Origin of the sequence: Pseudoalteromonas sp. OANN1 (genome assembly GCF_024124685.1) — a bacterium.
In the GTDB taxonomy this organism is placed as follows: Bacteria; Pseudomonadota; Gammaproteobacteria; order Enterobacterales; family Alteromonadaceae; genus Pseudoalteromonas; species Pseudoalteromonas piscicida.
This window is the reverse complement of record NZ_JAMXSE010000002.1, coordinates 288357-333815: the sequence shown is the minus strand read 5'-3', so window position 1 is coordinate 333815 and position 45459 is coordinate 288357. Positions and strand designations below refer to the sequence as shown.

Annotated in this window: 27 protein-coding genes and 1 pseudogene (1 of these 28 cut by a window edge); 14 read left to right on the top strand and 14 right to left on the bottom strand. The window is 41.4% G+C overall.

Features of this window, described 5'->3' with window-relative positions; genetic code table 11:
• Positions 1-319: 319 nt before the first annotated feature.
• Entirely contained in the window at positions 320-1216 is an 897-nt protein-coding gene (locus tag NH462_RS03405) for a helix-turn-helix domain-containing protein (protein WP_253104037.1), read from the bottom strand.
• 102 nt (positions 1217-1318) lie between these two features.
• Between NH462_RS03405 and NH462_RS03400 the strand changes: the two genes are divergently transcribed.
• A complete protein-coding gene (locus NH462_RS03400) occupies positions 1319-1834 on the top strand; it encodes a cysteine hydrolase family protein (RefSeq protein WP_253104034.1) in 516 nt (171 codons plus the stop codon).
• A gap of 362 nt (positions 1835-2196) precedes the next feature.
• Here the strand turns inward: NH462_RS03400 and NH462_RS03395 are convergent, their stop codons facing one another.
• A complete protein-coding gene (locus NH462_RS03395) occupies positions 2197-4374 on the bottom strand; it encodes a malate synthase G (RefSeq protein WP_253104031.1) in 2178 nt (725 codons plus the stop codon).
• Positions 4375-4621: 247 nt separating this feature from the next.
• Here NH462_RS03395 and NH462_RS03390 point away from each other — a divergent pair, with 247 nt between their 5' ends.
• A complete protein-coding gene (locus NH462_RS03390; protein WP_253104028.1) occupies positions 4622-6226 on the top strand; it encodes an isocitrate lyase in 1605 nt (534 codons plus the stop codon).
• Between the two features lie 488 nt (positions 6227-6714).
• The gene (locus NH462_RS03385; protein WP_253104026.1) at positions 6715-8763 is read left to right on the top strand and encodes an ATP-binding protein; all 2049 of its coding nucleotides are present in this window, start codon (positions 6715-6717) and stop codon (positions 8761-8763) included.
• 84 nt (positions 8764-8847) lie between these two features.
• Here the strand turns inward: NH462_RS03385 and NH462_RS03380 are convergent, their stop codons facing one another.
• Positions 8848-11391, bottom strand: coding sequence for a TonB-dependent receptor (locus NH462_RS03380; protein WP_253104023.1), 2544 nt, complete (start codon positions 11389-11391; stop codon positions 8848-8850).
• A gap of 358 nt (positions 11392-11749) precedes the next feature.
• On the opposite strand from NH462_RS03380, the gene NH462_RS03375 reads away from it, so the two are divergent.
• The gene (locus NH462_RS03375) at positions 11750-12235 is read left to right on the top strand and encodes a hypothetical protein (RefSeq protein ID WP_253104021.1); all 486 of its coding nucleotides are present in this window, start codon (positions 11750-11752) and stop codon (positions 12233-12235) included.
• A 72-nt stretch (positions 12236-12307) separates the two neighbouring features.
• On the opposite strand, the gene rmuC is transcribed toward NH462_RS03375, so the two are convergent.
• The 7 genes from rmuC to NH462_RS03345 form a co-directional block, all read right to left on the bottom strand.
• Entirely contained in the window at positions 12308-13789 is a 1482-nt protein-coding gene (rmuC, locus tag NH462_RS03370) for a DNA recombination protein RmuC (protein ID WP_017216880.1), read from the bottom strand.
• Between the two features lie 62 nt (positions 13790-13851).
• The gene (locus NH462_RS03365) at positions 13852-14538 is read right to left on the bottom strand and encodes a response regulator (RefSeq protein ID WP_253104017.1); all 687 of its coding nucleotides are present in this window, start codon (positions 14536-14538) and stop codon (positions 13852-13854) included.
• A gap of 5 nt (positions 14539-14543) precedes the next feature.
• On the bottom strand, positions 14544-14747 hold the full coding sequence (locus NH462_RS03360) for a hypothetical protein (RefSeq protein WP_010376203.1): 204 nt from the start codon (positions 14745-14747) through the stop codon (positions 14544-14546).
• An 18-nt stretch (positions 14748-14765) separates the two neighbouring features.
• Positions 14766-14987: a hypothetical protein gene (locus NH462_RS22995; protein WP_366033228.1), complete on the bottom strand. Its 222-nt coding sequence runs from the start codon at positions 14985-14987 to the stop codon at positions 14766-14768.
• Positions 14988-15251: 264 nt separating this feature from the next.
• The gene (locus NH462_RS03355) at positions 15252-18344 is read right to left on the bottom strand and encodes a DEAD/DEAH box helicase (RefSeq protein WP_253104014.1); all 3093 of its coding nucleotides are present in this window, start codon (positions 18342-18344) and stop codon (positions 15252-15254) included.
• Between the two features lie 170 nt (positions 18345-18514).
• Positions 18515-19477 carry a ParB N-terminal domain-containing protein gene (locus tag NH462_RS03350; RefSeq protein WP_069019168.1) on the bottom strand — a complete coding sequence of 321 codons (963 nt, stop codon included), beginning with the start codon at positions 19475-19477 and terminating at the stop codon, positions 18515-18517.
• 13 nt (positions 19478-19490) lie between these two features.
• Positions 19491-20723, bottom strand: a complete 1233-nt coding sequence (locus NH462_RS03345; protein WP_017216876.1) for an AAA family ATPase — start codon at positions 20721-20723, stop codon at positions 19491-19493.
• Between the two features lie 702 nt (positions 20724-21425).
• Here NH462_RS03345 and NH462_RS03340 point away from each other — a divergent pair.
• Positions 21426-22640: a hypothetical protein gene (locus tag NH462_RS03340; RefSeq protein WP_039495338.1), complete on the top strand. Its 1215-nt coding sequence runs from the start codon at positions 21426-21428 to the stop codon at positions 22638-22640.
• Positions 22641-23193: 553 nt separating this feature from the next.
• Here NH462_RS03340 and NH462_RS03335 read toward each other — a convergent pair.
• Positions 23194-24060 carry a DNA replication terminus site-binding protein gene (locus tag NH462_RS03335; protein WP_253104011.1) on the bottom strand — a complete coding sequence of 289 codons (867 nt, stop codon included), beginning with the start codon at positions 24058-24060 and terminating at the stop codon, positions 23194-23196.
• Positions 24061-25422: 1362 nt separating this feature from the next.
• On the opposite strand from NH462_RS03335, the pseudogene NH462_RS03330 reads away from it, so the two are divergent.
• Together NH462_RS03330 and NH462_RS03325 are read left to right on the top strand one after the other, a co-directional pair.
• Positions 25423-25661: pseudogene (locus tag NH462_RS03330) on the top strand (hypothetical protein); the annotation flags it as partial.
• A gap of 912 nt (positions 25662-26573) precedes the next feature.
• Entirely contained in the window at positions 26574-27929 is a 1356-nt protein-coding gene (locus tag NH462_RS03325; RefSeq protein ID WP_010378652.1) for a class II 3-deoxy-7-phosphoheptulonate synthase, read from the top strand.
• A 31-nt stretch (positions 27930-27960) separates the two neighbouring features.
• Here the strand turns inward: NH462_RS03325 and NH462_RS03320 are convergent, their stop codons facing one another.
• Entirely contained in the window at positions 27961-28770 is an 810-nt protein-coding gene (locus tag NH462_RS03320) for a pyruvate, water dikinase regulatory protein (RefSeq protein WP_010378654.1), read from the bottom strand.
• Positions 28771-28913: 143 nt separating this feature from the next.
• On the opposite strand from NH462_RS03320, the gene ppsA reads away from it, so the two are divergent.
• Positions 28914-31289 carry a phosphoenolpyruvate synthase gene (ppsA, locus tag NH462_RS03315; RefSeq protein ID WP_253104008.1) on the top strand — a complete coding sequence of 792 codons (2376 nt, stop codon included), beginning with the start codon at positions 28914-28916 and terminating at the stop codon, positions 31287-31289.
• 34 nt (positions 31290-31323) lie between these two features.
• Here the strand turns inward: ppsA and NH462_RS03310 are convergent, their stop codons facing one another.
• Complete coding sequence (locus NH462_RS03310; protein ID WP_010378658.1) at positions 31324-31530, bottom strand: hypothetical protein; 207 nt, start codon at positions 31528-31530, stop codon at positions 31324-31326.
• 139 nt (positions 31531-31669) lie between these two features.
• On the opposite strand from NH462_RS03310, the gene NH462_RS03305 reads away from it, so the two are divergent.
• The gene (locus NH462_RS03305; protein ID WP_253104004.1) at positions 31670-34708 is read left to right on the top strand and encodes an FAD-binding and (Fe-S)-binding domain-containing protein; all 3039 of its coding nucleotides are present in this window, start codon (positions 31670-31672) and stop codon (positions 34706-34708) included.
• 270 nt (positions 34709-34978) lie between these two features.
• On the opposite strand, the gene NH462_RS03300 is transcribed toward NH462_RS03305, so the two are convergent.
• Positions 34979-36301, bottom strand: coding sequence for an HD domain-containing phosphohydrolase (locus tag NH462_RS03300; protein ID WP_253104002.1), 1323 nt, complete (start codon positions 36299-36301; stop codon positions 34979-34981).
• A 405-nt stretch (positions 36302-36706) separates the two neighbouring features.
• On the opposite strand from NH462_RS03300, the gene NH462_RS03295 reads away from it, so the two are divergent.
• The 5 genes from NH462_RS03295 to NH462_RS03275 all read left to right on the top strand — a co-directional run.
• Positions 36707-39820 (top strand): glycosyl hydrolase family 18 protein, encoded by a 3114-nt coding sequence (locus NH462_RS03295; RefSeq protein ID WP_253103998.1) that lies wholly within the window; start codon positions 36707-36709, stop codon positions 39818-39820.
• Between the two features lie 46 nt (positions 39821-39866).
• Positions 39867-41294, top strand: coding sequence for a lytic polysaccharide monooxygenase (locus tag NH462_RS03290; RefSeq protein WP_010378666.1), 1428 nt, complete (start codon positions 39867-39869; stop codon positions 41292-41294).
• Positions 41295-41346: 52 nt separating this feature from the next.
• Positions 41347-43815: a glycosyl hydrolase family 18 protein gene (locus NH462_RS03285; RefSeq protein ID WP_253103996.1), complete on the top strand. Its 2469-nt coding sequence runs from the start codon at positions 41347-41349 to the stop codon at positions 43813-43815.
• Positions 43816-43981: 166 nt separating this feature from the next.
• A complete protein-coding gene (locus tag NH462_RS03280) occupies positions 43982-44743 on the top strand; it encodes a transporter substrate-binding domain-containing protein (protein WP_253103995.1) in 762 nt (253 codons plus the stop codon).
• Positions 44740-45459 carry the beginning of a RecQ family ATP-dependent DNA helicase gene (locus NH462_RS03275; protein ID WP_253103991.1) on the top strand. It continues 1215 nt past the right edge of the window, so 720 of the gene's 1935 nt are visible here — the first part of the coding sequence; it begins with the start codon at positions 44740-44742; its stop codon lies beyond the right edge, outside the window. The genes NH462_RS03280 and NH462_RS03275 overlap by 4 nt, the downstream gene beginning before the upstream one ends.

Genomic DNA, 45459 nt, shown 5'->3' with positions numbered 1-45459 from the left:
ATATGCGCGATTTACATCTAGGTCAGAGTTTCAAATAAAACTCATTAACAGACCGTATATATGACAGCAATCCTGTCCCTGTTATTTACTAAAGAAACCTTGCAATAAGGGAGGAGACCATATATGAACTCGGGGTAAGAAGTTAGTTAAGGTACTAAAATACCTAAGTTCAAAAGCGTAATATCACTCTAGCCAGAAGTTATTTCTTAATACAAGGCAAATTTGTGCGTCAATAGCTGGCCTATTGCAAGCTAATTTAACGCAGTAGTAAGGGATAACAGCTGCTAGAGAACAAGTTGTTATCCCGGGTTCAGGTTAACTAGAAACGTTTTCGAAACTCGTTTGGCGTTAAGCCCATACACTTATTAAACACCTTACGGCAGGCTGTCGTATCCTCGTATCCTACCTGGTGCGCAATCCAATCAAATGGCTTGCTCGTGCTTTCTAATAAATCACACATTTTCTGCACCCGAAACCTTTGCAGATATTGATTTGGATTGAGTCCGAGCACCTTAGCAAACCGTCGCTGTAAGGTTCTTTGCGTAAGTAGAGCGATATCAGCTAGTTCTGTAATTGAAATATTGCGACCATAATGGGTGTTAATGTATTGCTGAGCGCGCAGCACAGCATCATCGCCATGTTGAAAGTTTGGCTGAAATTGATGATAGTAGCTCTGCTCCCGCTGAGCCGTATCTACGACTAGCGTTTTGCCTAACTTGCGCATGACTAAGTGACCGCTATATTTTTTGACTAGCTCTAATCCAAGATCAAGCCATGACATTACGCCACCAGCCGACATAATATCATTGTGATCGATTAAAATTTTCCGCGTATCGATAGGCTGGTTAGGAAAATGCCGTTTAAATGCCTCAGTTAACCCCCAATGCGTGGTAAGTAAGCGCTGATGACTTAGCCCCGAGGCCGCAAGTATAAAAGCCCCCGCACAGGCAGAGGCGATAACTGCACCTTGTCGGTGTTGCTGAGTTAACCAAGCAAGTAATTGAGGCTCAGGTTTAAGGTAGTAATCAGAATTAACACTCGGCGGCAAATCCCCCTTTACAGCACAACTGAAGGTAACAACATGTGTTGTAAAGCGGGTATCCTGTGACTCTTCGATACAAATTCTATCTGCTAGAAAAAACAGCTCTTCTAGACCATACACAGCCGACTTCATCGCGTGAGGATAGTGACAAATCGCCACTTTGATTGGTTTCATCTACATTGTCGAATTTGAACTCAAAAATGTCATTTTAGACACTCCAGTCAAAGTTACAACTCCAGCACAATACCTCTGCAAATTAACTAACGAGGTAAAAAAATGAACAACAGCGCACTATTGGTGATCGACATTCAAAATGACTACTTTCCTGGAGGGCTTTTCCCGTTATGGAATACCGAAAATACACTAGCAAACATCAATACAGCTATCAAAAAAGCAGCAGAGCAAAATATGGAAGTCATTTATGTCCAGCACATAGCTAATCCAGAGCAAGGAAAAGCACCATTTTTCAATGCCGACACTAGCGGTGTCGAGCTTCATAATGGCCTACGCCAAGCGCAAGAAAACGGCCACCATATCGTAAAGTCCTACGCCGACAGCTTTGAGCAAACCTCTTTAAACGATTTGCTCCAATCTAAAAGTATCGACACTTTATATATCTGCGGCATGATGACACAAAACTGTGTAACCCATACCGCGCTATCGAAATCGGCGGAGCAATACAATGTCTACATTCTCAGTGATTGCTGCACTGCCGTAGATGAAATGATCCACAAAATTGCACTCAACGGTGTTTCAACACGAGTACCGTTAGTCACCTCATCGCAAATGTAGCCTATGCTCGTCGTGATAAATCACGACCTACAAACCCAACGTAGGTCGAGGTTTACCTCGACACATACCTCAACAAATATTTCGACAAGCATCTTAGCAACCCACGATGAAAAAGCTCGTCGTGATAAATCACGACCTACAAACCCAACGTAGGTCGAGGTTTACCTCGACACATACCTCGACACATACCTCAACAAAAATCTCGACAAGCATCTTAACGACCCACGATGAAAAAGCTCGTCGTGATAAATCACAATCTACAAACTAAACATTTAGGTCGAGGTTTACTTCGACACAAGCATAAAAACCAAAAAGGCTGGATTGACCAGCCTTGATTTGAGTGACATCGAAATGAAAAGGGACTAATTAGCCTGCTGCTTATAGGCTTGTCGATAGGCGTGAAGTAGCGGTTCGGTATAACCATTCGGTTGAACTCGGCCTTCAAATACCAAAGATAACGCCGCTTTATAGGCAAGGTTTTCACTAAGCGATTTATGGTCATTGAGCATTGGTTGGTAGAGGCTGTCACCTTCGTTTTGACCATCTACCACAGCAGCCATACGTCTAAAGGTTTTTTCTACTTGCTCTTCGCTACAAATGCCATGATATAACCAGTTAGCGATATGCTGGCTTGAGATCCTAAGCGTTGCTCTGTCTTCCATTAATCCAACGTGATTGATATCAGGCACTTTTGAGCAACCTACACCTTGATCTATCCAGCGCACCACGTAGCCCAAAATACCCTGCGCATTATTGTCTAATTCGGCTTGGATATCCTCCGCAGACAAATCGTTTTCTAACATCAACGGGGGTGTGAGTAAGTTATCGAGCGATGCTTGCTGACGTGTTTTTATCTCAAGTTGGCGTGCAAACACATCCACATAGTGATAGTGCATCGCATGGAGCGTTGCTGCGGTAGGAGAGGGCACCCACGCAGTATTAGCACCAGACTCAGGATGACCTTGCTTTTGCTCCATCATCAGCGCCATTTTATCTGGCATTGGCCACATTCCTTTGCCTATTTGTGCCTTTTTCCTAAAGCCAGTTTTAAGGCCAATATCCACATTTTGGTCTTCATAGGCCGCTATCCAAGACTGTCCTTTAATTGCCACTTTGGGCAATACAGGGCCCGCCAGCATTGAGGTATGAATTTCATCGCCTGTTCTATCCAAAAAGCCGGTATTGATAAATACTACACGCTGCTTAGCGGCGGCGATACACGCTTTTAAGTTTACCGAAGTACGGCGCTCTTCATCCATAATCCCCATTTTAATGGTATTTTTGGGTAACGAGAGCAGCGTTTCAACTCGACTAAATAGGGTATCAGTGAAAGCGACTTCTTCAGGGCCGTGCATCTTCGGCTTCACGATATTGATACTTGCTGCCGTCGAGTTTTTAAACGGACTATTGCCTTGTAAATCATGCAGCGCAGCCGTGCTTGTCATGATGGCATCTAAGATCCCTTCGAACTGCTCGTTTCCTTCTGCATCCAGTACCGCTGGCGTTGTCATTAGGTGGCCAACATTACGCACAAACATCATAGAGCGACCTTTGAGTGTCATACGCTGGCCTTGTGTATCTACGTAACTTCGGTCGGCATTTAGCGTCCGAGTCAGCGATTGACCTGACTTTTCGAAGGTTTCGCTCAAGCTCCCTTTCATCAAGCCTAACCAATTTTGATATACCAATACTTTGTCTTGTGCATCCACCGCAGCAACCGAGTCTTCACAATCCATGATTGTCGTCAGTGCAGCCTCAAGGACGACATCTTTGATCCCGGCTTTGTCTGCCTGTCCTATCGGATGGTGTGGATCAATTTGGATCTCAATATGCAGATCATGGTGGCGCAGCAATACCACGCTTGGATTTTGTGCCTCCCCTTGATAACCCACCAGCTGCTCAGGCTTTTGCAGTGCAACTTGGGTGCTGTCGTTGAGTGTAATTACCAAATTGCCGTCTAGAATCGCGTAGTTCGTACTTTCTATGTGAGAACCTTCTGCCAACGGCAGCGCTTTATCGAGAAACTGCCTAGCATAAGCCATGACTTTAAATCCGCGATTCGGATTATAGGCTTGAGTACGCTCAGCGCCATCTTCTTCGCCAAGGACATCCGTTCCATAAAGCGCATCATACAAGGAGCCCCAACGCGCATTAGCCGCATTGAGCGCAAACCTTGCGTTACTAACAGGCACCACTAACTGAGGACCAGCTGCGCTCGCAATTTCAGGCTCCACATGCTCGGTTTCGATGGCAAAATCTTCAGGCTCAGGCTGCAAATAACCGATAGATTCAAGAAATGTCCGATATTCTGCAGATTGCCAATCAGGATGAGAGAGGTGGTAATCGTCAATTTGCTGTTGCAGGGTATCGCGTTTGTTGAGTAACGCTTGGTTTTGCTTCCCAAGTTCCGAAAAAATATCCGCTACGCCTTGCCAAAATTGATTGACCGCGATCCCCGTACCGGGAAGTAAAGATTGCTCAACAAACTGCGCCAGTGGAGTCGCAATTTGGAAGCCTGAATGAGTGACATACTTGCTCATGGAGAGTCCTTGATTAACATTTTTTGAACGGGATAGGTCAAACATAAAACAATTTTTGGAAAAACGAACCCCTTTTCCCATTCACAAAAAATATACTCGCAATAATAACTATAAATTTAAAAAATCTAATTTATCGGCCTAGTGTTTAATTAAGCCCGCAGCCAACCACTCTCACACCGGTTGGTTTCGTGTAACAAACAACCAGAATTTAATTTGATTTATAGTACCCGTTCAAAGGAAGCTAATTATGTCTCAGTATCAAACTCAGTTAGATCATTTCTCTAGTCTATGCCAAAGCCAAGGAAAAACTTGGCAATCTATCAGTCCTGAGTATGCCAGCCGTATGCACCTACAAAACCGTTTCAAAACCGGTTTGGACATTGCAAAATACACGGCCAAGGTGATGCGTGAAGACATGGCAGCGTACGACGCAGATAGCAGCCAATACACGCAATCGCTTGGTTGCTGGCACGGTTTTACCGCGCAACAAATGATGATGGCCGTAAAACGTCACAATAAAACCACAAAACGCTCTTACGTATACCTAAGTGGCTGGATGGTTGCTGCGCTGCGCTCAGAGTTTGGCCCACTACCTGACCAAAGTATGCATGAAAAAACAGCAGTTCCAGCTTTGATTGAAGAGATCTACACCTTCCTCAAGCAAGCCGATGCACGAGAGCTAGATCATCTCTACAAAGATCTTGATGCAGCAAGAGCAAAAGGCCAAGATACAACAGAGATCCTTAGCAAAATCGATAACTTCGAAACCCATGTAGTGCCTATCATTGCTGATATTGATGCTGGTTTTGGTAACGAAGAAGCAACCTACCTATTAGCTAAACAAATGATTGAAGCGGGTGCTTGTGCAATTCAAATCGAAAACCAAGTATCGGATGCAAAACAGTGTGGCCACCAAGCAGGTAAAGTAACGGTTCCCCATGAGGACTTTTTAGCTAAGATTAACGCTGTACGATATGCTTTCCTTGAGCTTGGTGTTGAAGATGGCGTTATCGTCGCACGCACCGACTCATTGGGTGCAAGTTTGACGCAAAAAGTGCCAGTATCAAAAGCGCCGGGCGATCTTGCGAGTCAATACACCAGCTATTTAGACACCACGCCAGTGACCTCGGCCGCAGACTTACAAGAAGGTGAGATGGCAATTAAATTGGGTGGCGAACTGCAAAAGCCAGTTCGCTTAGACAACGGTCTATACCAGTTCAGAGCAGGCACAGAAAAAGATCGTGTGGTACTAGACTGTGTAACCAGTCTTCAATCAGGCGCAGATCTATTGTGGATTGAAACCGAAAAGCCAAATATCGAGCAAATTGCCGAGCTAGTTAACCGAGTTCGCGAACAAGTGCCTAACGCTAAGCTTGTATACAACAACTCGCCATCGTTCAACTGGACATTAAAATTCCGTGAACAGGTATACCAGCAATGGCAGGAACAAGGTAAAGACTTATCGGCATACCCAAATCCAAGCGCGGATGCAAAAGTGTTGATGGCACCAGAGTTAGACGCAACCGAATTGGCAACAGAAGCCGATCTACTGGTGCAAAACTTCCAGCGTGACTCGTCAAGAGAAGCGGGGATTTTCCACCACCTTATTACACTGCCAACTTACCATACAGCAGCGCTCAGCACTGATATTCTGGCTGAAGGCTATTTCGGTGACGCGGGTATGCTTGCCTATGTACGCGATGTGCAACGACAAGAAATCCGTCGCGAACAAGCATCAGTTAAACACCAAGACTTGGCGGGCTCTAATATCGGTGACACGCACAAAGAGTATTTCTCTGGTGAGAACGCACTCAAAGCAGGTGGTGAAGCCAATACCATGAACCAGTTCTAAACACTCGATTTAGATAACGACTTATATAGTTCCTTAATCAGCAAGGGCCGTCAGGCCCTTTTATCTATTGTGGATCAGATTTTTACTAGCCACTGATAACTTAGATCACATATTTACCAACGTCAGTTGTTCAGATCATATTTTTACTAACCTAGACCTATTTGAGATCAGAATTTTATTAACTCAACACCTAACGATCCCGATCTTTACAGTAAAGATCTAAGATCCAGACAAAAAAGAGCGCATTTGTGACTTTTTTCACTTTCACAAACCAAAATTTTACTAACTAAACCAGCGACAGGTCACATTTTTACTAACTTACTTAGTAAAATTTTGTTCTGAGTTTATTTTGACTAAAAATAAAAATATAACTAACCTCAGATTTATAAGCACTTCATTCTGCTGTAAACCCCCTTTACACTTTCCATATTTACCCCACTTTTCCATGTAAAACTATAAAACTGATTACAGTACATTGAAGTTGATACATGACCCCCATTAAGAACTTAATAAAAGCAGTAGCACTGCTTATAGCGATGCATTGCCAGGCCGGGAATACAGTTATCAAGGAAATAGAAGATTTAGAAAAGGCAGGCAAATACACCGAAGCCTTAGTTAAAATTGAAACGGCCAGTGTCAGTGAAGAAGAAGAAACGCGATATCAAGCGATTTATTTGCAGGCCATGATTTATCGAAAGCAAGATTTATATGAGAAATCAATATCTACCCTTAGCTATATCGAAAAGCAGTTTTTCCTTACCGAAGCGCGCAAGTATGAAGTATACAGAGAGATAGGTATTAACTATCGTAACCTAAGCCAGCTTGAGCAGGCCGAGTCTTTTTATTTAAAAGCGCTCACTTCAGCCGAAGCAATGAATAAATCAAATTTAGTTGCGCAAACCTATAATAATCTAGGCGTTGTTGCCGACCATAGAAATCTGCTTGCGCAATCTATGCAATACCACTTAAAAGCCTATGAATTACTAAAAGGAACTGATCAGTACGAAAAGCAAGGGGCTAATTTTTATAATCTCGGTGATATTTCTGTGCGTATGGGGGATGAGGAAAATGCTGAGTATTTCTTTCAACAAGCTCTCGTTGCAGATAAAGCTTCAAAAGAATTACGCAACGTCGCAGGCACAGCCCTTCGCTTGGGCGAGCTGAAGTTTAAGAACGGCAAGACGGACGAAGCGTTAGCGCAAACAAAAGAGGCCATTGAATTTCTAAAAGAGCTTAATGCAAGGGTTTCTCTAGCCAGAGCATATCGTACTTCCGCACTGATCCATATAGCTAAGGCTGACTTAGACAGTGCCCTGTCGGATGCACAAGCAGGCATTGAGTATGCCACTCAAACCAGTTCAACACTGCAACAATTTTACGCCTACCTGACGGAGTTAGAAGTAAGGCTAAAACGCAAAGAATTAAACAAAGCAAAAACACTACTCACTAAGCTGGACGCCCTAACCGAAATTGAAACGGCAGAGCTACTGCTCGAAAAATATCATCGCCTTAAAGCGATAACGCTTGCTGCACATCATGAATACGCCCAAGCCTATCAATTTATGAAATCGACTTCAGAGCTGCAGACTCGACTTCATGAAGCATTACTAGAAAAACAAGTAAGTACCTATAAAGCCAGTATTGATGCGCTTATTCAATCTCAACAACTGGAGCAGGCCCGCTCAGCACAAGCCATAACCGAGGTTAACTTACAAAATGCTAAGCTATCCACACAAATGTGGGTAACCGCAGCAATCTCGACCTTTTTAGCTGGATTATTTCTAGTCGGATTTTTTGTCGTCAAACATAGAAATGCGGCACTAAAAGCAAAAATGTATCAATTGAACATTGAGCATAAAGATAAAATGCTGGCCGATATTTCCCACGAGTTACGCACGCCACTCAGTGTCTTAAAACTCCATATAGAAGCGATGGAACACAATCTTATTGATGACAGCACAATTGCATATGCCAAGATCAACAACAAGATAAATCAGCTAAATGAATTGATCTCGAACGTATATCAATTGTCTCAAGCAGATCATGACGCACTTGTGATCCATCCTCAGCAGCATGGCGCGAAAACGGTTATCCAAAGCTATGTGTACGATATTGAAAGATTAGTAACAAGCAATAAGTTGCAATTTATCGCCGACATTCACGTCGATGATATGAGTATTTATATTGATAAACCTAAGCTGGATAGGGTTATCGATAATCTTGCTAAGAATGCATGTTTATACACAGATAAACCCGGCAAGGTAAGGTTTAAAGCTGTGGTCAATAAACAAGGACTATTTCTACAAGTCGATGATAGCTCACCAGGCGTATCAGAGGCCGAGCAGAACAAACTGTTTGAACGCTTGTACCGTGTCGAGGCATCGAGAAGTCGTGCGACAGGAGGCTCAGGTCTTGGTTTATCTATTTGTAAGAGTTTAATTGAAGCGATGAATGGAAAAATCACAGTGAAGTCAGGGAAGTATGGCGGTTTGTGTATTCAGATAAACTTACCTCACGCGGTAGATGTACCAGCATAAAGTACCCGCATAAAATGCGAGTTGATATTAAGTAAAGTACAAAAGGCCGAGCAGATGCTTGGCCTTTCCTCTTTCTAAGCTTGCTTAGAAACGGTAGCTGATATTGCCATACACAAAACGACCATCGGTGTTATATGCCGAGAACGCAGAGTAAGGAAAGATCTGGTTAAACGTTGTATAACCAATATTACTAACAGTATCTTGTGGATATTGATCAAATAGATTGTTAGCGCCTACAGCAAACTTCCAGTTGTCACCTAGGTTATAAGCCACTTCTAAATCAGTGATCCATTTAGCGTCTAATACTTCATCGCCTTCTACTGCACTCGAAGAGTCCACCGTTTCACCATAGCGTGTGGCACGTAATGTCGTCTGCCAATCGCCAAATTGCCAATTTGCAGCTAGGTTCCATTTGTCTTTTGGTGTCCCATCTTCAAATCGTGCAATTTCACGACGAGCAAAGTACTCATAGCTGTCACCAAGGGCTTCAAGCTCAGCAGGATTTGCTTTTACATGCGTCACTTCAGTGTCATTGATGTTTACCGCAGCACTTAAACGCAGATCACCGTAGTCGGCAAGATCAAAACTGTACGTTGCTACGATATCCACACCTCGAGTACGCGAGTCGATAGCATTAGTGAAGTACCTTACACTTTGCGTATTGAGCTCACCCGCTTGCTGCAAAATATTAATGACTTCAGGACCACCTAAATTCTCAGAAAGTACGATGCGATCGTCGATGTCAATTCGATAGGCATCCACAGTAAATGAGAACGCGTCTAGTGTATAGACAAAGCCCGCCGTCATATTGACCGACTCTTCAGGCTCAAGCTCTCGAGCACCTAGCGCTTTTGCAGCTGGCGTATCAACAGGGAAGTGGCCTACTTCACTCGGTACGCCATTTTCAAATACCGTAGCAATGGATTTATAGGACGTTTGAGCCAATGAAGGCGCTCTAAAACCTGTGCTTACAGCACCACGTAGTGAAAAGTTATCCGACACCACATAGCGCGATGCCAGTTTACTGGTGAAGGTGCTGCCAAAATCACTATAATCTTCAAAACGACCCGCCAAAACGACATTCCAGTCCTGCGTTAAGTAGGTATCAAACTCTGCGAATAAAGCGATGTTATGACGAGATTCATCGACAGCACTTGCTGGTGAGAAACCAGCGAGCACCTGCGCACCACCAGCCGCAACGGGATTGCCTTCTGCATCAAGCACGGTGAGGTAAGACGCTTCTTCACCGACTTCTATTTCATAGGTTTCACGGCGATATTCTGCACCAATCGTGAAAAATACGTCATCCGGTAAGCCCAAATCCAATGCCGTTTTAGCATCAGCATTCACAAGCCACTGTGAATAAACTAAAGCGCCGTTATTAAACTCAGTCGGGCTTGTTACCCCCATCGAAGTATTCAAACTATTTACGACACCCAAGGCGAAGTCATTCACACCATAGTTTGTACTGATATCGTAATCCCACTCACCTTGAGTGCCTTTTACACCAACCGCAAAAGAGTAATCATCTACATCGCTGACGATTTGAGGCAAGAAGCCATCTGGGTACACCGCCGTTAAGTTGCGGCTGTCATTTGCGCGACGATAGAAACCACCGGAGTTACCTTCACGTGTTGAGTAGCTACCAAATGAATAAAGTTCGGTTTCCGCATCTAGGTTGTAACCTGCATTATAAAATAGTGCAAAGTCTTCCACTTCGGCTTTACCAAAACGGTGGTTGTAGCGATCGAATGAAAACTCTCTTGAGTCAAGTTGACCATTTTCATCACGAGCATATTGCTCTCTTGGATCGAAGCCTGAACGATTAGTTGGTTTTTTATCTCTATATTCGGCAGATAGGTTAATAAAACCATCATTACCTAAAGCAAAACCAACGTTGGCACCAATTGTTGTAGTACCACCATCATTACGCTTGCGGTCATCTCCTAATACAAACTCTAAATCGCCCGCAGCGTTTGCACGGGTTTGTAATAAGTCAGGGACACCAGCCATCTGTGTATCGTGCTCACCATAGGTCACACTAATACTGCCACCTTCTTCGGCATCTTTAAGCACAATATTAATAACGCCAGCAATGGCATCTGAGCCGTATTGAGCAGCAGCGCCATCACGCAGTACTTCTATACGCTTAATCGCGGCAGCTGGAATGGTATTTAAATCAACCGCCGTTGAACCACGACCAACGGTACCATTTAAATTCAATAATGCGCCGGCATGACGACGTTTACCATTTACCAGTACTAAAGTGTGATCCGGTGCTAAACCTCTAAGCACTGCCGGACGGGCGTGATCCGTACCATCCGCCAGTGTTGAATTTGGGAAGTTAAAACTAGGCACGAGCGTAGTTAGTACTTGGCTCAGCTCCAGCTGACCGGTACTTTGCATATCTTCTAAAGAAATAACATCTACCGGCACCGTGCTCTCGGCAACACTACGAAGACTTCTTCGCGTACCAGTGATTTCGATGACTTCAACACTTTCTTTGGCTTCAGTGTTGTTACTTTCTGCTTGCGCATGAATTGAAATAGTTGAAAGAAGCGCGGCACCGACAGCCAACGAGATTGGCTTGCGAACAGCGTTTTCCAGCTTGTTATTAATAAATTGCATAGTTTGTCCCGTGAATATGTTGAACGCAGAGTCTGTAAAAGACCGATTACTACTTAATTTAGTCAATATGAAGATAAATCAAGACTGAATAAGGCACCCAAGTAAATAACACAAAATGCGGTACGATACCCATTCGACTTATGACCAAAATGTTGGTACTTACTAATTCAATACCAGCCTAAAATTAAGTCACTATCATAAGAAAAGACGCGGATTTTAGAATTATTCTTTCACCGAGAATAAAGAATTTTTTGATCTACCTTATACCTCATAAGCGCACTGGTCTGATGTTTGCCCACTCCATCTTTACTCCACATTGAAGCGCTTAAATACCAGTATGCAGAAACGGAGAGTACCAATGACACAACGGACGCTAAAACATGCTGAATGGTTGAAAATTGTTGAATTTAGAGCGAACCAGCAGCAACTTCAAATAAAGCCAAAAAATAAACTATCACCTGCTGTGATTTGGACTTTTGTACTAGCCACTATTATTTCACTGGTAAGTGCATGGGCATTTGTTACCGAAACGCCAGAGGCACCCACTCAGGAGCTTAGTAAAGAGTCCCAAATGCGTATCAACCGCCACTTTACCAAACAGTACATGGTTGGAAGCTGGCAGTTCTCACATTTAAAAACCAGTAAAGATGACATCAATGTGTTTATCCGTATCCCGACTAAACTCGCATTAACGGGACAGGCACTTAAAGGTTATATCGAGCAGTCACTATGCCCACCGGCCAGTAGTAATGTTTGGCGTGATGTCAGCCAGTTTGCGCTTTATATGCATTTGTACTCGGACACGCCACGCCACAGCGATTATGCCAAGTGCAAGGCACCTTAATCATTTCAGGTTAAATTCTTTTATCTTTCGTTCAAAGGCCCGATGGGCCTTTTTTGTTTTTTAATTCAATATTTATTTCGAGCTATCGTGGTTGCCAAGCGGGCTTACCGGCTCAAGCTCAAGTTTGGCTTTTTCTTCGAGTTCTTCGGGTAGCTCTTTGACTACAGCAACACCTAGCTCTTTAAATTCAGAGGCTTGCTTTATTAAGTTGCCCTTACCCATATACAACTGAGAAAACGCGCGCTCGTAACTCTCTTTCGCTTTATCAAGCTGTTTGCCCACCCCTTCCATACTATGTAGGAAGCTATTGAGCTTGTTATAAAACTTCTCAGCTCGAAGCGCCAGCTCTCTGGTGTGCTTGCTTTGTTCTTCAAAACGCCATAGCTGTTTGACTATATTAAGGCTGGTTAAAAGCGTTGTTGGCGTTGCCACCAATACATTGTTTTGTAAAGCGTCCTGATAAAGCGTTGGCTTATGCTTAACCGCCTCAACAAATGCAGATTCCACAGGGATAAACATAATGACTACCTCTGGGGAGTTAAGACCAGGTAAGCGCTCATAAGACTTACTACCCAACTCTTTGATCCGTGCAGTGATGGCTTCGGTGTGTGCCACAATGGCTTGATTCGCTTCACTATCTGTTGTGGCATTAATATACCGTGTATAGGCATTCAATGAGGTTTTAGCGTCAATAACCAGATGACGAGATTGCGGTAAATAAACCACGACATCAGGGCGAAACTTTCCTTCGTCGGTATTAAAGCTTACTTCTCGCTGATAGTCGTAACCTGGACGTAGCCCAGCGCTATCTAGCACATTTTCAAGCATGAGTTCGCCCCAGTTACCTTGTGCTTTCTTTTGACCTTGTAACGCAGTGGTCAAACGATCGGCTTGCTCAGTCATGGCTTTATTGTTGGCTTGTAAGTGCAGCAATTCAGTTTTTAATGACGCCCGTTGCTTAAGCTCTTCACTATGAATGGCTTCCATTTTATCTCTAAAGCCCTTTAATTCACCTTGTACTGGCTGCAGCAACTGCTGGATTTTTTCTTTACTTTGATGACTAAAACGCTCGCTTTTCTCATCAAATATTTGATTCGCGAGATTGTGAAACTCTTCTTTAAGCTGGACTTTCGCTTGTTCAAGCTGCGCAAGCTGTTGCTCAAAGCTGAGTTGCTTTTGCTCCAGCAAGGTTTGCAGATTGGCCATTTCAACTTCTAACTCATGAGCATGTACTTGAATTTCTTCCTTGGCATCGAGCTCTCGCTGCCACAGCTGCTGATATTCAGCGGCTTGCCGTTGACGCTCAGCTAATCTTGCTTGCAATTGCTGCTGTTGGCCATGACTTTGTAGTTGCTGTGCTCTTAATTGCTCAGCGAGTTGCTCGGCTTGGCTTAGTTGCGACCTAAGTGCTTGCTCGGAGGCGAGTTGAGTGTTGAGTTGATTTTTGAAAGTGCTGCGTATGACCCAAACAACGGGGAGTAAGGTAGCCGCACCGCCTGCAAATAGCGCAAGACTAAACCATGCAGGCGTATTGGAGAGCATTGACCAAAGCATATTGAGATCTCATCGGTTCTTCTACTTTGATAATACCTTAGATATAAATTTCAATCACTTAGTCATTCAGTGATCTGTTGACCATTGTAGCGATACCCGGCGCCATATACCGACTCTACAATTTTCGGAGATAAATCTAATCCTTTGATTTTCTTTCTGATATTTTTAATGTGGCTGTCGATTACGCGATCCGAAATATCAAAGTTATCCGGTTGAATATAATCAAGAATTTGCTGTCTTGAAAAGACACGGTTTGGTGCATCATATAAAAGCGCAAAGACGTCAAACTCAACTTTGGTTAAGCCTAATGTACTGCCATTCAGTTTAACCGTTAATTCTTCGCGATTTACTTCGATAGGCTTTTGATACGCATTGGTATTCACACAACGACGTAAGATCGCTTTCATGCGCATCACTAATTCAGCGGCGCTAAAAGGTTTACATACATAATCATCTGCGCCGACTTCTAAACCCTTTAAACGGTCTGCTTCTGCCACTTTGGCAGTCAGCATAACAATAGGTACTTCAGAAAACTCTCGAATTTGACGCATACACTCTACGCCATCTTGGTTCGGCAACATGATATCCATCAAGATTGCATCTGGTTGGTTTGCCTTTACCCAAAGTACAACTTCAGCACCGTCTGCAATATGAAACATTTCAAAACCGGATGCTCTAAAAAACAACAGCACCTGCTCTGCAATATCTTGGTCGTCTTCGACGAGCAAAATTCTTGATGGGGTAGACATAGGATTTATTTACTCTTTGCTTTTAACTTTTTCAATTGTTGTCTAACTTGACGCTTTAACTTGTCTGAAAGCGTGTCATCGAACAGTAACATGGTCAGTATACTAGACAAGTCTTCGGAACTCGCAACTTCATTAAGTAGATCATAGTCTGATTCTGATTGTGTCTCAATAAAGTTTAAGTGTGAAATTGTCGCATCGTAGCAAAGCATAACGTTATCCTAATTGGTCTATGGCGTTTCTCCGTTATAGCTATTAAAGCGTGAGATTATGGAATAAAAATGGAGTGAATGATGTTTTAGGGCCTGTTGACCTTTGCTGTTTGATTTTTGTTCTTCTGAGTGTGTTTTGATCGCGACGCTCGACTTGCCGCCTAGTAATCTAGGCAAAAGTTGAGCAACAATGAACAAAGCGCACTCAGGTGAACCCAAAGGGCAGCGCTTGATTGGCATTTCTACTATGTAATCGCCAGACTTACATAGAATGATTATGCTACGCAGGCTCTGCCTTGTATAAATACCAGTCAAACTGCTGCAAAAACAAACTTGAAAGATAAACAGGCCCTAGAGCCAGAAAAAAGAAAAGCCAACTTAATTAAGCTGGCTTATTACAATCAGTAACAAAGGGGGAAAATCAACATATGCCTACTGTTTCAACAATGTCACAACAAGCACTATCATAGACCTTCACCTTTGTTGATTAGTTCCAAATTATTTTTAATTTTTTATCAGCGCTAGCATTTGCGACTCATCAAACTGACCAAGATTGACACCAGACTCAGCAAATAAGGCGTCAACAAGGGCTTGTTTATCGCGCTGCATCTTAAACACTTTCTCTTCGATAGAGTTCGCCATAATCAATTTGTACACGAATACCGGCTTATCTTGGCCGATACGATAGGCGCGATCTGTTGCTTGATTTTCTACCGCAGGATTCCACCAAGGATCGAAATGGATAACCGTATCTGCTTGAGTCAAATTCAAACCAGTTCCCCCAGCTTTTAGGCTTATCAAAAAGACATTGCACTTGCCTTGAGTAAACGCCTCAATGGCTTTATCCCGTTGCCTTGTCTGCCCTGTCAGCATAGTGTATTTCAACTGTTGCTGTTGGCACTGCTCAGCAATGAGATCTAACACGCTGGTGAACTGGCTGAAGATAATTATCTTACGGCCCTCACTGAGTAGTACTGGCAGGTGTTGCGCAAGCCACTCAAATTTAGCGCCATGTTGGTCGGTCAGTGATTTATCAACCAATTGTGGGTGACAGCAGATCTGACGTAACTTTAACAAGGCATCGAGGAACGCCAGCTTACTTCTTTCAACGCCTTGCTCCTGAAATAGATTGAGCAATTTGCTTTCTACTTGGTGCTGAACACCTTGATATAGCTTATGTTGTTCATCAGAGAACTCTAATTCTTTGATGAGTTCTGTCTTATTGGGTAACTCTTTCACTACCTCAGCTTTTGTACGACGAAGAATAAAAGGTGCGATCAGCGATCTGAGTTCTCGAGCTCTAGGGCGATCTTGTTCTTTTTCTATTGGGATCTGGAAGTGTTGTTTAAACTGCTGCTTAGTCCCCAGCACATCAGGCATGACAAAATCGAGCAGCGATTTAAGCTCGAGTAAATTGTTCTCTACCGGTGTGCCACTTAAACAAAGTTTGAAACGCGCGGATAGGCTCTTTACGCATTTAGATATTTGTGCGCTTTCGTTTTTAATATATTGCGCCTCATCCAACACAATCGAATCAAAATCAAGCCCTTTATAATACGCCACATCACGCTTAAGTAGCGGATACGTCGTTAGAATAAATCGTGCACCTGACAAGTTAGTAAGTGCTTCCTCTCTATTGGATCCATGAATAATAGTGAGAGGTAGGTGCGGTGCGAAACGTTTAAATTCGTCACGCCAGTTCCCCACTAAACTCGTCGGACAGACAATTAAACTTGGTTGTGTCACTAGCGTATTGTGCTGAGAAATAAAGTAAGCAATAACCTGAAGCGTTTTTCCAAGGCCCATATCATCGGCCAGAATGCCACCTAGCTGATGACGATTAAGGAATTTAAGCCAGTTAACACCTTGCACTTGATAATCTCGTAGGGTGAAGCTCTGTCCTTCGCTGGCAGGGATCACGTCAAGATTTTCTATCGGTTTATCTAGCTCAGCGAGGTAATCAAGTAGCTTTTGATCATCTGAGTCGGCATGAATATGAGTCAGTTCAAACAGCTTTTTGGCATACGACAACGGAAATTTAAATTGTGAGCTCGAAAGGTAATAACTAAAACGGGATTTCAGCTCCAGCAATTCATCAAATATGGATTTGCTAATGGCATAGAACTGCTCGCCTATTTCGACGTAGCGATATTCATGGGCGAGGTTGTTAAGCTCATGAACCGGATGCTTATCCCAGTTGAGCGTAACGGGTTTGTCATCTAACATCACCTTTCCGAGCACATGATGTTGTTTATCTCGTTTAAGGCTTAACAGCACTTTAGGTGTAACAACGAGGCCATTGCTTGGCAGCTCGTCAACAATCCAACGTTTACCTTGTAAAAGCGGCCTGATCTCCCTGTTAAACCAATGAACTTCAACGCCATCCTTAGTTGGTAATAAAAATTCGTCGCCCTCATGGACAAAGCCCAGACCTGTGAGTACCTGCTCCAGCCTTGCTAACTGCTTTTTCGTCGCGCCTTTTCCAAGTGGCTCAATTGCAAAACGAATTTTATTTGGCCTATCTAGTTTTATAAGCTTAGCAACATTAGATTGCTTACTCGCTAACTGCAAAAACCCAGCAGGAGGCGCAATAACATCATCCGTAAAGATATCTTGGAAACGTGCCATCACCTGCTCTAGCTTTTCAGCCGTGATGGTAGGCATAGTATGAAGGTGGGCGATTTCCTGCGCGGTAAGCTCTGATTCAATTCGGCCAACGACCAAGTTTTCAGTATCTAGATACACAGGAGGTTCGGTTTTAATCAAGCGCCAGTGTTCAACATTCGCCAGACGGCTTTTAAGTTGGTATTCATTGCCTTCTTGATACCAGTAAAAATCTAGCGTTTGCTTGTGCCCAAGCTCCAAAGGTTGACGCTGGTTACGATAAAAACAGCGATGGGTATGTACAAGTTGTGTGAGTGCATTAAAGCCCCAAGCGCCAAATAGCTCAAAATGACCCGGTGTATTTTGCGAGCGGATCCAGCTAAATAAGCGAAAATCATTTTCTAATAAACCAGCAGGAGCGACCTGACTGTTAAGCTGCTGCTCAGTTAACACTCGACCTAAGGGGTAAACACCATCGGGTCGATTTGGCGATACCTTAGGACTTACAAGGACTTCGTTTGCTCGAGGCTCTAACACAAAGAGTAAGACGTTTTCCGCGTCTGCTTTATCGACTTGCTGCAACTGCCCGAGTTCATTAAACCAGTCATTAACCAAATAAGCCTCACCAAAGCCGCCAGAATGTTCGATTTTAAGTTTGAGCAATACCGCGGCAATGTGCCGACATTTAGGATTATTTGAACAAGAGCAGTTTGCTTCGACCGAAACGGTACCTTGTGATTGGTTTATTTTGATGTGCTGAGTGAAGGTATTGCCGTAATTTCCCAATACCTGCGCGTCGATTTGCGCAAAGTTTTCGCTGTGTTGAAGGTAGCAGACTTGTTCGTCTTTCAAATACTCCTTAGCTTTCGCAAGTAAAGCTGAATTGAAGTACTGACGAAGAAAACGTTCAGACAAGGGAAATTGATTAGCCTGTTCCTGTTTGATTTCCTCAAATAAGGCGAAAAGTTGCTCTTTAGATAACTGCGAAGACATTAAGTGCACGTCAAAATTAAAATAAAAAGCCAGTATATGAAATTAGTGATTTGAGCTAAAGAGAGAAATGCGAGAAATTCGCTAAAAAAGGACTGGTTGGAGGTCAACTGACTAGAAAAAGCGCCGAGTTGCTTGATAATTCAACCAACGCGGCAATTTTTGAACAAACCTTAATTGTAACTGCTAAGTAACTTTTGCAATTGTTCCAAACGCTTATCAGTCAATACTCGATTATCTATTTTCACGGTGACATCACCGCTTTTAAGATTTCTTTGTACTCGAATGTAGTCGTTCTCTAGCATGGACTCCACGCGTGAATCGCTACTTCCGAAAGTAGTCAAGAATTTAGTGATCTGAACAGCACGTTTCTCATCTGACATCTCTTCAGTCATAAAATCTTGCGCTTTAAGTGCAGCAATTTGCTCTGAAAACTGCTCTGGTTGTTCTTGTTTCGCAGTGATGAGCTTTTTAGCCGCTTCACGGCCTAAATGATTCGCCGTTGGATATAACTGCAATACTTCGACCGGAATGCTTTCATAAGCTTTCAATGCGTCTGCGATAGCTGTGTGAGAAACACCTTCCACGGCAGCGATTTCTCGATACGATCCTTTTTGGCCTTGTTCGATCAAATTATGCTTAGTATCAAAATAGGCTTTACCCAATTCCCAAAGGCTCGGGGCGATGTATTGATCGGAAGATACCGCTAATGTTTTTGCATCTTCGTCACTAAAGTCTTTCGAGCTCAACACCACATAATCAGCTTCGGCCAGCAAACAGGCTTTACGGCGTCTTGAGCCCGATAAAACGTGAAGTTTGCCATTATGTTGCCAACATAGGGCGGGGTGGAGATTACGTTTATCTTTTTTAATGGCAGGTAATATATCTGCGACCGCTTTTTCGCTTAATAAGGATTGCTCACGGCGATTCTGCCCATAAACTGTGGTTTTACTCTCAATTTCGCTAAACGGCACTACTTCACAGGTCAGTACTATGGTTTTTGTCGGATCGCTTGGCGCAGGCATAGTAACCACATCGCCTACTTTAGCCTGATCTAAAAGATCGTCGAGGCTACTGCCTTCAACCGCAGTAGCAAAAGGATCAATTCGTGTATCATTTTTACGTTTTCTAGCCATTATTAATACCTTTTTATTCTGCTAGCGAGGATTGTGTTGAAGGCCAATTTGAACGGATCAGCATCTCTAATTCATCAACCACGTCTTTGATATTTTCTTGCGCTTTTAGCAATGCTTCACGACTTGCTAAACTATCTGAAGTCTTTTGGTCAAAAATTGTGTTAAACGATGAAGAGCTCGCAGTAATTGCTGAGCTGTGATTGATTGGATAGCTCATTACTTGACGACCAAAAGCACTACGTACATCTTTAACGATATCGCGCTGAGAATGGTTGCCTTTAACATAGTTAGTGACCAAGAATTGCATAAAGTCCCAACCTTCGTGACCAAGAGCTGCAACGGTATGGTATATCTCACCAAGACGCTTCAGGTATTTATTATTAGCGTCGAAGTCTACGGCCTCTGGGTGTACAGGTATCAACATAGCCGTAGACGCCATCAATGCGTTGTAGAACATAAAATTAAGTGAAGGTGCGGTATCTACTAGGATAATATCAAATTCGTCTTGTACGGGCTCTATAACCTTCTCTTTAAGCTTATGGTAATGACGTGTCTTTTCGTAGCTTGAACTTTCTTTTAACTCTGTTGCTGTTTCGTGTTCAAAGTAAAAGTCATCCATACCAGAAGGTAATACGCGAATATTTGGAATGTGGGTTTCTTGGAAGGAATTAGAGACAAGATCTTTCCATGTTTCACCTTCATCTAACTCAATGCAATCTCTCATTAGATCGCCAACCGTGATCGGCTCATGATCATTAGATGGAAAAAAGCTTGATGATGATCCTTGTGGATCAAGATCTATGATCCCGATGCGATAGCGCTTAATATTTGTTGTAGCTAGTGCTGCTGCAATATTCACCAAACTTGTTGTTTTACCACAACCGCCTTTCAAACTATTAATCACAATGACTTGTAATTTATCGCTGGACTTTCGTTGGTCAGCATTTACACCGAGAACATCTGCCATCGCAAAGATATTGGCTAATGTGTATGCATAATGACCGTTTGCACCTTTCTTTATATTGATGGTATCAAAGTCACCTTGGTCATGACGTCTTTTGAGTGTTCTATTATTTACACCAAGCAGGTCTGCGGCAGCTTTCTGCGTGTAAGTTCTAAGCTCTTTTTCTTCAGTTTTAAGATGAGCTCTATAATGTTGAATACGACCAGCAAGTGATTGTTCCGCTACTTCTGCTGTAGCTTTCAACAGCCGGTACGTTGATAGCGCATTGTTATTTATAGACATACACATTATCCTTTATTTGATAACGATTATTATAATGTCCATATATTTTGCTGTAAACACAAAAAAACAAAGACATTTGTAATTTTGATTTACATCTAAGTATAAATAAGAAAGTTTAGATATGGTTAGATATATAGGTATTAAAGGCTAAGGTAAAGAAATTATACTCTATCCAGCTGTTTTACATCATTTTTTTTTATTTTTATAGATCTACTTTTTACTAGGTTAAGATCAGATCTCTTATAACTCCGAGATCGAAATTTTACTAACTACTATTTCCAAAAGTTATATATAAACAGCTTATGCACAGAATTATTCACATTTCTTAAGGTGCAGATCAATTTTTTACTAAGTAAGATCAAACAGTTATGCACAGATGATATAAGCTCAAGTGCTTTAAGGTATGTATAGATCTGATCTCTACCTAGCATAGATCAGATCTTTACTAATTAATTGTAGAGTTTTCCACAAGGACGTCTGGTTTGTCCTTGTAAATCCGCTAAATAGGCCTTAAACAAAGGTTTTTCTGCGTTCATTTTATCTTTGTTAGTAAAAACTTGATCTGAAAATTGGCTCTACTTAGTAAAAGAACGATCCCAACAAAAAAAGTTACTTCGGATCACTTTTTTACTAACTTTAATCATTAACTTTTTCTGTCGAATATGTTGTTATTAGACGTCATGAAAATTTGGAAGTAAAACAATGAGCCGGAAGGTGAACATCTCTGTTGACAATTTGCCCGATTCACTTCGTGGACAGATCCATGGTGTAGAAAGTGCAATCGATAACGAAAGTTTGGCGTTGTTTACGGATAATAAAGATGTTCGAGTATCTTTAGAAAATGCCGCCCATGGGTTAAGAGCTTATTCTAACACCTTTAATCATTACGATTTATGGGGGCGCTTTGTTCGTTCGGGACATAAAAAATTACCGTTAGAAGAAGCACCTAAAAAAACGATCGTAACGAGAAAAATATCTGAAAAAGTAGATGGTATTTTATACGAAGGTGAGATAAAAATTACACCTGCAGTTGTTAGTACTAAAAAAGATGGTGATGATGAAGAGTTTTTAGTTTGGCCATCTGATCGAGAAGAAAAGGTAGAGCGCGCGCTGATCCGTCTAGCTTCTAAAGGCAAGATTGTTAAAATAAATTTTAAGTCCGGTATTCAATACGCAGTTATTTTTTCGATGAACGAGCTTGCTCAAGAATTAAAAGCTGTTGGTCAATCAATGCCTTATCCACAAATTAAGGAATCTTTGGAAGCCCTTCAAGGTTCTAAACTTTCGTTCAAATATACGGCTACAGATACTAAAAACCCAAATATTGATGATTCATTTTACGAATCAAACATGAACTTTCTGTCGTCATTACACTTTAGTGGCAAAAAAGGACAGGGCGGGAATATCAAATGTGTTGCATGTTTAAATGCATTTGTTCATAACATGATCGATAACTTGGAGTATAAAGGTTATTACTTCAACAGTGCTCAAGAGTTAAAACGCGGTTTATCTCGTTGGATGATGCTACGTTTGTATCATCTATGGCGTTACGCTGCCCCAGGTAAAACTTATCATTTTCGCCTAATTTCAATTATGGAAAAATACGGCTCAATTTATTCTGATGATGAAATTACAGAGAATAAATTAAAGGCACTTCGTCGTGATATGACCACAACAATGAAAGATTTGATCGAGAAAGGGGCTATATCCGAATACAATATTTCAAATGTTAAGGATGAAAAGTCCGGGAAAATCGTTGATTATGTGTACGAAATGCACCCATCTGCTCAATTCTGTGACGAAATATTGGCTCTCAATAAACATCATAAACGTATCGAAATTCAAGGTGGAAAACGTATCGTCGAAAATGTTGAAGTAATTGATGAAGATACTTTAGAAGAAATCGTTAAAAAATAGGATTTCTTATTTTGGCTAGAGTGGTACTTCTAGCCAAAATAAAAAGCTTTTATATCAAAGCTAATTTCTATTTCAACTGAAGATACTTTCTAACCGAAAGTTATTACAATCCAATTTTTCAACACGATGAAAACTAAAGAGCTAAAAGCTTTCTTAAAAATTTTCTGCGGTGAAAAATACTGACATCAATAAATCTTGAAACTACATCTGCGGATCAAATTAATTCTCTAATCCTTAGAAGAGAGAACAAGCATATCAATAATTCAAACCTTCCTATTTAGAACAATCAACTAGAAAAAATTTGTTATCCAAAAGTAGTTGATTTATTAGTGATTTCTAGATACGAGTCCGTGGTCGATAAGCTATTTCAGAGCTTAAAATTTAATACTCAATCTGTGAAGATAACGATTTCGTCATAGCCTTATAAGTTGTTGAGAACACATCATACTGTTTAAAAGAGGTCAGTTAGCACCTGTCATTGACTATATTTATCTGCCAACATTATGTTAAATTGCGTTCTATCATTAAATTTCGTAGTAAATCGACCTCATTATTATTCAAATCTTTCCAAATAAATTCTATCGACTAGAAAGTTGTACTCTCGCTTTCTTGGATGATCATCTTTTTGTGTAAAATGACTTAACTCTCCAAGTTTAGTGTCTGGATGCGGGTTAAAGAGTATAAATGGGAGTGCGGCACTTACATGATAGCGATTTTGAGCTGTATATCTTACATTCACCTCAGGTGTTACTCTGGTTGGCCTTCTAATTCTGAGCTTTGCATTTTCTGATAGACTAGAAACTCTATATTTTTCTTGTTCTACTAGCTGTTGCCATTTTTCCTGATCTATCATCCTCGGATTTGAATAAAGTGACGAGCGATTCAACATCTCCATAGCAAGTTCTTTACTCAAAACTCTGGTTGCATGTTTTTTCATCCAGGTAAATCGAACGGAATAGGGAGCTGTGGATTCGCTATGTATTTTTCGATAGGCAGCCAAAGTCATTAAGTTAGGAACTGCACTATGAACAGCTTCGAATCTGGCATCATTGTTAGAAATTTCAAGAATAGCATTTTTAAAATTTTCTTTGGCAAGATTCACAGCATTCACCCTAGACTTGATAATTTCTTTAGGGTCATTGACTAACAAAAGACCTGGGAACCTTTGCAACAACTTTCCGCTTTCGCGGTCGTTTAAATAGAGATCGCGATAAGCATCTAGACATTTAGAGAGTGCTTTTTCACCTTCTATTTTTGTAACTGCTATATTTGTTGGAGCGGTTTCTTCATCTTGTTTTTTTATATTAGGCAGTTCATAAAAAGTTGCCTTTTTTATATCGGCTTCAGTCAGTTCATGGCATAGCTGATTAATATGTTCGTTAAGAATATCGAAAGTTGAACGTATATTGAATTTATTCATTGTATGATGTGTTCTTATTATCTCTTTAATATTATATCAAAAATAATGGAACCTCGCTAAGCGATTTTACTATGAGTATTTAATGGAAAAACTAACCATATCATTTTCACTAGACCTCCGTTTGCTAACTTAAGCTGGATATCTTATACAGAATATCAGTGTTAAGTAGTTAGTTATTTGACCAATTAATTGTGAGTGATGCAGTAACAGTATACATGTTTACCTAACAAATAAGTATGATGTGTTCTTCTAGGTTTATGCAGATTATATCAAAAATATTCTGATAGCTCATATTTATCTTCACTTATTTAGCCTCTATTCAGAGCGCCAAGACTTTGGAGAAATCAAATGATCAGCTAGGGACCTTTCATTGTTTGATTTTTGTTTTGGTTCATTGTTGGCCCAGAAGTGCTGGGGAAAGGTACTTTGTATCTTTATCGCCTGACTCATATAGCATAACAATGCTACGCAGGTTCTGCCAACAGCTGCAAAAACAAACTTGAAAGATAAGCAGGCCCTAGTTAATTTTATAAATAGAGAATTAAATCTACGTTATTTTGATGAAAATGTTAATCAGCTTTTTAGAGGTCAAATTATCTAATTTATATTTAGTATGATGTGTTCCTTTTTATGAGCTAAATTATATCAAATTTTTTTGCATTTCTCTTATAAAATTGGATTTTGATAAATTTTTGCAGGGAGTTCTTAACGGACAATACTCAAATAGGAAGTGGTGGCTAATAATCACTCAGAATGGCAATGCTAATTTTCAGCTTCCTGATTAATTTTTAAATTTAATGGTGATTTCATATTGATTAACAGTTTGTATGATGTGTTCTTTGTGAAATCCTCGCGATGATACTCTTTTTTATAAATTAAAGTCAACTTGTTGATCCCGACATTGTCTTGTTACTTTCAAGAGGTTTTGGTAGTGAAAACCCATAGTAAGTATTCACCAACTTTATTTTGACCGAGCGCTTTTATGTAGACGTGAAGATTTTATAGATTCTAGTTAGACCGTAAAGGGAAGGTGATAGATAAGTTAAGATGCAAAAAGTAAGTGTGTACTTACTTATAAATAATTTAATTTTACACTTTCTTGGAGAACAACCGTACCACTTCTTTTACTTTACAATGAATCTTCAAGTAATATCCGCATTTTCTGCAGTCTTACCTGACTAAAATATAGTGCAAGTTTCTTTTGATACATGTTCAGTTCGAAGTTGCAACGCTAGCACTAACTTTATAATAACTAAACCAGGCACTTCAGTATTATGCAAATTTCGCCGGAATATTTCCTTATTCGATTTGTACCGAAGTCAAATAAAGAAGAGCAGGAGTAAATATGAAAACGCATCTCATATGTTTAGGCAGTTTCAACATCATATCGTTCTCACACCTGTGTTCATGTCGAAGAGCAAAGTAGAGATCTCTCTTCAAGCGTCTGAATAGCTCGGTTGTAAACGAGTCGAGCTGGATGTGCTAGTTGTTGATAGGAAAATATCTCTGAAATTAACAGTCTCGAAGTTGATGGGGATTTTGGAAATGAAAATAGCGTTTAAGTTATTTAGCGAGTAATCATATTAATAGTCACCTTAGGCAGAGTCCTCTTGATGCTGTAAGAATAGATGAACGAAAAAAGTCGTTGTGTTAGAAATCAAGAAAAGGATGAGGGTCAAGATTAAACTCAGTAGTACTATATAAGCAATACCACCTTTTTAACAGTAGAGTTTTATCTAGTTAGTCTAGATTGGTCGGCGAGATTTCATCGTATAAGATAGCTTAATCAAGAAAATTCATTTTATTTAAATAACCCAATGAACTGAAGAACGATCTCTCCAGTTTTTTAAGTAATGCGCTCTCATTTGGGGAGAGGCCAGGTGGAAGTATCTGTGTGAGTTAACACTTCCAAAAACTATGTGTGATTTGTACTAGTAACTATCACAATACGGCTCATTTTTTTTACTCCTTTCCTGCTCATAAAATACTACGAGTTGCTACCTTTCACCTTCATAGATTAAACTTTAAAAAGCAATCAATTTAACATAATACAGATAGGTGGCCAAAATCTGTCTGTTCTCTTGCTATATAAATACTCCGTAAAACGGTTTACTGAAGAGATAGGTTGTTGCGAACAAAGTTTTGAACTGGCAACCATCCGACAGCGCCATTAAGTAGGTCTACAAGATTATGTTTGATATTAATATCGCTTTTAGGATCTTAAATCGACAATAAAGCCCATTATAACGACCTAGATCTTAAAACTCCGATATTTGTCAAATTGAAGTTCGCTTTCGTTCTGGTTGAAGAGATGTATTAAAAATTAACTTTCTTAAACAAGGGTTATATCGTGAAAGAATTTTTTGAACAGTTTTAGCAAGTGTCTATTTATCTTTATCGATAAATGTATGATGTGTTCTTTATTGAAACAAACTAAAGTTTTTCCTTGATGAATAAGGGGGCTTGGGGTACTGTTCAATGGTGGTAACACATATTGGAATGAGGAAAATACAATGGCTAATTGGAGCCCAAATAGCTGGAGAGATAAACCAATCTTGCAGCAACCTGAATACCCAAATTCAGAGAAGTTAAAATCAGTTGAAAAAGAACTAAATTCAGCCCCACCGCTCGTTTTTGCAGAAGAGACGCGAAGCTTGTATAAAAGCCTAGCAGATGTTTGTGAAGGTAAAGCTTTTATATTGCAAGGTGGTGATTGCGCCGAATCGTTTTCTGATTTCAGTGCCGCTAATATTCGTGATACGTTCAAAACACTTTTGCAAATGGCTGTCGTATTAACCTATGGTGGTAAATGCCCGGTAGTTAAAATTGCTCGAATGGCAGGGCAGTATGCAAAACCCCGTTCTTCTGATTTTGAGACTATTGATGGTACATCCTTACCTTCATATCGTGGCGATATCGTTAATAGCTTTGAGTTTACGGAAGAAGCACGTATCCCAGATCCTGATAGATTGATGAAAGCGTATCACCAGTCTGCAGCAACGCTTAACCTACTTCGCGCGTTTGCGCAGGGTGGTCTTGCAGATCTGCATCAGGTAAATCGCTGGAATATGAGTTTCGTAGCTGCAAATCCGTTAAAAGACAAGTTTCAACAACTCGCTGAGCGTATTCAAGAAGCACTTGAGTTTATGGAAGTTTGTGGCATTGATTCAACAGTTGCACCAAGTCTGAAGGAAACTCCGCTTTATACTTCACACGAAGCGCTACTATTAGGTTATGAAGAAGCGTTAACGAGAAGAGATCACTTATCCGGTGATTGGTACGATTGTTCTGCTCACTTTGTGTGGATTGGTGAACGTACGCGTCAATTAGATCACGCACATATCGAATTTTTCCGTGGTATTAAAAACCCTATTGGCGTAAAGGTTGGCCCAGGGATGCAAGAAGATGAGTTAATTAAACTTGTCGATGCGCTTAACCCTGATAATATTCCTGGTCGTCTAACACTTATCACACGCATGGGTGCAGATGTGCTGCCGGAAAAGCTGCCTAAATTAGTTCGCAGAATTCAAGAAGAAGGCCGCAAAGTTATTTGGACTTCGGATCCCATGCACGGAAACACTGAAAAAGCGACCACTGGATATAAGACACGTAGCTTTAACAATATCCTAAGAGAAATCAGTCAGTTCTTCGCAGTTCATAAAGCTGAGGGTAGCTATCCTGGTGGGGTGCACTTAGAAATGACAGGGCAACACGTTACTGAGTGTGTTGGTGGTGCCTACGGTCTATCAGACGAAGACTTATCTCAGCGTTACCGCACCCAGTGTGATCCGCGTCTAAACGCAGACCAAGTTTTAGAACTAGGCTTTTTAGTTGCTGATCTACTAAAAGATGCTCGTAAAACAGTATAAATAGCAAACAAAGGGCCGCATAGCGGCCTTTTTAGTATTTATGGCGCTTTAGCCCAGTTTCAGAAATAATTTTTGCTGAGATTTCCTCAACGGAATAGCGTGTACTGTTCAAGTAAGGCGTTTTATTCTTTTTAAATAGCATCTCGACTTCTTTGACTTCAATACGGCATTGTCTAATTGATGCGTACTTGGAGTTTGCCATTCTCTCTTGCCTGATTGCAGCTAGTCTTTCGGGATCTATGGTTAAGCCAAAGAGCTTACCTTTGTATTTATCCAGACATTTGGGTAGTTTTCCACTTTCTAAATCATCTTCTGTCATCGGATAATTCGCGGCCTTTATCCCATATTGCAAAGCTAAATATAAGCTTGTCGGCGTTTTACCGCTGCGGCTGACACCCACCAATATGATGTCTGCCTCGTCATAATCTTTAATATTTGCACCGTCATCATTTGCAAGCGCGTAGTTAACTGCATCTATTCTAAAATCATACGAAGATTCATGAATGCTATGCGTGCGGTGCATTTTTGGCACCGGCTGAACTTTTAGCTCTCTTTTTACAATTTCGCTCGCATAAGATAAAAAGTCGTAACAAACCCCTTGCGACGATAAAATAATATCGGACAATTCTGGATTAACGAATGTAAAAAACACCAATGGTTTTTCACCTGAAGTCTCAGCAACAGAGTCTATTAGTTTTTTGATTTCATTTGCTTTTTTCACTGTTTCTACAAATGGTATCGTTTGATGATTAAATTCTACAGGGAACATTGAAAGCGTTGCGTGACCAAACACTTCAGAGGTGATAGCGGTACCATCGGAAATATAAAATGCTGTTCTCATTTTGCTATTATTCATTCAGAAATTGTTGAAAATAAGCCATCGCGGTTTACGAAGACTGCCTTACCGTTGTAGAATGCCCTTGACCAAGTGGAAAGGTCAATTAATCTCTCACATTTAATACAATTTGTTTTGGAGACAGTTCCGTGCAAGACTACGTTCTCTGGTATCAAGAGTTGGGTATGCAAGATGTACCTCGAGTTGGTGGTAAAAACGCTTCTCTAGGTGAAATGATATCTAACCTTGCTAACGCTGGTGTACAAGTACCTGGTGGATTCGCAACAACAGCTGATGCGTTTAATGAATTTCTTGAGCAATCAGGCCTCAATGAAAAAATCCACTCAATCCTAGATACTCTCGATGTTGATGATGTCAACGAATTAGCCAAAGTCGGCGCCCAAATTAGACAATGGGTTATCGATACACCATTCCAACCAGAATTAGATAAAGCAATCCGTGAAGCGTATAGCCAGTTACACGGTGACGCAAGCCAAGATGTCTCCTTTGCTGTTCGTTCATCAGCAACCGCAGAAGATATGCCAGACGCCTCCTTCGCTGGCCAACAAGAAACTTTCCTAAATGTTCGTGGCATTGATGCCGTAATGGTCGCTATCAAGCATGTTTTTGCTTCGCTATTCAATGACCGTGCAATATCTTATCGTGTACACCAAGGCTATGATCACAGAGGCGTGGCGCTTTCTGCTGGTATTCAGCGTATGGTGCGTTCAGACAAAGCGTCGTCTGGAGTTATGTTCTCAATCGATACCGAATCAGGCTTCGAAGACGTTGTCTTCGTTACTTCTAGCTATGGTTTAGGCGAGATGGTAGTTCAGGGCGCAGTAAACCCAGATGAATTTTATGTTCATAAGCAAACGCTTGCAAAAGAAAAACCTGCTGTTCTTAAGAGAAATATTGGCTCAAAAGCAATCCAAATGATCTACTCAAGTGATGAGTCTCACGGCAAGCAAGTTGAGATTGTTGATGTAGATTCAGCACTATCTAACCAATTCTCGATTACAGACGCAGAAGTAGAAGAATTAGCAAAGCAAGCTGTTATTATCGAAAAGCACTACGGTCGTCCAATGGATATCGAATGGGCAAAAGATGGTAACGACGGCAAGCTTTATATCGTTCAAGCTCGTCCAGAAACCGTCCGTTCAAATGAAGATGCGAACGTAATGGAACGCTTCCAGCTAAAATCAAAGTCTGAAGTTATTGTTGAAGGTCGTGCAATCGGTCATAAAATTGGCTCAGGCGTAGTTAAAGTCCTGTCTTCAATTGATCAAATGGACTCGGTAAAGCAAGGCGATGTTCTTGTTACCGATATGACGGATCCTGATTGGGAACCTATCATGAAGCGTGCCTCTGCTATCGTAACGAATCGTGGCGGCCGTACTTGTCATGCGGCAATCATTGCGCGTGAGCTAGGGATCCCAGCCGTGGTTGGATGTGGTAATGCAACCGATTTGATCACCAATGGTGACACGGTAACAGTATCATGTGCAGAAGGCGATACAGGTTATATCTACAAAGGTGAACTTGAATTTGATGTTATTTCTTCTCGCATCGATTCAATGCCAGCTATTCCGATGAAGATAATGATGAACGTTGGTAACCCAGATCGCGCGTTTGATTTTGCGAAATTACCACATGCAGGTATCGGTCTTGCGCGTCTTGAGTTTATCATCAACCGTATGATTGGTATTCACCCTAAAGCACTACTTCATTTTGATAAGCAAGATGCAGAGCTTCAGGCTGAAATTAAAGAGCTAATCGCGGGATATGAATCACCTGTAGAGTTCTATATCAGCAAGCTAGTTGAAGGTATTTCTACGCTAGGTGCAGCATTTGCTCCAGAGCGGGTAATTGTTCGTATGTCTGACTTTAAGTCAAACGAGTATGCAAACTTGGTTGGCGGTCAGCAGTATGAGCCGGAAGAAGAAAACCCAATGATTGGTTTCCGCGGCGCATCTCGTTACATTTCTGAAGACTTTAGAGAGTGTTTTGCATTAGAGTGTGAAGCCATTAAACGTGTTCGTAATGAGATGGATTTGACCAACGTTGAAATCATGATCCCATTCGTTCGTACCCTAGAAGAAGCTGCTCAAGTTATTGAAATTCTTGAAGCGCATGGTCTAAAACGTGGCGAGAATGGTCTAAAAGTCATTATGATGTGTGAACTTCCATCAAACTGCCTACTTGCTGAAGAGTTTTTAGAATATTTCGACGGCTTCTCGATTGGTTCTAATGACCTTACTCAGTTAACACTTGGTCTGGACCGCGATTCTGGCCTCATTGCGCATCTGTTTGATGAGCGAAATCCAGCTATCAAGAAACTACTTTCAATGGCAATTCAAACTGCTAAAGCGAAAGACAAATATGTAGGTATTTGTGGTCAAGGTCCATCGGATCATGAAGATTTTGCTGCTTGGTTAGTTGAAGAGGGGATTGACTCTGTTTCACTTAACCCAGATACAGTACTTGAAACTTGGCTTTATCTAGCTGAAAAGTTTACTAAATAATTTAATGGCCCCAATGCAACACATTGGGGCTATTTCATTTCTGAAATGTCCTATCTAACTTTTCGCAGCCAAGCTTAAACAAACGCTGCACATTTTTTAAGTGCTTCTTTGCACCTTCATGATTCATCGAGAAACACACCAGGGCCGCAAGTAAAAAGATAACCGATGGACCGGGCACAATAAAGAAGATCAATGCTAGAATACAAAACACAATACCAGCAAGGTCGTAAATAATTTTCATGTTATTTCCTCCTATACAATATGAGTATAAGGTGTGTGGTAAAATAAACTATTTCCAATTGTAACAAACCATAAAATTCTCAAGTTGATCATTAATCCTTCGTGATACAATTAATTCAAAGCAAGTAAAATATACCGTCATGATCGCAAATATTAGTCAGCAGGATTCTGCAAACGAACTTATCAACCTCTATCAAAATAAACTAACTGATGCAGGTTTTAGTGGGGACATTGATACGAGTTATGCAACTCGTCTTGTTACGTCAACCGACAATAGTATCTATCAGGAAATCCCTCAAGCAGTATTATTTCCAAGAACAAATCGAGACGTACAACTTGCACTTGAAATCGCCCAACAAGACCCATTTTTGTCTCTCACCTTTGGCCCTAGAGGCGGAGGTACTGGTACGAATGGCCAATCACTTACGCCCGGTATCGTGATTGATCTATCGAGACACATGAGAGAAATTCTTGAGATCAATGAACAAGAAGGATGGGTTCGAGTTCAGGCGGGTGTGATCAAAGATCAGCTTAATGACTTTCTAAAACCTTACGGCTATTTCTTTTCGCCAGATCTCTCCACCAGTAACCGAGCAACAATAGGTGGTATGGTAAATACTGATGCGTCGGGCCAAGGTTCACTCGTTTATGGCAAAACAAGCGATCATGTTCTTGGGCTTAAAACCTTTTTAGTGGATGGAACAGAGCTAAATACCTCGAAGTTAGCGATCGATAAAGCGGAGCTACTAGCTGAGCAAAACTCAAAGACTTCTCACATTTATGCAAATGTCATCGAGATCTGTCGAAGCAATCGAGCACTTATACTTGAAAAATTTCCAAGACTAAACCGTTTTTTAACGGGTTATGACCTCGAAAATGTATTCGACGATTCACTAACTACTTTTGATTTGTCTCGAATTATTACGGGTTCTGAAGGTTCGCTTGGTGTTGTAACCGAAGCAAAGCTTAATTTAACGCCAATTCAGCCATATAAAACCCTTATAAATATCAAATATGACTCATTTGAATCAGCGCTTAGAAACAGCCCATTCTTGGTTTCCGCTAATGCTACATCGGTCGAAACCGTAGACAGTAAAGTTCTAGGTCTTGCCAAAGAGGACATCATCTGGCATTCAGTATCGGACTTAATTCAAGATGTACCAGGTGTTGAGATGCAAGGTCTTAACATGGTTGAATTTAACGGTGAATCCCAAGATGAAATTTCGTCTAAAGTCGATAGTTTATGTCAACGATTAGATCAGCTTATTGCGAATAAAGAAGCGGGGATTATTGGTTATCAACTTACCAATGATAAAGCGGATATCCTTAAGATCTATGCAATGCGTAAAAAGTCAGTTGGTTTATTGGGTAACGCAAAAGGTAGTAAAAAGCCACTAGCTTTTGCTGAAGATACAGCCGTTCCACCTGAAAACCTTGCTGATTTTATCATTGAATTTAGAGAGTTACTTGATAGTTACCAATTAGATTATGGCATGTTTGGTCATGTTGACGCCGGTGTTTTACATGTCCGCCCAGCACTTGATATATGCGATCCTGAACAGGAAAAATTACTACGTGTGATCTCTGATAAAGTAGTAGCGTTAACTGCAAAATACCGAGGACTAATGTGGGGTGAGCATGGAAAAGGTTACCGAAGTGAATATGGACCCGAGTTTTTCGGTGAGCAACTATTTAATGAACTTCGTAAAATTAAAAGTTTGTTTGATAAAAATAATCGCTTAAACCCTGGAAAAATTTGTACACCACTGGATTCAAGCGATCAATTAGTGTCAGTCGATGCACAGAAAAGAGCTTGGTTTGATCGTACAATCCCAACTGAAGTAAAAGTAAACTACGAAGCACCAATCAATTGTAATGGTAACGGACTTTGCTTTAACTATGATGACAACTCACCAATGTGCCCATCGTATAAGGTAACCAAAGATCGTAGAAACTCTCCAAAAGGACGCGCTGGGTTATTTAAAGAGTGGTTACGACTACAAAGCAATAAAGGGGTCGATTTGATTGCTGCAGAAAAGCAATTAATCAATCATGAAAATGATACCACTTGGTGGGAGCGCTTTCTCAATACCCGAAAGAAAAACGAATATGACTTTTCCCATGAAGTTAAAGCATCAATGGATGAATGTTTAGCGTGTAAAGCGTGCACAACGGCTTGCCCAATCAAAGTGGATGTTCCTACGTTTCGAGCTAAGTTTTTAAACTTTTACTACAGCCGTTACAATCGTCCACTTAAAGACTACTTAGTTGCGAATATAGAGCGTGCACTGCCTACCATGGCTAAGTTTCCAAATTTAGTTAACGCTCTACAAGGTAATCGCATATTAAACTTTTTTGTTGAACGGCTGATTGGCTATATTGACTCTCCGGCGCTAAGTAAGGTGCAGCTTAGCAAGTTAGTGCCAAACAAACACTTTTATTCAGAGCGCAGTTTTGAAAAGTTAAGCGATGAAGAACAACAAAGCGTGGTATTTGTTGTTCAAGATCCGTTTACTAGTTTCTATGAAGCAGAATTAGTATCGGACTTTGTGCAAGTTATATCAAAACTAGGGTTTTATCCACTCGTATTACCATTCAAGCCAAACGGTAAGCCACAACACGTTAAAGGCTTTTTAAAGGAATTTAAATCGACCGCGAAGACTGCCGCACAGTTTTTAAATACTGTCAGTGAATATAACAGGCCTCTAGTTGGGCTCGATGCCTCTTTGGTGATGTGCTATCGCGATGAATATAATGATATTCTCAAAGAGAGCAGGGGAGACTTTAAGGTACAATTAGCGCATGAATGGCTTGCAACAATCGATATCCCAACGGCTGCGACAATCAGTCCATCAAAATTTACGTTGATAAGTCACTGTACTGAAACAACAGCAATGCCTGAATCTAAAAGTGTTTGGCAAGGTATTTTTAATAAGTTGAACTCCAATATAGAAGCGGTTAATACGGGATGTTGTGGCATGGCGGGAACTTATGGCCACGAAGCGCAAAATCAAGAAAACTCAAAAGCGCTCTACGAATCCTCATGGCAGCATCATATTGATAACGCAGCTCAAGATGAAATATTAGTGACTGGCTTCTCTTGTCGGTGTCAGGTTAAACGCTTTAGTGGAGAAAAACCAAAACACCCGCTTCAAGCACTTAATAAACTACTAGATTAGTTTAGTAGTTAGTTGAACGAGCCCAGTTTACTGGGCTTTTTTTATTAATAGTTTTAGTAGAAAGTAAGCTGAGCGAGTTTACAAATTTGTATGATGTGTTCTTTAGTCATACTGCGCAAACACAAGTCCGTTATTCTCGAGCTACTATAATTTGACGGCTCAATAACATTGATCCAATTAAAGACTCAAAAGCTATATTTACCATCATCTATACAACACCAGTAAACGAGTATTCGATAGTGCAGTCGCTGATAAGTCAATAAGCTATTATTATTGCTTGACCATAATTCTAAAGGGGATTGGGCGTTGTGTTTCCAGCTGCTTAAGTTTATCTATCGACTTATCGGTAAAGGTATGGCCTTTTGGTAGCAATAATATTCCTTGATTACTGTGAAGCGCTAAACCTAATATCATGCCAGGCTTGAGTTTTTCAGTTGTCAATATATCAACCGAACCGACTTGCTCTTGGCCTAGCTCATTGTTACTTACAGCTTGCTCTAAAATATCAACAACTTCTGGGGAGTAGAAATTTCCTCTATAGGTTCGGATAAGGTCTAGGGCTAAATCGGCTTTCTCTTTATCAGAACCGTTAGCGCTGTATAAATTGTCATAATAATCTCGGGCGACCGCAAGTATCTGTGAGCCCAAAGGAATTTCTTTGCCTTTAAGACCTTTAGGGATCCCTTGACCATTAAATTTTTCAAACTGATGATAAATCGCCTCGGATACGTCAGATAAGTGCTGCGCTGGCATCAACATAAGCTGTGCAATGGAAGGATGCGTATAATAAATTTTCTTTTGTGCTTCGCTTAGTTTTCTGGGTGGCGATTTATAAATTTCTGGGTCCATAGCAAGTAAACCTACTTCCGCTAAATACCCTGACATCATAGCCGTTTCAGCTACTTCACTAGAAAGTTCTAGCTTCTTAGCTATAATTTTACATAATTTGGCTATGCTCTTCGCTTTTTTACCATCGATAAATGGATTTGCATTCAGAAAATTATAAAGTAACTCGACTGTAGCCCGATGTTCTTTATGTTCTTTTTGATTAGCTTGTTCTAATTGACTTAACACTTTGCGGATCTGCGCAGTGCGTTTTTGTACAAGTCCTTCAAGGTTTTCATTTAACTCAGTGAGTTGCGCATTTTTTTGTACTATCTCTTCATTTAGTCTCTTATTTACGCTTTTTAACCTGTATTTCTCTGAACATTCTCTCACGGTATGTACGAGTATATCGTTATCCCAAGGCTTTTGAATATATGCATGGATCCCACTTTCATTAATGGCTTTAATTGTTGAAGCAAGATCAGAGTATCCTGTCAGTAATATCCGTTGTGTATCTGGGCAAATACGCTTTACTTCATGCAAAAATGTGGCGCCATCCATTTCAGGCATCCGCATATCACTAATAACAACTTCAAAAGAGGAGTCTCGGATCAGCGCCAAGGCTTGCTGTGGATCGCTACAGAGCTCAGCGTGTATTCCATTTTGACGGAATAAGCGATTTAACGACCGTATCACATTAGTCTCATCATCGAGACAAAGCACTCGTATCGCTTCATTTGAAGTCGTTGATTGCTCGCCAAATTCCAAAGTTCTATCTCCTAAATGAATTAATTTAAACTTAGTTCAAAAAGCAAACCACGACAAGAAACCGATAAAATACGCCTTAAGTCTAATATTACCCTTCAACCTGATTAATAACTTTTTAATATATGCTTAAGAAACAAACTAGTAACTGTATAAACTTTAGAGAACTAGGCTAGTAACTATCGCTTAATATTAAATAATTACAGTTTCATTTCCATGTGTCAGTGAATCAAAACTAAGCATATGAATCAATAATTTAGTGTTACATTTTGATGAAAAACATGGCTTAATTTACGCTTACGTTAACGTTACCAGCTAGAGAAAAATGTTGTTGCCATATTGATTTTATGTGTTAGGTTTATGTTGTTATTGTTAACCAAATACAATAAATGGTTGGAGAACCAAACTATGAAACAACATGTAAAGACCCTTAAATTATCGCAAATGGCTTCGATCCTCGGAGCCATTTTCTGCGCTAACTCATATGCTTATAATTGTGATGGTTTACCTGAATGGTCACAAAGTTCGGCATATAATGGTGGTGCTCAAGTACAAAAATCGCAACAAGCTTTTGAAGCAAAGTGGTGGACTCAGGCTGATCCAGTTACCCATTCCGGACAATGGGATGATTGGAAAAAATTGGGCGACTGTGACAGCGTTGTCACCAACACACCACCTACAGTACAAAGCTTACTCCCAGCTGACGGCAGCGCTTTTAACGAAAATGACAGCGTTGCCATTTCTGTAAATGCAACAGATAGCGATGGCCAAGTAACGCAGGTAGAGTTTTTTGTAGGTGGCACGTCTGTTGGTATTGATACCACAGCGACAGGTGATAATTTTTCATTTAACTGGTCAGCAACCGCTGGAACACACGCAATTTCAGTAGTTGCAACAGATGACAAGCAAGCTGTGTCCAACACATTAATAACTAATATTATCGTTAATACGACAGGAAATCAGTTACCTACAGCAAACCTTTCGTTAGGCGGAGGTAATAATCTAGTTATTGATCAGCCTGTAGACATCGTTCTTGATGGTTCAGATCCAGACGGCTCAATCGCAAAACTAACACTGCTTATTAACGACCAAGTCGCATATGAGAGCACAACTGCACCGGCACAGCACACTTGGACACCAACGCAACTGGGCTCCGTAACATTAAAGCTTGTTGTTGAAGATAATACCGGTGCGACAGCAGAGAGTATACTCAATGCAAATGTGGTTGAAACACCGCCAGTGGTAAACAGCTGTGTTCCGCATGGTCTTTATCAGACCCCCAACATATCGCCTAACTACTGTGATATCTATGATGAAAATGGCCGTGAAAAAATGGGTACTGATCACCCTAGACGCGTCATCGGTTACTTTACCAGTTGGAGAACGGGTAAGAATGGTCAACCGAGCTACTTAGTTGATGATATTCCATGGGATAAGATCACCCACATCAATTATGCTTTCGCGCACGTTGATGCCAACAACAAGGTTTCAATAGGCAATCCAACTGCTCCTAACAATGCAGCGACGAATATGACTTGGCCGGGAGTTGCTGGTGCAGAGATGGATCCATCTCTTCCTTATACCGGTCATTTTAACTTGCTGAACAAATTTAAGAAACAGCATCCTGATGTTAAAACCTTGATCTCAGTCGGCGGTTGGGCGGAAACTGGTGGCTACTTCGACGAAACAGGTAAGCGAATTGCCAGCGGCGGTTTCTATACGATGACGACCAATGCAGATGGCAGCGTGAATCACGCAGGTATTGATGCGTTTGTAGCAAGTTCAGTTGAATTTATCCGTAAATACAACTTTGATGGTGTCGATATTGACTATGAATACCCATCTTCTATGAATGACTCTGGTCACCCCGATGATTTTGCGATATCAAACCCGCGTCGAGCAGCATTGAATGCTTCTTATCAAGTATTAATGAAAAAACTGAGAGAAGCATTAGACCAAGCAGGTCAACAAGACAATACTCACTATTTATTAACGATCGCATCACCATCTTCTGGTTACCTTCTACGTGGTATGGAGACATTCCAAGTCACTAAGTATCTAGACTACGTCAATATTATGTCTTATGACTTACACGGAGCGTGGAACCAGCACGTTGGCCATAACGCTTCGCTATTCGACACCGGCGAAGATTCCGAGCTTAAACAGTGGAATGTTTACGGCACCAAAGAGTTTGAGGGAATTGGTTACCTTAATACCGATTGGGCAGTCAAATATTTCAGAGGCTCTGTCTCTGCAGGACGCATCAACATAGGTATCCCTTATTATACTCGCGGCTTTAGAGATGTAACAGGTGGTACAAATGGTTTGTGGGGGCAAGCTGCGTTACCTAACCAAGCCGATTGTCCTCCGGGAACTGGCAGCGGTGAAAAGAACAAGTGCGGTAATGGTGCAGTGGGTATCGATAACCTGTGGCACGATAAGAACGATGTTGGCTTAGAAGTACCGGCAGGCTCTAACCCGCTTTGGCATGTTAAAAACCTTCAAAATGGGGTGTTAGGAACTTACCTAAGTGATTATGGACTAGATCCAGTTAACAACCCAGAGCATCAGATTAGCGGTACTTATGCACGCCACTATGATTCCGTGGCGGTTGCTCCTTGGCTTTGGAACGCCACCAAGAATGTTTTCTTATCCATTGAAGATGAAGAGTCAATGGCTGCGAAAGTCGACTATGTCATCAACCAAGAACTAGGCGGAATCATGTTCTGGGAGCTTGCTGGTGACTTCGATTATGATGTAAGCAAAAATGAATATTTCATGGGTTCATCGCTAACAAGCTTAGCCTACAACAAGTTTAACCAAAGTGGCACGCCATACTCCGTTAAACAAGGAAATAAGACCTTTGTAAAACCAGCTTCTGCAGTTGATGTCACATTCGTTGCTAAAGATTTCCCAGCTGGAGATGCTAACTATCCAATTGCACCGACTTTTGCCTTTACCAATAACTCAGCGATAGATTTGAGTGGCGCAAAAATTTCGTTTGATGTTCCTGTTGCAACATCGGCAATTTTCAAATCTAACTGGAATGCACAAGAAAAGCTTGGCATGGCAGTGGACGTAAATGGATCGAATGCTGCGGGTAATAATATTGGCGGCTTCGAAAACGAATTCCACCGATTCTCGATCACGCTTGTGAACGAGTGGGGTGGTACGCCTAAGTCTTTTGCTCCCGGCGAAACTATCAATGCTCAAGTCATGTACTACATGCCTATTTCTGGCCCCGTTAACTTTGTGGTTGAGAAAGACGGTAACCGCTATGCATTTTCCAGTGAATATAGCGACCTACCAATCGCAACACCTGGTACAGGGCCTACAGATCCGGTAACTAGCTGTAAAGGTACACCTATCAGTCAAATTGTGGTTTACCCAAACCTACCACAGGGCACGCATGCTGCTCAAGGTGATTTAATTGTTGAAGGAAACGCGGTGTATGAAGCGAAATGGTGGAGCAATAAGCAACCATCAGTTAGCGGCGATTATACCAAGGTTTGCAACTTGTAAATAATAAATGGGGAGCTTTGCTCCCCTTTATAAAAGGCGAATAAGCATGAATAGTTTACACCGTAAATATGCGCTTGGTCTTTTTGGCGCAACCTCAGCTTTGATTTCAAGCGCAGTTTCAGCTCATGGTTTTATGGACTTTCCCAAAGCAAGGCAGGCGATCTGTCAAGCGCAAGGGGGTTATTGGTGGCCGGATGATGGATCAAATATCCCAAACCTAGCATGTCGAGCGGCTTTTTTGGACTCAGGCCATTTTCAGTTTGTGCAAGAGCATGAATTTTCGACCAATACCGCTGACTACAATAATCTAGAGGCAGTAAAAGCGAATATCCCCAATGGTACGCTTTGCTCAGCCGGTGATCCAAACAAAAGTGGCATGAGTGTTGTGTCACCACACTGGCAGCGTACAGTTGTAGAGCCAAACGCTCAAAATAAACTTGCCATTAGCTTTAGGGCGACAACACCTCATAATCCCAGTTTTTGGCAGTTCTTCTTGTCAAAGCCAAACTACGATGGCGATACATCTCCTCTGACTTGGAATGATTTAGAGCTTATTAATGAATTTGGCAATATTGATTTCGTTGTGGATCCTGAAGGTAAACGCTTCTATAAAATGGAAATAGATATACCGCAAGGCCGTGAGGGCAATGCAGTTTTATATACCCGTTGGCAGCGGTTTGATGTCGCTGGAGAGGGATTTTACAATTGCTCTGATATCACAATAACCTCAACAGGCACGCCACCAGAATGGGTGAGCAGCGGCTATTTCTTAAAGCAAGGGCAAGATGCTAAAGCCGGTGATAGCGTGTGGTTTAGGACGTTTGATCAATCTGGGAATGAACTGATTAGCCATAACTTGAATGTAACCTCCACTAATGCATCAACATGGCAAGCTGAGTTGGCTCTTTACCTTAATAGCAATTACGGAAATAAGGTCAACATTGGTGTTAAGCAACCGGACGGTTCAATTGCGTTTGATGCAAACGCCTTATTAGCAAACGAAGTATTTTTGCCACATGCCGCTTACACCAGCAATCTTAGCGTTGTAAAAGGGGGTGACAACACCGCTCCTACGGTAAATCCAATTTCTAACCAAAGCATCGCAGAAAATAGCCAAGCGACGGTGCATGCTCATGCGTTTGACGACCAAAATGACCCACTAACATTCATTTGGAGTATTCCTGCACCGCTTAGCTTTAGTGGCGAAGGTGACACGATTTCCATCTCAACGCCTGAAGTGACGGCTGATCAAACCTTTGAGGCTGAACTTAATGTCACCGATGGCAAAGCAAGCACGACCGTAAGTTTCTCAATTACCGTTCAAGATAGCACCAATAACCAATACCCAGCTTGGAATAGTACAACTACCTATGTCGCAGGCGACAGAGTAACGCATCAACAGAAAGTGTATGAAGCTAAGTGGTGGACGCAGGGAGAAGAGCCCGGCGCATCCGATGTTTGGAAAGCAATTTAAAGAAAACCCAAATTAATTGGGTACAACATGTAACTACAATAAGGTTGAAGATATGAAACTTAATAAAATAACCTGCTATATAGGATTTGCCTTACTGAGTGGCGGGGCACTTGCAGCCCCTTCAACACCAACATTAGATTGGCAGCCACAACAGTATTCGTTCGTTGAAGTTAACGTAGATGGGCTTGGCTCTTACAAGCAACTGGTAAAAGCCAAAGATGTTGTCGATATTAGCATCAAATGGAATGCATGGAGTGGCTCTGGCGGTGATAACTATAAAGTATATTTTGATGATCTCCTCGTAAACCAAGGCACGCTTGCAGCTGGTACTAAAAGTGGGGTAGTACAATTCCCCTACACTAAATCGGGTCGCCATCAGCTTTATTTAGAACTGTGTGAAGGTACCGTATGTGCAAGAAGCGCAGGGAAAGAAATCGTCATTGCCGACACTGACGGTGCACATCTAGCGCCACTTCCTATGAATGTAGATCCGAACAACCGTAATAACGGTACAATACCAGGCCGTGTAACGGGTGCATATTTCGTCGAATGGGGCATATATGGCCGTAATTACGACGTAACTAAGATCCCAGCTCATAACTTATCGCACATTTTATATGGCTTTATTCCGATTTGCGGACCTAACGAATCACTCAAATCCATCGAAAATGGTAATAGTTGGAGAGCGCTTCAAACTGCGTGTGCTGACTCCCAAGATTATGAAGTCGTCATTCACGACCCTTGGGCTGCAGTGCAAAAATCTATGCCAGGGGTGGATGCAAAAGATCCTATTCGCGGTGTATATTCTCAATTAATGGCGCTAAAACAGCGTTATCCGGACCTTAAAATTCTGCCTTCAGTCGGTGGATGGACGCTATCTGACCCATTCCATGGCTTTACAAACAAAGCAAACCGCGACACTTTCGTGGCCTCTGTAAAACAATTTCTTAAAACGTGGAAGTTTTATGACGGTGTAGATATCGACTGGGAATTCCCAGGTGGTGATGGTCCAAACCCAGACTTGGGCGATCCAATTAACGACGGTCCAGCATATGTGGCGCTAATGCAAGAACTTCGTGCAATGCTAGATGAGTTAGAAGCTGAAACCGGACGTCAATATGAGCTCACTTCTGCAATAGGTGCGGGTTATGACAAGATTGAAGATGTAGATTACCAAGCTGCCCAACAGTATATGGATTATATCTTTGCGATGACCTATGACTTCTATGGTGCTTGGAACAATGAAACGGGTCATCAAACCGGTATCTATTGTGGCTCTCATCTCAGCACAGACGAATGTAACGGTACAGGCGTTGACGACAATGGAGTGCCACGTAAAGGCCCAGCATATACTGGCGACCATGCAATTCAGTTGTTACTTCAACAAGGTGTGCAGCCCTCTAAGCTCGTTATGGGCGTTGCAATGTACGGCCGCGGCTGGGAAGGTGTGCTAGATGCAAATGCAGCCATTCCAGGTAATCCAATGACGGCGCCGGGTAATGGCCCATTGACAGGTTCTACAAGTGAAGGTGTTTGGGAGCCGGGCATTATGGATTACAAGGCTATTGCAGCAAACGCTGTAGGCCAAGGTGGTTCAGGCGTTAATGGTTATGAAGTAGGCTACGATGAGCAAGCACAAGCAGCATATGTTTGGAACAGAAGTAACGGTAAACTCATCACTTACGATAGCCCACGCAGCGTTATCGCAAAAGGCCAGTATGCAAACACTCATCAACTAGCTGGTTTATTTGGTTGGGAAATTGACGCTGATAATGGCGACATTCTAAATGCAATGTATGATGGTCTTACAGCAGGTGAAATCCCTAATCGCGCTCCTACTATCGGGGTTTCTGGACCAATCAATGTGACCTCAGGTCAGGTTGTGAATGTCGATGCGCAAGCAAGCGATTTAGACAATGATCCATTAACCTATTCATGGGTTGCTGCGCCTGGTTTGGCTTTGTCTGCTAACAACACCGCAGCTGTGGCTGTAACTGCTCCTTCAGTCGCTCAACAGACAAGTTACGACTTGACTGTAACGGTCAATGATGGGGCGTTATCAACAACCAAAACAATCGTTGTTGTTGTAAACCCAGAAGGTGCAAATGCAGCGCCTGTCGTTACACCGGTTTCAGATATTTCGGTTAACGAAGGGGCCTCGGCTACTGTCAATGTGTCAGCAACTGACCCTGAAGGCGCAGCACTTAGCTATAGCTGGAGTGTACCAGCCGAGCTAAGCGTAGTAGCAAATGGTAGCTCAGCGACTATTACTGCTGCAAATGTCACAGCCGACACAACCGTCCCGGTAACTGTTACCGTATCAGACGGCGTTAACGCTGTTGACACAACATTTAATGTCACGATTAAAGACGGTGGCGCTCAATATCCTACTTGGGATCGATCAACAGTTTATGTCGGTGGCGACCGAGTAATTCATAACAGCAATGTCTTTGAAGCAAAATGGTGGACTCAAGGTGAAGAACCTGGAACCACAGATGTATGGAAGGCAGTAACTAACTAATCTAACCATCCCCAATTAATGAGCTTGCCAGTCAAGCTCATTTTTTATTCACATAAACATAAAGTTACCCATTATCTGCCTTTTATCAGCAATTTCTTCTTTCTTTTTCTGCTTGGTCTTTCATAATGACATAATGAACTTCATAAAAGAGTCATAAGTTCTGGCAGTGCTTATTCGTTTATCCGTTTTATTATTCGTTTTAGTTTTTTCGAAAAGCTACGCTTCCGACTGCGCGGGTCAGTCATCCCTAAAAATCGGCATTGGCTCTAGCTGGCCGCCTTTTGTTATGTATGGCACTCGTCCTTATGGCATAGACGTAGATATCACTAGAGCAGTGTTTGAGCGCGCTGGGTTTTGTATCGAGTTCATTCAACTTCCTTCGTCGGCACGGGGGATCACCGAGCTTGAGAAGGGCTTAATTGATGTCCTGCCATCCGCAAGCTTTAGCGTTGATAGAGCAAAAATTGCTTATTTTTCCTCGCCATATCGGCGTGAAAAAATGCGCTTGTTTGCTAACAAGGAAATAGATCTCGATAGTAACTTGATTGAGTTGTTTTCTGCTGGTTATACATTTACGGCTAATCCCGGAGCCTACTATGGTGAGGAAGTCAAACAAATAAAAAAAATCGATTGGTACGACAAGCGATTGTTTGAAATCGCGAGCTTAGACAGACGAATAGAAATGGTGGCTAAAAACCGCGTTGATTTTCTGATTGAAGATGAAGACGCAGGCTACTACTATATCAACAAGCTAGGCTATCAAAGCATTCAGCTACACCCTTATGTAGTTAACGATAACGCTATACATTTTATGCTTGGACGTCATGCATTTAAGCGTAGTGACATTGAGCGCGTCAATGAAGCAATCACCAATTTAAATGGCACAATAGCGAATATCTCAGAAAAATATAGAAAAGATTCAGGATGACTCAACAACAGCAACTCTTTCAAACACTACAAAGTACATTTGGACATACGACACTTCGTCCGGGGCAATCGGAAGTTATAGAATCTATACTTAAAGGTCAAAGTACAATCGCTATTTTTGCAACTGGTGCTGGCAAGTCGCTGTGTTATCAGTTACCAGCAATCATGAAGCAAGGGGTGTGCTTAGTCGTTTCACCACTATTAGCTCTGATGCATGAACAACGGGATTACCTGCAAAGTAAAGGGGTTGCAACGGCTTGTCTTGATAGTACTCAAAGCAAAGAAGAAACGTTGCGCATAGAAAATGCAGTACGAAACAATGCACTTAAAGTCCTCTTTATCTCAGTCGAGCGGCTGAATAGCCAAAAAGCACGTACTTTGTTATCAAAAAGCAATATCTCTTTTCTTGTAATTGATGAGGCGCATTGTATTTCTGAGTGGGGACATAATTTCAGGCCAGATTACCTAAAAGTGGCTAAATATCGACATGAACTTGCTATCAACCAAGTGCTATTACTCACCGCGACAGCAACAAATAAAGTAGCACGCGATATGGCGGGTAAATTCGATGTAACCGATCAAAATATCGTTAGAACGGGCTTTTATCGAAGGAATCTGTTCTTAAGTGCGGTGCATATTAGCGAATCTCAAAAAGACGAATATTTACTCGCCTTTTTAAAAAAGGCAAAAGGCGCAGGTATCGTTTATGTCACGCAG

Coding starts and splice junctions, on each gene's coding strand:
- NH462_RS03320 (WP_010378654.1), bottom strand. CDS start 28,770: ATGAGAACAGCATTTTATATTTCCGATGGTACCGCTATCACCTCTGAA.
- NH462_RS03325 (WP_010378652.1), top strand. CDS start 26,574: ATGGCTAATTGGAGCCCAAATAGCTGGAGAGATAAACCAATCTTGCAG.
- NH462_RS03395 (WP_253104031.1), bottom strand. CDS start 4,374: ATGAGCAAGTATGTCACTCATTCAGGCTTCCAAATTGCGACTCCACTG.
- NH462_RS03350 (WP_069019168.1), bottom strand. CDS start 19,477: ATGGCTAGAAAACGTAAAAATGATACACGAATTGATCCTTTTGCTACT.
- NH462_RS03360 (WP_010376203.1), bottom strand. CDS start 14,747: ATGCTTTGCTACGATGCGACAATTTCACACTTAAACTTTATTGAGACA.
- NH462_RS22995 (WP_366033228.1), bottom strand. CDS start 14,987: ATGCCAATCAAGCGCTGCCCTTTGGGTTCACCTGAGTGCGCTTTGTTC.
- NH462_RS03305 (WP_253104004.1), top strand. CDS start 31,670: ATGATCGCAAATATTAGTCAGCAGGATTCTGCAAACGAACTTATCAAC.
- NH462_RS03365 (WP_253104017.1), bottom strand. CDS start 14,538: ATGTCTACCCCATCAAGAATTTTGCTCGTCGAAGACGACCAAGATATT.
- NH462_RS03340 (WP_039495338.1), top strand. CDS start 21,426: ATGAGCCGGAAGGTGAACATCTCTGTTGACAATTTGCCCGATTCACTT.
- NH462_RS03295 (WP_253103998.1), top strand. CDS start 36,707: ATGAAACAACATGTAAAGACCCTTAAATTATCGCAAATGGCTTCGATC.
- rmuC (WP_017216880.1), bottom strand. CDS start 13,789: ATGCTTTGGTCAATGCTCTCCAATACGCCTGCATGGTTTAGTCTTGCG.
- NH462_RS03390 (WP_253104028.1), top strand. CDS start 4,622: ATGTCTCAGTATCAAACTCAGTTAGATCATTTCTCTAGTCTATGCCAA.
- NH462_RS03355 (WP_253104014.1), bottom strand. CDS start 18,344: ATGTCTTCGCAGTTATCTAAAGAGCAACTTTTCGCCTTATTTGAGGAA.
- NH462_RS03375 (WP_253104021.1), top strand. CDS start 11,750: ATGACACAACGGACGCTAAAACATGCTGAATGGTTGAAAATTGTTGAA.
- NH462_RS03405 (WP_253104037.1), bottom strand. CDS start 1,216: ATGAAACCAATCAAAGTGGCGATTTGTCACTATCCTCACGCGATGAAG.
- NH462_RS03385 (WP_253104026.1), top strand. CDS start 6,715: ATGACCCCCATTAAGAACTTAATAAAAGCAGTAGCACTGCTTATAGCG.
- NH462_RS03310 (WP_010378658.1), bottom strand. CDS start 31,530: ATGAAAATTATTTACGACCTTGCTGGTATTGTGTTTTGTATTCTAGCA.
- NH462_RS03345 (WP_017216876.1), bottom strand. CDS start 20,723: ATGTCTATAAATAACAATGCGCTATCAACGTACCGGCTGTTGAAAGCT.
- NH462_RS03380 (WP_253104023.1), bottom strand. CDS start 11,391: ATGCAATTTATTAATAACAAGCTGGAAAACGCTGTTCGCAAGCCAATC.
- NH462_RS03285 (WP_253103996.1), top strand. CDS start 41,347: ATGAAACTTAATAAAATAACCTGCTATATAGGATTTGCCTTACTGAGT.
- NH462_RS03400 (WP_253104034.1), top strand. CDS start 1,319: ATGAACAACAGCGCACTATTGGTGATCGACATTCAAAATGACTACTTT.
- NH462_RS03290 (WP_010378666.1), top strand. CDS start 39,867: ATGAATAGTTTACACCGTAAATATGCGCTTGGTCTTTTTGGCGCAACC.
- NH462_RS03335 (WP_253104011.1), bottom strand. CDS start 24,060: ATGAATAAATTCAATATACGTTCAACTTTCGATATTCTTAACGAACAT.